This is a genomic window from Streptomyces sp. NPDC088915 (assembly GCF_044749825.1).
GTDB lineage: Bacteria > Actinomycetota > Actinomycetes > Streptomycetales > Streptomycetaceae > Streptomyces.
Map to the genome: position 1 here is coordinate 1 of NZ_JBIVIR010000029.1, position 43,679 is coordinate 43,679.

Here is a 43,679-nt window from a genome sequence, read left to right on the forward strand (position 1 = left end):
CCACTCGCTACGACAAAACCCGAGAGTCCTACCAGGCGGCCGTCACCATCGCATCCCTCTTCCTCTGGCTCAACCCTCTTTGAAGACACCGCCTAACGGCGTGGCGAGCCCGGTGAAGAGCTGGACTGCCAAGGACGGTCTACGGGTGGCTGGGGCAGCCTGACCCGCGTACGAGGACGGCCTTGCACTCCTCCTCTGCCGTGCACTGGCGGCCATGGCACTCAGGTTCTGTGGACCCGGACGGTGTCAGGCGGTGCTGATGCCGGCGAGAGCGTTCTGGAGGCGGCGGACCGCGTCTTCGGCTTCGGTGTACTGCGCGGGGGTGGGTGCGACGGCGCCGAAGGTGGGGCCGTTCTCGTCCGGCAGGGCGCGCCAGTGCAGGACGGGGGTGAGGGCGGTGGCGGCGGCGCCGAGGAACCAGGCCAGGCGACCGTGGACGTGGGCGAGGGCGATGGCCACGGCCGCGAGTGCTTCGCGCAGGTGTGCCAGCCGGTCGACCTCGGGCAGGGCCTGCTGGGCCTGCGGGGTGAGGACGGCGGCGTCCAGATCGGCGGCGGCCTTCGTCGCGATGGACCGGTCGGCGGGTGTCAGGACCCCCACCCGGTCGTGGATCAGCTACTCGGCTTTCCCCACCAAATCCTCGACAACAGCGGGTCTTGCCGGCCTGACGGTGCTCATGAAGCAGGCAAGCCACGCGCTCGACGAGCTCGTGCGGGACGTCGAACGCGGCAGGATACGAAAACCTTCAGGGCCCCTTGGTCACCAGTGTGATAAGTGAAATCAGTACGTCAGTAACAAGGGGTCCTATCCAGTCACCACGCTGCTGGCCAGCATCTTTCATCCCTTAGTACAGGATGAAAGATGCTCAGTAACTCTGGTCACCTCTTCATAGCGACAGCACCGATGGCGCGGTTCTGATCTTCGGACAGGGCACAGATGCCATGCCAGCCATACGCGTCAAAAACATGAAAAACCCTGATCAGTTGATTCTTGTCGAACCGGTTCATTTCCTGCGAGAAGCGTTCAAGATCCACTGTCGGGCGGGGGCCTGCTTCTTTCGCTCTTTCAGAAAATTCATGAGCCAGTGCCCCCGTGCTCGCCATCCAGACTGGAACGGAAAGCAAATCGGTTTCCGTGAGAGCTTGGTAGATTATTTCCGCCGAGCTCCACCCGTTTCCAATGAGAGTGCGGCAGAGCTCAAGCGCATCGCTGGTCTGTATCTCTCCTACTGCACCGACAGCCTGAGATGTGGGATCTACCAGGGGTCCCGTAACGGTTGTAGAAGAAATCGCTTGGCCGGCATCCTCGGAAGTCATGCACAGAAATAGCGAAGTTGCGAGATGGATCCGAAAAAGGCGCACAAATTCAGCTCGCTCCTCCCTTGCTTTCTCCGCGAATCGGTCGAGGTCCATTGTCCTTTCAGGCGTGGAGGCCAACATGTCGCGGCGCAGTTCATAGATCCCGGCCACGCTTGCTGATTTCACCCTACGTGCCTTTACGCTAGGCACATCGGTACCCTTGAGGTCTTCTAGGGCTTTCTGGGACGAAGCCCATCCCTGATCGGCTAGCTGTCGGCAAAGATCCGTTGCCGCGGCGGCCGAAAGTTCCAGTACTTGTTCTTCTCGCATTTTTGCCTTACGTCCGTAATGATCATGTGGATGCGGCGGCCCCTTGAGGGGCCGCCGCATCCACATATGTCAAGATGCTGGAACGTGCCATACCTTTGCGCCGGTGACCAGGCCTTCCACCAAGTTCTCCGTCCCCTCCCACAGTTCTGAATTGAACATCATGGATGGGTAGATGGGCTGTCCCAGCGGAAGTTTGACCTGAAGGATTACACCCGGGAGGTCATTACGACCTTCTGCGGCGCCGCGAGCGTAACGAAGTGCGGTGTTCCGGTTGGTGTCCCATGAGGTGTATATGCTCTCCGTATTACCGGTGTGATGGGCTTCCATGCTCGCAGAACCGCCGCGGGGTTTCGCTATGCCCCGTACTGCGTCATCATATCCAGGGTGCATCACAGACAGGCCGCGATACAGGTACCTGAATCCCGGTTCTTCAGGTATGGAATTTACATTGAACCCTCCGGCGCCCCTTAACGCAGGGTCATCGGCATGGGCCGCTCCAGGGCCGAATCGCCCCGGAACCTGAGCGCTTTGCCGGAAACGATCTGCGATCCATCTGGTGGCGGGCCCTATGAGGCTGCTGCTAGCGCCGCCTGTGGCGCCGGCCAGCAGGTCCCAGGGGCCTGTGGGCTGACAGTGTGCCTCATTGACTGCCCAGGAGAATCCTGCGCCGACGCCGGCGTTCACGACTGCGGAGGCGGCCAAAGCGCGGCCACCGGATAGACCCACCGCCTGAACTGCTGCGTTTCCGACCCCAGGCATGAGGGCTCCGGCTGCGCCACCGGTGAGTGCGCCTTGGCCCGTGGCTTTGGCGAAGTCGCCCCAGGAGAAGTCACCATTGCGGTGTTGCCATCCGTAGATGCCGCCCTCTATGACTGCTCCGATAACGGCACCGACGCCGATGCTGACGCACAGTGGGCAACGGCCTGAGGGGTCCGCCTGGTTGATGGGGTCGTTGTTGGCGTACGCGTACGGGGAGAGGTTGGGGCTGTCGTTGTCCGCGGGTTGCGGGTCAGGCGAGGCGAAGCGGCCGGTATTGGGGTCGTAGCTGCGCTCGCGTAGGTGGAGCCGGCCTGTGAGGGTGGGGTCGGTGTACTGGCCGGCGTAGCCGAAGGCGCTGTCCTGACCGCCTGTGGTGGTGGCCTCACCGGTGGGAACGCCCCAGTCGCTGTAGGTGTAGCTGTAGGTCTGCTTGCCGGAAGCGTTGTAGACCGCGCTGATGGAGTTCTGGCGGTCGTGGGTCATGTAGAAGACGCCGGTGGTGCGGTTCTGTGCTTCGGCGATGCCGTCCGGGTTGTACTGGTAGTCGGCGATCAGGGCGCCGACGCCATTGGTTTCGGTGGAGATCTGTGGCAGGGGGTTGACCACGTCCCAGAGAGTGGTGCGGGTCAATGTTCCGTTCTTGCTGGTGGTGGTCCGGTTTCCGTCGGCGTCGTTGCCGAAGGTGTAGGTGTTGGAGCCGAGGGTGGCGGACCTCAGGTGCCCTAGCGGGTCGTAGGTGTAGGTGCCGCTGGCGTCCTTGGTGAGATTCCCGTCGGCGTCATAGGCGAAGTCATCGGTGGACGTTCCTCCGACGCGCTTGGTCAGCTGGTCGGCGGCGTCGTAACTGTTGGTGCGGGTGTCCCCGGCGGTGGTGGCGCCAGTGAGGTTGCCGACCTTGTCGTAGGTGTAGGTACTGCCGTCCGTGCCGGCAAGGCACGAGACCGCGGTGGAGATGTCGGTGCAGGTCTGGGTTACGCGGCCGACTGCGTCGTATGCGTAGCGGTTCGGAAGACCGGTGGTGCCGGCGTCCTGGAAGTAGTCTGCGGTGACGCGTCCGGCGAGGTCTCGTTCGATGTAGCGGGCTCCGGAGCCTTCGGATACGGAGGCGAGCTGTCCGGACCGGTCGTAGGTGCGTTCCTCAGTGACGGCCGTGGTTGTGGGCAGCTTGGTCGTGGTGCGATTTCCGGCGGCGTCGTAGGCGTAGATGGTGGTTTTGCCGCTTACGGTCTGGCTGGTGATGTGACCATCGCTGTCGTAGCCGTATGTCGCTTTCTGCCCCGACTGCACCGTTGTGATGATGGCGCCGCTCAGGTGTCCGGCGTTGTCACCGCGCCACAGGCGCAGGCGGCCGGAGGTGTCGGACGCGACCGTGTCCAGGGTCTGCCCGGCGTCGAACCTGCCTGCTACGGGGGCGCCGTATGAGGTCCAGTCGTCGGTCTGCAGGATGAATGTGCCGAATTTGCCAGTGCCTGTGGACGGGTAGAAACGCACCTTTCGATTGGCCGTGTCGTGGGCCAGGAAGTCGGTTTTCCCGTCGCCGTTGAAGTCACCAGGTGTGAGGTTCATGCTGCCCCAGCCGGCACCGAGGTCGGTGCGGGCACCCAGGGTGCCGTCACCGTTGCCGGGGTAGAGGTACAGGTGCCCGTCGGTGGAGTTGACGGCCAGGATGTCGAGCTTGCCGTCGCTGTTGTATTCCAGGGAGATCAGCCGGTAGGTAGCCCAGCCGCCACCGATGAGGGTCCGGGCGTTGAAGGTGCCGTCGCCCTTGCCGGGGTAGAAGTACATCTTGTTCTCGGAGGTACTGGTGGCCAGGAAGTCCTGTTTGGCGTCGGCGTTGAAGTCGCCGGCGGTCAGGATCATCGTGGCCCACCCGGCGCCCATGTCGATGGGGGACGCGAAACCCCCCGCTCCGTTGCCGTTGTAGCGGTACAGACGACCAGTTGACTTGTCGATCGCCAGGAGGTCGATCCTGCTGTCACCTGTGTAGTCGATTGCCAGGAGCTGGTTGAATCCGGTCCCGGAGCCGGTCAGAGCAGCTCGTGTGCTGAAGCTGCCGTCTGGCCGACCGAGGTAGGTTCGGATGCCGTTTTTGGCGTCGGCGCGGATCACATCGGTGATTCCGTCACCGTTGAGGTCCGCTGAGGCGGTTTGTGTGGCGCCTGACCAGTCGAGGGGCGTCCCGGTCGTGTAGTCCTGGGCGCGGGAGGTGATCCGTCCCTCGGCGTCGTAGGTGTAGGTGAACGAGCCCTTGCCTGCCGACGATGTGATTGACGTCGGCCTGCCTTCCAGGTCGTATCCGAAGGTTCGGGTCCCGGTCCCGTCGGAGACGGTCTTGGTCTGGCCGGCCGCGTCATAGGTGTACGACAGGGTCGGAGTGGCGTCGGAGTACGTGGTTCTGGCGAGCCGGTTGCGGGCGTCGTAGGTGTTGGTGATGGTCTGGCCGCGGGCGTTGGTGGTCGTGGTCCGGTTGCCCTCGGGGTCGTACAGGAACGCGGTGGCGCGGCCCAGAGGATCGGTGATCTTGTTCAAGCGGCCTGTGCCGTCGTAGCCGTATCGGGTGATGTGCCCGTTGGCGTCCTGGCGGGTGAGGAGGTTTCCGGCATCGTCATAGCCGAGCGTCGTGATGCCCTGGTCTGGGGCGGTGACCTTGCTCAGCTGGCCGATCACGTCGTATTCGTAGGCGGTTTTCTTCCCCAGGCCGTCAGCCCGCTCCACCAGTCGGCCGGCAGCATCGTAGGTGTTTGTGATGATCTTGGTGCCGTATGGGTTGGTCTGGCTGACGATGTGGCCGGCCTCGTCGTAGGCGGTGGTCCAGGTGTACTGCGCCGGATCCGCGCCAATGACGTTGCCCCGGGGCTCAACGGTGCTGACCAGCTGTCCATTGTCGTTGTAGCCGTAGGTCGTCTTGTTACCCAGAGGTGAGACCTCGGAGGTGAGATTTCCCGCGGTGTCGTAGCTGTAGGTGATGGTGCGGCCAGCGCGGTCGGTGGTGGTCAGCAGCTGGTTGTTGGCGTCGTAGGTGTTGACGACTGTCTTGCCAAGTGCGTCGGTGGTCTTGGTGACATTGCCTTCACCGTCGTACTCGGTCTTGCGTACACGCCCGAGTGGGTCGGTGACCGCAACCGGCCGGTTCTCCGCGTCGTAGTCCGTCTTGGTGGTGTTGCCAAGCGGGTCGGTTTCCGTGACCCGATTGCCGACCTCGTCGTATCCGTATTTCCATGTGTATTTCGACGGATCGGCCCCCGCTATATTGCCGCGGGCAGTGGTCATCGTCAGCAGACGGCTGGCCTTGTCATAGGTGTAGGTCGTCTTTGCTCCGGCCGCGTCGGTCCGGGAGGCGACGTTCCCCATGACGTCGTACGTTGTAGTCGACACACGACCGGCCGCGTCCTTCACCTGGGTCAGCCGGTTCGCCTCGTCGTAGAGATAGTTTGTGGTCTTGCCGGCCGCGTCCGTGACCGTCGCCAGATTGCCCGCTGTGTTGTAGGTGCGAGTGGTCGTACTGCCCGTTGCGTCCTTCGTCGACGCCAGGCGGCCGGCATCGTCATATGTGTAAGACTTCGTGTACTTCGACGGATCCGCTCCCGCCACGTTGCCACGTGGATCGGTCCGACTTGCGACCCGCCCTGCAGCATCGAATGTTCGCGTTAGACGAGCTCCATCGGGCTGGGTCACCGAGACCTGATTACCCAATTCGTCGTAAACGAATCGAGCCGTCTTGCCTCGCGGATCCGTTATCGTCTGCACTTGGCCATTTGAGGCGTATGTATACGCTGTCGAATTTCCGGCGGGATCGACAGCTTTCTTCAGCCGGTTACTGGAGTCGTAGGTGTAGGTGGAGCGCTTTGAATTTCCATCAGTGTAACTGTAGACGTTTCCACTGATCGGCATTTCGTAGCCCCAGCGCTCAGTATGGAGTGGAGCGCTAATGGATGTCAGCCAGCCGTTCCCTTGATCATCTAGTTCCATGGCGACTTTGTTCCCTCTGGCGTCAGTTGTGCGCAGAAGGTCCAGGTGATAGGTGTATTCGTACGAAGTCTTCTTTCCGTAAGGATCGTATTTACTCAGAAGCACATTTCCGCTGCTGTACAGGTCGGTCCACACCCCACCATCAGGCATGGTGTAGTCCGTTTCGTTTCCGTTGTAGGCGAATTTTACCTTTTCCCCGGAAGGGCCAGTCTGTTCATAAACCCGCCCTTGGGTGTCATAAGAGTTTCGGAGGAAGTAATTTCCCTGCCCGTTCTTGATGGCGGAAATTTTCCCGCCCGAACCGTATTCGTAAGAGACGGAATTTGTTCCGTTGTTCCTGACTGATGTAAGCCGACCGGACTCGTATTCATATTCAACACTTCGTCCGTCCGAGAAGCTGATCATAGAAATCAGCTCCCCGGAGAATGTAAAACTTGCACTCCGCCCGCGCGGATTTTTGATGCTTGCTACGTGGCCAGATGAATCGTAGGTGAAGCTGGTGGTCTGCTTTTGTTTGTTAATTCGTGAAGTGAGCTGTCCTGCGGAGTTGAACTTCAGCTCATTTCCCTCACGAGTTCGAAGCGTGTATCCGCTTAAACTGCCAGTCAGGGTCGAATGCGAAATGCTTGGCGGTGAATAAGTTCCGTCTGCTTCTTTAGTGAAAAGGTATTTAGACCCGTCTTCGGAAACTAAAAGTGCGTCACCGCTGTCAGATATTTCTAGTCTGGTGTCCCAAGCGGACTTCCAACCGAACCCCAAAGGCCCTGATGTATTCAGGCTTGACGTGTAGGTTCGGGAGAATTCGAGCTCAGAGCTTCCGAGAAGGAATCCGTCACTTACCGTCTGCCCAAAGGCTCCCGTAGCAGTATTGACACCGAAGCCACCTTCAGATTGGCAGTGCGACGAACTGGCAGAGTTACCTGCACAACCACCTAAAGCCTGCTCTGCTCCCACACTGGCAAGGCCATGTGTCGTAACGCTTGTTCCATATCCCCATCTAGCATCGGGCCAAGTTCCATCTTCATTCGGGTCCATAAACCCGAAACTGAGCCACGGCGCGGCATTATTGGAAGATGAGGCATCTACTGCTTTCTTGCAGTAAGAAGAATCATACGTGAACGTGTAAGAGAATGACCCTCCCGGCTGCAGGGGCGCCCAGGGGGGAACAGAATGCTCTCTGACCGAGTACGAGTGGCTATAATTCGTGGCTGTCTGGTTAATTACCTCGGAATGAAAGTATGCGGATTTGCTTCCTTGCTGGCAGTGGTAGTAGGCGCGAATTGGAATTATTTTTGGGCTTTTGTCGCCATCATCATCTACAAGCGAATCTGGCTCGTAGTAGATAAAGGCTTTAAGGGTGAGCTTCTCGCCGTCTTTTGGTATGTATTCTGCTGTTTCATAGGCCGGGGCGGGGGCCCTGTGGCTTATGCCAACTACTGTTCCATCGGCGCGAAGCAGTTCCGTATGGTCGCTATAGGAATAATAAAGCCTATTTTCTGCAGAAACAGCCGGGCGTTTCGCGGAATTCGATTTTCCTTCTAATTTTTTTCTATCGGTTCTGACGGAGGGCTCAAGCTTTAGACTTTTTCGTGCTGCGGCATCCTGCCTGACTTGATTCCTGCGCTGCTCCAAACTCATCGCTTTCGGAGCTTTAACCTCATCTGGGCCTCGGTTGCTTCGTATTACCGAGTTCACCAATGGGTTTAATATCTTGGCCGGCACCGCCTGTGCTGCCCCGGGCAGGAGCAGGCTCCACACGATGGCGAAAAGTGAAATGACTCTGGCTCTTTTTAGTATTTTCGTGAACAACGGTACTCCTGGAAGAAAGGGTGAAAATTTAAACTGCGCAAGCGGGAATCTCACTCCTTAGTGATCGTGGAATTTCGATAGGCTTTTAGCCCAAGGTGCTCGCGCAGAGCTAGCAGTCGATCACTCTAGGCGCTACCAGCACTGTTCGGCGAGGCCAACTTTCCTCCACGGTTATGTATGGCCAAAAAAATTCGGTAACCGGAGTGAAGCGTCTGCTCCTTCAAGGCACGTCCAACTACGTAAGGTCGGTGAACCGGAGGAGGATGACCGCGTGGTAGAGCCTGGCGGTTGTCTCATACGGAACTCTTGATGCCGGGCTTGAGGGCAAGTTAGGGCCGGTAGTTCCTCATTGGTGTCTTTTTCGCCTAATTTTTCATCCAGCATCCAGCATCCAGCATCCAGGGATTGGGTGTACTGCATAGTTTTCGGGTCATGTCAGGAGATGGTGCTCTCGCTTGTGGGGCGGTGCTCGGGGAGATCTGGTCCGATCAGGAACCCAGCGTTGGTGGTCTTCATCGAGAACTCGACGGTGTCGATATCAAGGAGCAGGTTGCCGGCGAGCCGTACCGCAGGTCGGGTCAGTACCAGGAGGACGACTGCGGCCCAGGTCGCGCTGACCGGCGGGATCGGCGAGAAAGGACAGGCGGCGTTCGCGGAAGTCCTGACGGCATGGCACGAGGCCAAGGTCGACGGCTGACGCACGTTCACGCCCCCGTCACGCGCGACCGCGTCCGGCCGGACCCCCGCCCGGACAGACGCCGTTGAGGACGGCATGCGACACGACACCGCCGAGCCGGTCACCGGCACCTACCCCGACGAACCCCGCCTCGCCCTGCTCACCCACACCGAGGCCCGCGAGGCGATCGAGCTCCTTCAGCTCCTGGAACAGCTCGACCCCGGCGGGCGCGGTCCGGCGGCCGGGCACCTCGCCGCCGACCTCGCCCACCGCCTGCCCGCCTCGTAGCCGAACCCGCTCCGGCCTGAGCCGGGGTGCCGGCGGGTCAGCTCGGCCTGAGCGCGAGGCCTTCGCGGGAGAAAATGATCTCGCCGGTCACGGCCCCGGGGACGGTCGCGGTCAGGGGCGGCGCTGCACGGTCTCCTGGACGTACGCCTCGGGATTATCCTCGCCGCCCAGGAGGTGACCGAGGGCCAAGAGCAGGGTGCTCTCCTTGACATCGGTCTCGATGCGCAGGATGAGCTCCTGGCCCTTGAGCCACTCGCTGTTCTGCCGGACGCGTGGGTACGACTCCTGGCAGCGGGTGTCCCCGGCGATCAGAAGGCGGCGGAGCAGGATGTCGTCGACGATCGCGTCCGCGGCGTCGCGGGGAGCGGTGAAGCCGCTGATCGGGGTGCACATGTCCGGCTCAACGAGCCTGCGGGGATGCGGAAACCGGCAGTGCGGGCGGGTTACCGGGCGTGCTGCTCGCAGTGGGAGAAGACCGGCGGGTCCTCGAACATCTCGCGCTGGGCTTCGTAGACCTGCTCCCACAGCTCCGGGGTGTAGGGGTAGACGACGACCGGCTTCTCCGCCGCCGTCTCCTTCTCTCCCATCGTGATGTAGGGGAAGCGGTGCCGGGCCGCCACCGTTTGCGGGTTGGTCCCCGGCGCGAACGCGAGCGTCGGGTTCACCCACAGCCGGGCCACCCCGTCCACGTCCCCGTCCAGGACGAGGAACTCCCGCTCCACGAGCCATGCCACCTCGGCCCGCAGCTCCTTTACGGATGTCTCCAGGTCCTCGGCCTGGGCGGCGAAGTCGAACCGCACCGGCGCATCGGCTTCGAGGAGGTACGAGATGTTCGCCACCAGATGGTCCAGGTCGAGGCCCCTGTACCGCTTCGCGCTCATGCCGATGCAGGTGGCGGGTGGCGAACCTGGCGGGGCCGATGCTGATCCCGTCGTCGCATCCGCAAGAGCTCATGCATGGTCTCCGTCCGTCGTGATGGTCGTGCCCTGCTTCAACGAGCGGACCGATCAGCGGATGCCCTGGAATCCCGGGCCGAGACCGCGCCGCCGAGGCCTGCGCCCGGCACGCGGAGCGGGCGCCCCGGGCACCGTCGCGGCCGGGGCTGGTTCCGGTTCGGTGTCGGTGGACAGGCCCAGGCGTCGGCGGACCGTGGCCGTCGCGGCGGTCACCGCGATCAGCGCCTCGTGGACGTCGGGGTCGATCCGGGCGAGCGCGGCGGTCAGGGTGTCGATGGCGACCAGGGCGTCGTCGGCGGCGGCCGCGCTCCAGCCGGAGCCGGCTGTGGCGTCCGCGAGGTCGCACGCCGCCTCCGCGACCTTGTCGGCCTACTCCTCGATGCCGGGCCACACCCGGTCCACCAGCCCCATGCCGTCCCCAACGCCGTGCGCGGCCCCGGGGACACTGCCGGCCGGAACCACTCAGGGAGTCCAGGCGGTCAGGGCGGTGGCGATGTCGCGGATGTCCAGTCCCCTCGCGGTCTTCTTGACCAGGTCGACGGCCTGCTCGGTGCCGATCTTCACCGGTCGGCCGCTGGCGTTCAGGAACGCGGCGGCGACGACAGCGGCGTACAGCTTGTTGGAGTGCTCCAGGGCGGGCAGCCGGACCAGGGACTGCAGGAGGGCGGCGGCGCGGTGGTGCGGTTCGGGATAGACGGTGGTGTCCATGACGACGGCGCAGTGGCGTGCCCGGGCAGCCTCCAGGACACCGAAGTCGACCACGTCGGGATCGCCCAGGATCTTCTCCTGGGCGACGTCCAGGAGCCAGATGAGGTCGACGGTCAGGTTCACGCGGCCCGGTCCCCGGCGGCGGGGTGGGGGCCGAAATGCTCGGCGAAGCCGAAGGCGTGCTCGGCGACGAACTCCTCGGCGCCGGCGAGGAACCGGGCGCGGGTGACGTCGTCGGTGAGCATCCGCGCCGCGTACTCCTCGGCCGGGACACGGCTGTCGGCGGCGAGCGCCTGGAGCTGCTCGTAGACCTCGTTGGTGACGGTGACCCGCAGCTCGCGGCGGCCGGGGTACGAAGCGTCCGTGCTCATGGCGTTCTCCTGGCGGATGGAGAGCAAGGGGTCCGGGGGCCTAGAGGTTGTCCCGTAACTGCTGGCCAGAGGTGAGATGATCTTGCCGTGGCTGGTGTGATCACGGCGTCGGAGCCCTCGTGGATAGGGCCGTTCACCGGGCTGAGCCCTCGGCAGTTCAACAAGCTGATCACCGCGCTGCGGCGTGAGGGGGCCGATCCGGTCCGCAAGGGCCGGCCGTGGTCGCTGCCGTTGGAGGACCGGGTGCTGCTGGTGGCCGCGTACTGGCGCACCAACCTCACCCTGCGCCAGCTTGCCCTGCTGTTCGGCATCTCCAAGTCGGCGGCCGACCGGATCGTCGACCATCTCGGACCGGCTCTCGCCCTTCAGCCCCGGCGGCGGTTCCGCAAGAACACCGTGCTCATCGTCGACGGCACCCTGGTCCCCACCCGCGACCGGACCGTGGCCGCCTCCAGCAAGAACTACCGCTACTCCACCAACCACCAGGTCGTCATCGACGCCGACACCCGCCTGGTCGTCGCCGTCGGCCGGCCACTGCCCGGCAACCGCAACGACTGCCGGGCCTGGCAGGACTCCGGCGCCAAGACCGCGGTCGGCACCACTCCCACGGTGATCACCGACGGCGGCTACCGGGGCACCGGCCTGGCCATCCCGCACTACCGCTGGCACAAGAACGAAGAACTACCGGCCTGGAAGGAGGAGCACAACGCCTCCCACCGCAAGGTCCGGGCCCGCGTCGAGCACACCTTCGCCCGCATGAAGAGCTGGAAGATCCTCCGCGACTGCCGCCTCAAAGGCGACGGCGTCCACCACGCCATGCTCGGCATCGCCCGCCTCCACAACCTCACCCTCACCGGATGACAGGCAAACAAGCAGGCCAACCCGCATGGCTCAAATCATTTACGGGACAACCTCTAGGGCTGTGACATACAAGTCGGCGAGTTTCTGCGGAACGTTGGGGCTAAGGAGGGCAGTCAGTTTGGCGGAGGCCCACGCCTTCTGACGCGGGCCTCTGTCGTTGGTGGGCCGAATATGCCGGGCCAAGCGACTCTAGTCAGTCCGCGATCTTGCCCGTAAGCGAGTCTATCCCCTTGAATTGGAGGTAATACTCGGCGTTGTAGGTGGTGTTGTAGTGAACGACCGTCCACCTCCCCACCGGAGCCCACGTCCATGAGCCGCACCAGGTCCTGCCGCATACTTTTACCCAGCGGCCCTCGTCAAGTTTGACGTTGATGTCGTTGCATGCGCCGCTCACCCTGGTATAGGCGCCCCGATTCGGCCAGTAGGAGTGGTCGGTGGAGCTGGTCCCCTCGTACGACCAGAACGACACATTCGTTGGAGCGGTGTAGCAGCCCGGGGCCTTCGCTACGCCAACGGTTGCTGCTTCTGAGGGCATAATGCCTGCAGTAAGAAGCAGAGCCGCACCGACCAAAGCGGAGGCGTTTCGCCCGAGATTGATCATTTTCTTTTCTCCGTTCGCAGAGTGCTTTCTCCGTGTTTTCGGAGTGAGGGTCGAGATTCTGCATCAAAACAGTGGTGCGGCTTGATGTGCCAGCTTCGTCCGGTCTCTTTCACAGCCATTCGGGAACGAAAAAATGAACCGTTTCTTCCCGGCCCCCGTCGCCTATAGTGCGAGCTCGGAAAAGTTCGGTCATGCCGTCGAAGGGTTCTTGCCCATCGGAGTGGAGACGTCGTGGAGGCATCGGCCGGGGCGGTCGGCGCAGCTCGGCCCGTGTTGTCCATAACACCGCGTGCGGCTGCGGGGAGCCTGCCGGCAGGGCCCCCGAGCGCCGTGCGGGTGTCCCCCCGACATCCGCACGGCGCCCCCCTCGCCTCAGCACTCGAAGCGGCTGCCGCCGTCCGGGAGGAGGGTGTCCTTCACCCAGCCGTTCACCGACGTGCCGTCCTTGCGCAGGTGGGTCCACGTCCCCTCGTTCTGCGTGGTCGTGTAGCAGTGGTAGTAGACCTGGTCACCCGGGTTGAGGGTGCCGACGACACCACAACCGGACGCTGCGTGCGGGCCCGAGCGGATGTTCACGTTGCTGCGCTTGATCTCCTTCGGGTCCTTGTCGTCGTGGTCGAGGTTCCACCACGCGTGGGAGCAGTTCAGGGCGCCGGTCCCGCCGGAGGTCCCGGCCGTGGCGGTCGTCGGGGTCAACACCAGTGCCGCGCCCGCGACCGTGGCTGCGGCCAGCACGGCCGCGCTCTTCTTCATCAACATGTCGTCCTCATCTCGCTCTCTGGGCGCAGGGCCGTCGTGGATGCGCGGGCGGCCGCTGCCGTGCGGTGGAGGCGTGTCTGGGGCTGCCGGGTCCGATACGGACCGTGCCCCTGCGTCCGTATTCAGGCTCTCCGGTTGTGCGGGCGGCCTCCACACGATTCGGTCTGATCCGAACCGGACCTGTCAGGGGCGCCCGGAGGGGGCATTGAGCAGCGCGATGCCTGTGGGGGTGGCGACGTGCGCGGTCGTTCGGTGCTCTCGGTGGGTGTCGATGAGGCCTGCGTTGCGCAGGGTCGTGGCGTGCTCGCTGGCGCTGGCTTTGGCGATGCCGACGAGCGCGGCGAGCTGCTGGGTCGAGCAGCCCGGGTGCTCGGCGATGGCGCTGAGCACCGCTGCCCGGGTGTGGCCCAGCGCGGATCCGATGGCGTCGATCGCCGGTGCCGTCCGGCCGTCGTCGGACGGGAAGGATGCGAACAGCGGGGCGATCGCCGCCTCCTGGAGCCGGGCCACCGGATAGGTGAGGATGGGTTGAGGTATCGCGTCGAGGTTGATGATCGGGGCCTCGGCGGCGAACACCGACGGCTGGAGCAGCATCCCCCGTCCGGCTAGGTGTACGTCGGCGTCCAGGCCGGAGATGGTCGTGATCTTCAAGACGGGCGCTCGCCAGCGGATCCAGCGTGGGTTGACGCGTCCGAGGAGGGTTTCGACGCCGCCGTTGAGCACCTGGCGGGACCGCACGGCGGCATCGGCTGCTGTCATGGCCTGGACCTCCTGCCAGTGGGGGACGAGGGCATGTTCGGCCACGTGCTCCAGGCTGTCGCACAACTGGCGCAGCAGGAGCGGTTCGTCGGACAGCCGGTGAGCCCAGTTGGGCAGGGGCTGGTGCCGGGCGGTGCTCTCCAGGCTGGCTCGCAGCCGAATCCGGGGTGTGGACCGGATCTGTTCGAGCAGTTCTGCGGGGGTCGCACCGTCCGCTCCGCTGAGGAAACCGGTGATCCTCCCCCTCGGGGGCATGAGCGCGAGGGCCATGCGGGAGGCGGGGTGCAGGGCGGAGAGGGTGCGGTGGCGCCAGGCCCCGAGCCGCACCTGGTGCGAGCGTTCCTGGAGCTGGCGTGCGGCGGAGCTCAGCTCGATGCAGGGCGCAGGGCCGTCTGCGACGCGGGTCCGCGCGAGGTCCTCCATGGTGAAGTGGATACGTAACGGCACGTCGTCGCCAACTCCCGGAGCCTGACCGGCCTCGGCCGGTGCCACCGTCCTTTTACTCTCGACGCCCATCGTGACGGGGAGGGGACGCAGTGACCAGTAAGGATCGAGCCGACGCCAAGACCTTAGGCGGTGGGTCGGGACAGCCGGAGCGACCGGCCGGACGGCCTGGTTCAGTGGTCGGGGCGCATCCGGCGGCCCACCGAGGCTGGCGTCCGATGCGCAGGCCGGGAACCCTACAGGCCGTGGCAGCTGGGCCCCAGGCACGTGCCACCGTTCTGGCCTGCAAGGGCGAGGTCCTCTCCCTGTGTCCGGCCGGGAGGATCTCGACGTTCCCTCGCCACGCCTGCCTTGCAGTAGAAGCGTGTGAAGCCACTGCGCACTACACCTGCCTGTGGAATATGTCGTGATCCGCCTGCGGAGGGGCTGGGCCTGGCTGCATCGTAGTTCCGGGAAGCCCCGGGCGCCGTGTTCGGGGCGTCGACGTCGAGGCGGAGGAGGAGCTGGTGATGTACGGGGAGCGCAGCGGGTGGCGGCGGGACGGGTTCGAGTCGCACGAGGGCATGGTCGGGGTGCTGCTGGCCGACGGCAGCGAGCCGAAGCCGGTCCTGTTCGACCTGGGCAGCGGCGCTGCCTTCCACGAGTCGAGCGACTGGTGGCACTACGACGGCACCTTCCGCCGGCCCACCGCGGTGTCGATGCGGGGCCGGTGTGCGTGCGGCTGGCGCGGCACGACGAGGTACCCGATCGACTGGGAGACGGTCCGCGAGGACGACGACCCCGACGCCTACGACACCTCGGGCCCGTACGAGGAGTGGGAGGCCCACCTCGACGACGTCGCCGGACGCGCGGTGCCCCTGCCCGAGGACCTCGCGGAGCTGCTGGGGCAGGTGCGCGAGCGCCTGGACCGGCTCTGGTTGAAGGAGGACAAGATGCGCGCGTACGCGACGATGCTGAAGACCTGCGACGACCTGGAGGCCATCGTCGCCGAGACCGGCCCGCAGGCCGCCCGGGCCCTGACCCATGAACACGACGAGGTTGAGGGCGAGGGCGAGGACGGAGCGGTGCCCGCGCTCGCCGAGGCCCTCGGCATGACCGAGAAGGCCGCCCGTACGCGCCTTCGGCACTACGAGCACCTCACCTGGCGCTGACCCGCCGGGCCCGCCGCCCCGGAGGACGTCCGGTCAGTGCGGCTTGTCGGGGTCCATGTTCATGTCGAAGCACAGGTCGCGCAGGATGCGGAGCATTTGCTCCAGGGCGACGATGTGCTCCCCCCCCCGTACGGCGACGGGCACGTGCGCCCGCTCCCACAGGGCCACGTCCGTTTCCCGCCGCGCCTGCAGCTCCTTCAGCCCCGAGTGACTCATTCCCTACCGGACTGCGTGCACCGGTGTCCCCGAAGCCGTCGGCGGCATGGCCTCTTGGGTCTTCCGGCTCCAACGGCGGACCAGAAGGGCACCCATTGTGGCGCCGATCGTGTTAAGCAAGACGTCGTCGATGGACGACACCCGCCCTAGGGAGAGCGCGTACTGGGCCGCCTCGACGGCCAGGGAAATCACTGACGCGGTCAGTGCCACTTTGAGTGTGCGGCGGGGGGATGGCCAGAGAAACGAAAGAGCCGCGCCGAACGGAACGAGCAGGAGCATATTGCCGACAAAGTTGAAGAAGGTTACGTCAGAAAAGGCGACATCTGAATTGGAGAAGGCGGCCCAAAATTCCTTGAACGGAATCAAGGAGATGCTGCTACCTACTCCGGCGCCGCGCATAAGCGTCACAAGCAGAAACGGGGCTAGGGCGAAGGTTGCCAGGACTCCGAAAATAGCTCTGCCGCGCCAGGGGGTGATAGATACTTCGTCCCGGATTATCCTTCTTGCCTGCCATGCTCCTGCAGCAGCAAGGAGCGAGAAGAAGCAGAAGAAAAGCAGGATCTCAGCTCCGTGAATCCCCAACACAGCCTCCCGAAGATGGTCGTCGAATGGTAGCCGGAAGGTCTCACCGTCGAGGCCGATGCGGGGCGCCTCGCCGAACACGAAGCGCCCTGCAGGCCAGAACAAGCCAGATGTGCGCGTACTGGCCAGTACCCGCTACGGGTACGAGACGGAGCCGGAGAGCGCGCGGCTGTAGAGGTCGTTGCTGTCCCAGTTGCCCGCGACCTTCACGTAGAAGTAGAAGGTGTCGGGGGAGACGCCCGTCCACGACGCGGTGCCACCACTCGTGCAGCTCAGCGTCTTCGTGGTGCCGATCTTGTCGTCGCCGGGGAAGTCCTCGGCATACATCGTCACCTCGATGATGGAGCCGGCCGTGCAGCCGGCCTCCCACGCGCCACTGAGGTTCTGCACTCCACCCGTCTTGAACGTGTGCGTGCCCTTGGCGTTGCTCGTGTAGTGACGCGTGTAGAAGCCGATCTGGAACTTCGAGGACCACGAGAACGAACTGAGGGCACCGGCGTCCACGGTGGGGCCGGAAGTGAACTTCGCCCCGTTGTTGAAGGTCAGCGTCTGAAGACCGTTGACGGACTCGGTCTTCGTGACCGAGAGCCGAGGGTTGCCGTCCTGTGCGGGCGAAGCGGCGGCCGGGACGGCGGTGAGGCCCATGAGTGCGGCGGCCGACAGCAGTACGCCACCTATGCGTCTACGGTTATTCAATTGAGGATCCTCCGTGACTCGCGTTTCAGCTCTCGTTACCGGACCTGAGCATCATGCACAGACTGACGCGTGATTCCTCGTAGTTTTGTGGGGTTTCTTCAATCTTGGCGTGTTCCGGCTTGCTCAGATGCCCTAGATGGGCATGAATCCTTCCGTCCGCCTATCGCGATTACCGTGACCTGACAGACTCGGCGAAAAAATTTCCCCCTGTCGGATACGAGACTTGCTATTCATTGATAAATGAGGGCTACTTGTGGAGCTGGTGAACCGGGGGGAGGACAAGGCGCGCGCGTACGCTCGGAGTCGACGAGGCATCACGTTCATGCGCGGGCGCGGACTGTCTTCGCCGACAGGCCGACCTCGGCGGCGATCGCCTCCCAGGACAGGTCGCGGGAGCGCAGCGCGCGGATCGTGTCCGCGTTGACATCAGGGGCCGGCCGGTTCAGCCGCTGGGCCTGCAGGTGGCCGCGCCGTTCGTCCTTGGGGATGCGGCGCAGGATCGTGCGGCAGTCCACGCCCGCCGCGTGGCCGATCGCGGTCGCGGACTGCCCGGCCCGGTAGCGGGCGAGAATCTCCTCGTCCGAGAGCGCCAGCATCATTCGGACGCCGCCTCGCCTCGGCCGCACAGGACGAGGCGGTGGGGCGGGAGCTTCCCCAGGCGTGTGGCCGCGCCAGTCGGCGTCGGGGATCCGCGCCCGGATCGTATGGGGAGAGACGCCGAACTCGCGGGCGAGCGCGTAGGCGCTCTCCCCCGCCGTATACCGGCGGCGGACCTCCTCGTCGACAAGTACCCGTCGAGATCCGGTCCGGGGCCGGGGCTGCGGGGTGCGGCCGCGGGAGCGGATTAGATCCTCGGGAATCCTGCGCCGGATCGTGGAGGGATGCACCCCGTAGAGCCGGCCGAGCTCGGCCATGGTGGCGCCCTGCACGTACCGGTCGATGACCTCGTCCTGCGGCAGGAGCTCGCCCTGCTGTTCGACGGCGAGCCGGGCCGCTTCCTGCCGGGAACGGCGCTGGGACGGTTCCAGCCTGGCCACTACCGCCTCGACCGAGATGCCGAGCGTGGCCGCCACCCGCTGCTGCGGCATCCCCGAACTGTAAAGGCGTACGACCTGGGCGCGCAGCGCCTGTTCGTACGGCTCCTCGGCTCGGTTCTGGTGGCGCTGCCGCGCCGCGGCCGCTGCATCTCGTCGCTCCTGCATCGGCACATGGCGCTGCACAGTGGACTTCGACACCCCCAGCTCTCTCGCCACCACGGCGATGCTGGCACCCTCGCGATACCGGCGCCGGATCAATGCCGACAGCACCTTCGAATCCCTCACTGTTCCCCTGCTCCTCCCGTGAGGCAACGAGGAGCCCCGGGAGAAGGGTGCGGCGACTGTACGTACTGCGCCGACTTCGTGGACGGGCGGCCCGTCGGTGTTCGCATGGTGGGCCGAGGACGAGCAAATTGTCCGATGAGGGTGGCGATCCCCCATCAGTGAACGACACACGCGCCCTCGTTCGGCACCGGACGGGTGCGATCGGTTCCGGCAGTACCTGACGCATCGTTGCCAAAAGCCGGTGCCGTTGCAGAGCAACACTCCGGTGGGCACCTGTTCTCTGGAGTCGGTGACCAGCCAGGACTGTGCCATGAGCAGCATGGTCGCCTGCGCAACGGGTTGTTGCTGCTGCTGCCCTGCTTTCAGATCGTGGACTGCAACACCCCTGAAGTCGTTCATTCTGATTCCTCCGCTCGGCAATCCGCCGAACGGGTGGCAAGCCCAGCCGTTTCCAGGTGGGTTGGAAGAATGGAGAGCACGGTGGACCGTCCTCTGCTGTCGCTGAGATCGACCCTGGTGTTCCTGCTCGCCGTGCTTGCGGGCGTGGTGGCCGGCGGGCTGACGGCCATCGCCGGGGAGGGCGCCGCGCGCAGTCTGCTCGCGGGCCTTGCAGCTGCGGGACTGGCCGTGCCCTTCTTCAACGGTTTGATCAGCACCGAGGACAGGACGGTTCAACCTTCCGCCGCCGTGCCGACGGACACGGCTCGGGGAGAGAACAATGGGTGAGTTGCGGCCTCTGGGGGATGACCTCAACGATGCCTCGAGGGCGCTGGCCGAGGCGTTGCGTGAGTTGTTCGAGGGCCTGAAGGTGTCGGTGCGGCGGTATGCGGCCCGGCGCCGGCTGGATCCGGGGACGGTCTCGCGGTACCTGAACGGCACTCGGTTACCTCCCTGGCAGGTGATCAGCGACCTCTTCGCGGATGTCGCCGAGCACCGTGGCACCGCGGTCACCACCGAGGCCATCGAGTTCGTACGCGGCCTGTACGGCTCGGCCGTGGATGCTGCCTCCTCCCCAAAGCACGCGGTGGAGATCCTGGAGCAGCAGCTGGCCGACGCCGACCGGGTATCGCGGCGCTCCAGCGTCCGCGGGGACGTCCTGGGAGACGCGCTGCTGGACCGGACAGAACGTATCGCCGACCTGGAGACACGGCTCAACCAGCTGGAAGTCGACCGCGTCGCCGAACGCAAGCGTGCCGACGAGCTCGCGGCGGCCCACCCGGACGTCTCCGGCCTGATCCAGGAACGCAATGAGCTACAGAGGGAAGTCGAGCGGCTCGGAGCTGCCCTGCAAGAGGCACAGGCTCAGCGCGCGGCGGCGGAAGGCCGCTGTGATCTCCTCGAACGGCAACTGGACGCCGTCGAACAGGCTGCAACGACGGCGCTGCCCCCCGCTCCGCAGAGCATGCCCAAGATCCTGGTTGTCGACGATCAGCCCGACAACCTGCTCGCCATGACCGCAGTCCTGGCGACGCTCGACCAGGAACTCGTCACCGTCTCCTCCGGCCGGGAAGCCCTGAAGGCCCTGCTCGACCACGACGACTTCGCCGTCATCATCATGGACGTGCAGATGCCGGAGATGGACGGCTACGAGACCTGCGCCCACATTAAACGCCGCCCGAGGACCCGTGACGTCCCCATCATCTTCCTGACCGCCATGGGCGTGGACTCCGCGCACTCCGCACGCGGGTACTCCGCCGGCGCCGTCGACTACATCAGCAAGCCCTTCGATCCCTGGGCCCTGCGCGCCAAAGTCGCAGTGTTCACCTCCATCTATCTGGAGCGGCACACTCCATAACCCCTCAATCCGCACAACGAGGGCCCGAGCCGGCCTCGAACTGGACCTGAACCTGGAGAAAATTTCCTCCAGGAGCCAGGGCTTTACCGATGACCGGCTGGTCGGCGGGAAGGCAGTGGGCCCTGCCGGAGGGCAGGGAACCGGCCACCTCGTAGTACTGGAGTAGCCAATCTCCCCTTTCCGGAGAGCAGTTGGCCGGTTACGCCCCGGGTGGTCTCCCCTCTCGGGCACCATACGCAGCGGAAGTGATCAACTACTTAGAGCGACATTTTAGGGAGAGATGGCCCGGAACTCCGGTTTCGCCGAAATGGTCTCCATGCTGCACAACGCCGTCCTGCACGGGGACCAGGGCCTGCGCGAAGCCCTTACCGAGAGCCTTGAGAAGATCGACGAATCCGGTCGCGACGCCCAGGCGGCCACCTCCCGGGCCGTCACGGAAGGGCTCACCCAGGTCTTCGACGAGGTCAACCTGCTGCGCAGGGACGTCAACAGGGCGGTCAAGCCCGCCTCCGGCGACCTCTTCGCCAGCAAGACCGAGGAGGTCACCGGCCTGCTGCGCGCCGAGCTGACCGAGCTGCGCACCACCCTCAACCGCCTCAACGGCCTCACCCTCACCCCGCCGCCTCCGTTCGCGCCCGGTACACCCGCCGTCTTCAGCGGCCCCGAAGGCCCGAGCACGCCTCTGCAGTCGGCGATCCCCGCCCAGCGCGGCCCCAACTACGAAGACCTCACCATCGGCTCCCTCTCGGTGCCGGCGCCCGCGCCCGTACCCGTGTCCGGGCCGGAGGCCGACGGCGGGCGGGAGCCCGGGGCGCAGACCGTCGGCGCGGCCGAGGCGCAGGAGCCGGACGGCGGCCCGGCCGGGGAGGAACCGGCGGTCGAGACCGCGCCGGAGGCGGCCACTTCGGCGCTGTCGGAGGAGTCCGTGCGCCAGGCTGTCCGCGAGGTTCTTGCCCAGGAGCTCACTCCCCTCGTCGAGCAGCTCACCACTCCGGCCACCACGGCCGAAGAGCAGCCGGACAGTGCCGAGCAGCTGCGTGAAACGGTCCGCGAGGCCGTTGGCCAGGTCCGGGAAGAACTCGCCACCGTGCTGGAGGCGGCCCGCGCCGGCTTCGCCTCCCTCGCACAGGAGATCGCCGGGCTACGTACGGCCGTCGACGAGCTCCAGGCCCGCCCCGCCGAAACCTCCGAGCCGGCCGAGGTGAGCAAAGAGCACACCGCCCTGCTGCGGACCGCAGCCCGCATCTCCTCCGCCGACCTGCGCTGCCACCGCGACACCTGGGAGTTCCTCACCACCCGCACCGCCGGCCACCCCCACTTCCGCGTCCCGCCCCGCGTCACCGAAGAGTCCGACGAGCGCGTCTTCGCTCCCCTGTCCGGCCGCTCCCTGATCGCCCTGCTGATTAGCCTGCACACCGTCACCAGCTCCGCCCCCGACGGCAGCGGCGACCACGAACTCGCCGCCACGCTCTACGAGCGGATCGAGCAGCGCCTGACCCGTCTTGGCCCCGGCGAGGGCGAGCGTGTCACCATCGCCCTCGACGACCGCGTCACCCCCGAGCCGGACACCGACGGCGACGACCAGGACGGCGAGAACGGTGGGACCGGGACGCGGCTCGGCTGGGGAGCGTAGAAAAAGGCAGGTGCGACGGCGTCCGGCCCGCGAGGACGCTCACCCGGCCTGACGCAGCACGGACGCGGCGGCCGCCGTTTACCGTCCGGCCTGCCGAGCTGCCGTCGGCAGGCCGGACGGCGCTCACGCGAGGAGACCGACGGCTCCACCTTCGGCCGGGGCCGTATCAAGGATCTGAGGAAGGGGAGCCCCTTCATGGGGGCAGTGGTGTGGTGCGCGGTGCTCTGGGCGGGCGCGGTCGCGGTGACGGTGCGGTGCGTCAAGCAGTGGCGCAGCGGTGCTGACCAGGTGTGGTCCTCGAAGTGGAAGGTGTTGGCAGGGGCTTTGGCCGTGACGGCCTTTCCGGTCATGGCAACGGCTCGGGCCGTACCGGACGGCGCGCAGTCCTTCTTCGAAGGCCTCGCGGGGCTGCTGCTCGTGGGCTCCGCCGGCTCCGTGACAGCCGGGTGGGTGGCGGCACGCCGCAGTGATACCCAGACGCGGGCGGTGCACAGCGGGCTCGGGCTGCCGGTCGAGCGCAACCTGTGGAGCCCGTGGGCCCTGACGGGCTTGTGGAGCGCCGCCGGGACCCCTTTCACGGCCGTCGAAGTGCTCGTCGTCGGCAGGTACATCGAGACGCACTCCGCTCCTGCGGTCGACGGCACCTGGGCCGAGGCGTCCGTGATCGGCTGGCTCTCCGTCCTGAGCGTGGCCGTTTTCGTCGTCATCGGCCTGCTGCACGGCTTCCTCCAGCACCGGCGCCGCGCCCGGGAGCAGCAGCGCGTACGCAACGCCGACCAGCAGTACCTCGCCGCCCACCCCGTGAACTGACAGTCCCGTCTTCGGAGAGCTGGATGTCGCAGTCGACTGTGGGCTGTCCGGCGGGAGGGGATCTCCTGTTACGAAAACATCGAGGTGTCCGGCCCGAGAAGGTCCGGTGTCACGCACATCAAGTGATCGAAATTTTGTTCGTAATTTCGATCAGCAGTACTCTACCTTGTCCTTTTGGAGGGCCTCCGACAATCTGACTTTGCACGAGGCGTCCTTTTGAGCGGTTCTGCTGATCACCGGCGGTACTGTCGTTTTCGCTACGCAGCGTGCGAGCCCGCCCCAGGAAACGGTGGCAGCCGAATCCCGGGGTGCGAAAGATCAAGTGAGGAACCTGAATGCTCGACCCGATTCGCCGAGGGAGCCTTCGGCTTCCCTCCGAGCAATTGCACGGTATCAGTTTCAATTTTACCGGCGGGGTGATTCCTGGAAGTGGAGCACTCGTAAGTGTGACGCTTATGGGCGTGTTTACTGTGGCATATGCCATGGGAATTTCCTCCCTTGAGGGCGTGCTGGGCTGGCTTGTCGAACGCCTCCCCGGCAGCTTCTCCTGGGAACTCACCGTGCAACTGCGCTGTTGCTGAAGGAATCCCGGCCCGTTCACCGCGGGCCGGGACGCCGCCATGTTTGCGGGGCGTCGCTCAAGAAATAGCGACCGGGCCCCCAGCGAAGACGGATCGAGGGCAACAGTGCAGGAAGCACAGCGAAGTGGTCTTCTCAACCCCCGTTACCGAAACGTGGCGGACGCCAAGGACGTAGCGGGACGGCATGTCTTCGGCAGTGGCAGGCGCTTCCGCCCTGCACGCGCCACCGACGATCTTGGTTACTCCGCCTTTCTCCAGTTGAACGCACACCACTATCACCGCTACGCCTACGCCCGTCTGGAGACGGCGACCACAGCAGAGATGGCAGTTGCCTCCGCCATGCACGCCATCGGCGCGGGGTGGCCGGCGATGCTGAGACAACGGAAACCGGCCGCATCGGCATGGTGCGTTCTGCAGGAGCGGATCGCAGCACTGCGCACGAGCCCCAACAGCCTCACCGACCGTCTCTACGAGTACTGCCCGGCCCAGGCCGCGGACATCGCAGTCCTGAGGCTCTGCCTTCGGCTACCCAACACCGCCGCAGCTGATCTGCTGGGAGTCGACGTCCCCTTCGCCGAGGTGGGGCTGCGCACAGCCGAACGGCTCCTGCCCTCATGGGTGCTCGAACAGTTGAAGGAGGGCATCCCTCATTAGTAGGTAACAGAAAGTAATCTGCGGCGGCCCGGACGTGGTGAAACGCCACGTCCGCGCCATCGTCGCGCCACCCCCCGCGCCACCACCACGTCGTCTAGTGGTGGTGCATATCGGCATGCCCTCCTACGATGTCCTCTTAATCCCTGGAGAGATCGGGGCTCGACCAGGAGGGGTATGCCCGTTGGCTGAAAACAGACCTATTGACCTGTCCACCCCCAGTGCGGCAAGAATGTACGACTGGCTGCTCGGGGGAAATTACAACTATGAAGCCGACCGATTGGCCTGCGAAGAACTGCTGCAGCACGCACCCACCACGAAGGAACTAGCCCGCAACAACCGGTGGTTTCTGGAAAGGGTAGTCCGCACACTGGCTGCCGAATACGACATCAAGCAATTCATCGATTTCGGCTCCGGACTTCCCACCGCGAACAATGTGCACCATGTGGCACAGAAAATCCACAAAGATGCGCGCGTCGTCTACATCGACAACGATCCGATCGTCATGGCCCATGGACGGTCGATACTCGATGAGAACGACCGCACCGCGATCATCCAGGCGGACATGACCGAACCGGAAACAGTGTTCGAGCATGAAGACTTCAGCCGCCTCATCGACCTGACGGAACCGACGGCCGCCCTGTTCATTTCTGTCCTGCACTGCGTCAAGGACGAGGACGACCCGGCCGGCATCGTCCGCCGTGTCGCCAGGAAGCTGAAACCGGGAAGTTTCATCGTGGTCTGCCAACTGGTCAGTGACGACCCAGATCTTCGCCGAGAAGTGACGGACCTGATGCTGACACAGACCCAGGGCCACTGGGGGCGCGTCCGGGAGAGGCACGAAGTGAAGCAGTTCTTCGACGGCCTCCAAGTCGTCGAACCTCCCGGGCTCGTCGACGTCACAGACTGGCGTCCCAACTCCGATCTGCAGCAGCACCAGCGCAGCATCGAATGGACCGACTACGGCGGACTGGCTGAGATCCCGCATCAGCCGACCCCCTAGACGGGATAACGCTCCAGCGCACGCCGCAGCAGAACCTTCGTCTCCCGCCTCGACACCGCGGACTCCTTGCTCAGCCGCAGCAGCAGTTCCACGTGGCGCTCCACATCCTTGGTCAGCATGTGGTAGTCCGCGTTGTCGTTGCCCTCCACGTAGACAATCGGAGGAAGCCGTCCTTCATCGAACCGAAGATGCGTCATAGAGCCATGGTTGGAGACAACCTTGCCGGTGAACGGGACAATACGAATGTTCACCCGCGGATCTTCCATCAGGTCCAGGAGCTTCTGGACCTGAGCGTGCATCACAGTGTCGCAACCGACCAGCCGGTACAAGATGCTCTCATCGAGCAGGAACGACGCGCGAGGCCGCTCAGGATTGGCGAAGAACCGTCTCTGGCGCTCCGCTCTCAACTCGGTTCGCTGAGAGATCGCCAACGGCGTCCGCTCCTCCTCGGCCAGGCCTCCGTGAATGATGTGCCGTGCGTACTCGTCGGTCTGCAGCAGCCCAGGAACGATGAACGCCTCGAACGTCATCAGCACCGCGCACTGCGCTTCCAGCCCCATCAGGCGCTTCATCCACTGCGTGGCGCAGTCCGAGAACTTCCCCTCGAACCACTCCGGCTCGGTAGCCCGCTGGGCAAGCCCGAGAAGAAACTGCTCCTTCTCCTGGCTGACACCGTGGTACCGGGTGAGCTCCCGGACATCCCGGAGGTCCGGCGGACTCTCGGCGCGCTCCATCCGGCTGACCTTGGAGACGGACGCGTTGATGGCCTTGGCGATGACGCCGAGCCGCCGCTCCCCGCGTAGTTCGCGGAGCTCCAGACCGAGCATCAGCCCGGCCATGGTCGGCACGACCTCTGCCGGCTCCGGAGCCCCGAAAAGGGGGACAGGGCCGTCAGGAATGTAGGACACGCGGACTCCAATCGCGATTGTTCATGGCGCATCATCGCATACCGAAAGCCCGCATGTCCTACAAACAGAATTCCCCCCGATGGATTAACGGGCGATCAGGTGATCGAACTCCCTGTTCCTCGCTCCGTCCAGGAAGGCATCGAACTCGGCGGGCTCGAAGATGAGCGCGGGACCGGCCGGATCGGTGGAGTTCCGTACGGCCACCTTACCGCCCGGGAGTGAGGCCAGTTCAACGCACTGACCGTTCGCCGTGCTCTTCCTGCTCTTCGTCCACGCCGCATCGATCGAAGCGGCGGGGCTGCCGTTCGAATATTCCTGCATGCTCACACCTCCACATAGATTGTTGTGTTTAGCTGATCTGCTGACCTTTCGCCGCTGGGCGGCGACAAATCGGCAGGCAGAAGCGTTATGCAATCCCGTCATGCAATCCCATCACGCAATTGCATGGGATCACCGTACTGGAAACAGACGCCGCATTATTCGAACACTGCCGCACACCTTCGAGTGATTACGCAAGAAACTTGACAGCGCCCCCAAGCGATGTATTCATCAGCAAGACTGATAAGGTCAGCGGCCCGCTGCGCACCGAGCCCAGCACGCGCACGGCCCGGACGTTCGCGTTGAGCACCGCCTCGTTGGCGGCCGCGACGAGCGCCGGTGCGATCCAGCGGACCTTCACGCCGTACGCGGGAACGTCGGGAACGACGTCCAGGCGCCCGGACCCCTCCTCCAACCCCGCGGCCCCCACATGGCCCACGAGTTCGGAAGCGGCCGCGATGAGGACGGTCTCCCACTAGGCCAAGACGCTGCCGCCGCCGGCCGGGGCGACCAGGCCGCGCTCGACCATCATCAGCCCGATCGCCTGACTGAGATCGAGCGGGACGCGCCCGTCGCGGACCACGGTGACGGCCCGCCGCTTCGCAAGCGGCGAAAAGGGCCTGGCGGGGAAAATCGACGCCGGAGGGCTGCAGGATACTGGTCATCAGGCCACCACCCAGGCAATCCCCTGGACCACGTGCCGCCGGCAGAACCGGCGCGCGGCAAGACTTCGCACGTCCACGGCGCACCGCCTTCCTGGCCCTGGCAGACCCTCGGCCCGGTCTCCTCGATCGGCTCCACCGGCTCGGCCAGAGCAGGCGCCGCGGCACGGGGCTGAGCGGGCACCGGAACGGCCACGACGGCCCGGGGCGCGGAGGCGAGACCTCGATGGAGTTCCTCGCGACAGGGCCTGCACAGGCCGTCGTCCATGGCGCGGCCGGTCATGAAGACCAGCACACCGCAGTTGCCGCACGCCCCCCGCTCCAGGCCCCCACAGTCCGCCGGACCGGAACGTCGGCGGGCCGGGCGTCAGCGGTCTCGAGGTCGCAGTCGACGCAGCGGCAGGACGGGCCCGGACGAGTGCCGTGCTGAAGACACAGGCCGTCGGCGGCACGGCGAGCCCATTCTCGGGAGGCCGTACGCGAACGAGACGGAGACAACCTCCAGTGCTCAGGCCGCCGGACCGGCCGCACTGGAGGCAGAGGGACTCGAGAAGCACGAGCTCCTCGGGACCCCACTCACCGCCCTTCCCGGGCCGGCGTCTTCGGCGCACAAATCGCCGCTACCGCTCACCGAGCTTCACCTCATACGACTCCACCACGGCGCCCTCGCCGAGCTCGTCCCGCGAGCAACCCCCGCAGGCGCGGGGACGATGGCGGAGGAAGAGGCCCGGACCGTCGCGAGCGGGAGCAACCCCCGCGGGCGCGGGGACGACGTCACGGTCGGGTTCCTCTGGACCCGCTACCGCGTCGTCCCCGCGCCCGCGGGGGTTGCTCGGCAATGTTCGCCTTCCCCTCCAAGGACGACGCGTCGTACCCGCCGCCCGTGATGCGCTCCACGGCCGCGTCCCGGTGAGCGGCGCACGCGTAGATGACGCCGTGGTGCGTGCCGAGCTTCCCGGGCCCGGGGGTGGACGCCTCCACGATCAGCGAGGCGCCCTCGTCGCACTCCCACCCGGTGTGCCCGTCCGCCGACGCGGTGCCTGGGGTACTGCGCAACTCCTCCGCGTAGAGCCGGGTGGACTCCTTCACCCGGTACCGGGGTGCCTCCGTGGCCGCCGGGGCCGACGTCTCGTCCGGGTGGTCGCCGACGGCGGCCTTCGCGGCGGTGAGGCGCCGGCGGGCGGCGGTGTACGAGATGCCCTCGCGCGCGGCGAGTTCGCGGGCGGCGCGCTTGTCGTGCTTGTCGGTGGTCATGAACCGGTCGCTCTCCCGGCGGCGGGCCCCACGCGTCGGCCGCCGTGGCGTCGGTGGACCACAAGAAGCCCTTCGGGGCGGTGCTGACGTCGCGTGAGGCTTGAAGCCCCTTGTCCTCGGCGCCGTCCCGGCGTGGGCGGGCCCGGCTCGGAGTCAGGCCGACGCGGTGCGGCCGCCCCCACCATAGCGCGGACGGACGACGCCTCCCCGGCATTCCGCAGCGCGAACGGCGCCCGACCCGAGCGATACCGGCCCGCGCTGCGGAATGCCGGGGCAGCGGGGGTTTGGGGGCCGGCGAAGGCCCCCAGCAGCCACCGGCGCGGTCTGACAGGCCCGGCGACAGACCTGGCGACATATCCGCAGGCGGGCCCCTGTGAGACCTGTTAGCCCCAACAGGCCCAATAGGGGTCCGCCGTCGTGCGCGACCGTCAGCGGTCCGTACGGATGCCCTTGAAGCCGGGGCCGAGGCCGCGCCGGCGGGGCCTGCGTCCGGCACGCGGGCCGGGGACCGCCCCCGCGGCGGTCGGCTCCGGCTCGGTGTCCACCGGCAGGCCCAGACGGCGCCGGGCGGTGGAGGCCGCCGCCGTCGCCGCGGCGAGGACGTCCTGGAGCTCCGGGCCGATCCCGCCCAGCGCCTCGGCCAGGGTCTCGATCGCGGTGAGGGCGTCGTCGGCGGCCACCGCGCTCCAGCCGCCGGCGCTCACCGCGTCCGCGAGCAGGCAGGCGCTCTCGGCGGCCTGGTCGGCGTGCTCCTCGACTGCGGGCAGCGCCCGCTCCACCAGCTCCACGGGGCTCCTCGACGACATACCCGGAAAGATCGACGACGAGTCTCACACAGCGGCCCGGTCGACCTTCCGGGCACACCGTCGATACAACAACCGCTGCGCGGCCACTGAGGAAACGGGCCGGTCCGTCTACGAGCGCAGCCCCTCCGTACCCGTCTCCCCATCCGCTGCAAGCAACGCCGCTGCCTCATGGCAAGGAACCCGTTCGGTGCCGTGCCCGGTATGCCTTTTGCCGACAGGCGTTCGAGCAGTACCGCCTGGGCCGCCCCACGGTCCCGTACAGGGAGCCCGGGCTCTCCATGGGGTGTTCGCACTGGCCGCACAGGGGGGCGAACATTTCTTCCAGGCACCAGGAACGGATGAGGTCGCGCAGCCCCCTGTCGATGACGAGCGCTCCTTCCCCGGTGTCGTCGAAGACGTCCCTCAGCCCCTGGGACCGGGACGGGTGCCGGAGCGAGGAGTGGCCGATGCGGCAAAAGGAGGCAGCCTCTTCCGGGGACACGTGAAGCTTCTCGGCGATGAGCTCGTCCGAGGCGTTGTAGAGGATCCTGGCCAGGAAGGCGATCGCGTAGTTCCGCTTCATGGTGCGCAGCGTCTCGGCGATCAGATCGGTGCGCTCGACCCAGGGCCGGCTCGACGCGGCGGTGGTTCGCCAGCGCTGGCTCACCGCGGATCCCTCGGCAGGACAACCGGGGCCGCAGGCTGCTCGCGGACCAGAACGACGGTCGGTGTGGCCGGCGGCTCTGCCTCGCTCGTCACCTTCTCGGGGAGGGCGGGCGGCGGAGTGGGCTTGCCCCACGGCAGCAGCCCACACATGGCGGAGATGACGTGGCTGAGCCCGAGCAGCGCCTCGGGGATATCCCGTTCATCGGCGCGGCGCAGGGTCATCACGGCAAAGGTGCCCAAGAGGAACAGGATGCAGAGCAGCGCGGCCAGTGCGCATACGGCCAGCCAGACGGGTACGTCGAGCACGGCGCCATGAGCGAGGGCAGTCATCACGTGTACGGAGCCTCCGGGTACGAAAAAAGCCCCCGGGATGAGTCCGGGGGCTCGGCTGAAATGCGAAAGGCCCCCGCTTCTCGTTGAGAAGGAGAGCCTGAAACGCGAAACGGGCGCACTGGTGCGCCCGCGACCCCAGGATCCCACAGGCCGCTGCCCCCGTCAAACCCCTTGAAACCGCAGGTCATTGGGGTGCTACACGTTGTGTCAGTTATTTCGTAACGCACTACACCGGGCCGCCCAGCGTGGCCGCCGCCCTGACCGACCGCGTCCGGCCAGGGCATCGGGGCTGCTACCGAGCCCATCCCTGCGCGACGGAACTCAACATTGCGCTACGGTGCCGTCGGCTGGACGCGCACCGCCACCCGCCGCAGGCCGACGCCCACGCCGTCGTCCCGCGATCGGCCAAGGTCCTACGGGGCCCGCGTCGCCCCGACGCCGTTCCTCTTCGTCGACGGGCGGCGTGGGTATGCCCGTCGAGTCCGGAGAAGACCGATGCCGCGTCACCAGAACACCGCCGCCCAGCGCGCCCGCCAGGCCCAGCGCGAGACCGGGGGCAAGTACACCGCCGAGCTCTGCAAGACCCAGGCCGGAAGCCGGCCCGGGCCGTTCACCCTGGGGTATCTGCTCACCGCCTGCGGGACCGCGCCGGACTGGACCGGCGAGAACCCGGTCGTCGACCCCGAGTGGGCACCGGAGATGTTCGACTTCGCCCCGCTGGGCGGGCCCGTGCCGTACTCGGCCGTCCTGCTGCTTCTCGGTCTGCTGGCACCCGCGAGCAGGTCCACCGAGCTGGAGCTGGAGTCCCGGAACGGCTTCCACTCGCTGATCGTGGCGTGCGACGGCCGCCGCTTCGAGATGGTCCTGACCCAGGACGACTACGTCACCGAGCACTGCCGCGTCCCCGGCTGCGAACTCAGTCCGGTCTCGGCGCACTCGATCCCCTACTGCGCCTCCCGGCACCTCGCCGAGCGGTCCGAGGACGAGCTCGTCGAGATGGCCGCGGAGTGGGGGAACGCCCAGCACGAGGAGTTCAGCGTCCGGAGCCCCGCCGCCGTGCCGCTGGGCGAGGAGGGCGACCACCTCATCGCGGCTGCCGTCGCCCAGTGCGCCTTCTTCCCGGTCCAAGCCGCGCTGATCGAGGCGGCCTACGAGCGGCCGGACATGGTCGACGTCGTGCACTTCGGCGAGTAGGCCGTGGCCGTGCAGTACGCGATGGACACTGAGTACTTCCGGCTGATGCGGGTGGCCGAGGCCGCTCGTACACGCATCCAGAAGGTCGCCGGCGGACGCTGTGCCTGTGGTGCGGCGCTTCAGATCGGCGCGGGACCGAAGGTGCCTCCGCAGTTCTGCTCGGCCGCCTGTGCGGCCGCCGCAGGGCGGTAGCGGCGGCACAACCGCCCTGGTTGGCCCTGTCAGACCTAATAGGTCCGACAGGTGCCGGCCTCGGTCGAAGGGTCGCGCTGCGGGGGAAGTTCGATCAGCCGCATGTTCGCGACGGTCGCCACCGGGACCTTGTACCGGCCGAGCAACGCGTGGACCCACCAGCGGGTCAGCACCTGGGTGAGCTGATCGCCCAGCGTCGCCCGGTAGACCTCGCCGAGGAACACCTCGCGCTCCGTCCCCTTCAGGAGCCGCAGCACGGCGCCAATGGTGGGCTCGTTGTTGCCCAGGGCGCGGACGCAGGTGAAGTCGGCCTCGTCGACGTCGCCCCACTCGATCGCGGGGCCGTCCTCCTCGTCGGCCAACGTGAGCTGCACCGGCAGAGTGACGACCAGCTCGTCGGGCACACAGTCCTGGAGCGCGGCCACGGCGTCGGCCGTGATCGACTCCGTGAGGCGGCGTACGGCGTCCTGCGGGGTGTCGGCGCCCGTGCCAGTGAGCCCGAGGGCCGGGCAGTGAGCGGTGTAGAGGGATACGGAGCTGACCTTCCCGCGCTTCCGGACGATGCTGTGGGTGATAACGATGACGGCATGCATGCGCTGCACTTGCGGTCCGCTCCTTCGTGGTCCGGCTGGAGAACGGGCCCGGCTGGTGAGGGCCGCGGACATGCATCCGCCCCGGCCGAGCCGCTGGGTCTAACGGGTCCGGGCGGGGCGGGGGTGCGCTGTGTCAGGCGAGGCCGGCGGAGGCGTTGTCGTCCTCGGCCACCGCTGATTCCATCTCGTCGTCCCGGCCAGCGTGCTGGTGCGCCACGGCCAAGGCCGTCGCCCGACCGAACATGTAGGGGCTGGTTCCGGTGAAGCGAGCATGCTGCCAGGCGCTGCCATCCCAGTGGCGGGACTGGGCACTCCCCTCGAACACAGCCCACTGCTCGGGGTTGTCGGGGTCACGGGCGACAACGAACTCGCCGACGGCCTGGCCTCCGCGCCGGGGGCCGGGGACGCGATATTCGGAGACGAAGGCCGCTGTCTCGGCCGCCGACGCCTTCTCCTCAGCCTCCCACTGCCGGAACTGCTCTTCGTTCTCGGCGTCGTAGAAGCGAACCCTGCGCCAGCGCGTGGTGTCGAACGCCTCGTTGTCCCCCCAATGGGAGGCGACGGCGACGAGATCGTTCCATGTAGTGGAAATGTTCTGGATGCGCCGCAGGCCCTTCAAAGGGTCCTCCTGCGCGGCAGCCACGACGTCGGCGCCGAACTCGTGGCGGAGGGAGCCAGCGAAGCCGGGCACGATGGTGCGCAGGGCGGCGTTAGTCCGGTACTCCTCGGTGCCGACCCTCAGGGACTGGCTATTGAGCAGGTCCAAGAGGAAGTCGGTGATCGCGTCCACGTCGTCCTGGGTGATGTCGACGGCGTAGCGCACGGGCTCGGTGGCCATAGGTGTTCCCTCCCTATCCTTCGGCGACCAGAGTGACCGGACGCCGCCGAACGTTTCTATCGCGTCGGGTGCGAAAGTGCCTCAAGTCGGTCGAGCGGGTCCCAAGATGTCAGGCAAGTCCGGCGGAGGCGCTGTCGTCCCAGCCATTGATCCTGGGCGGGGCGGGTGTCGCGAGCCGACCGGTGAGCGGGTCGCGGTAGCGGATCGTCAGGCTGAGGATCGCCGTAGGCGGTCGCTGGCGATACAAGGCGAAGACGCTGCCCGGACCGACAGCGGCGCCCTCGCGGATGTTGCAGGAGCTGCAGAGCCAGCCGCGGACAAGACCCGTCTCATGATCGTGGTCGAAGACGAGACGACGGCCGTTCTGTCCGCAGACGGCGCAAAGGCCGTCCTGCCAGGTCGCCAGGACCTGGCGGTTGACGTCCGCCAGGGCATCTGCCGTCTCGCGCAGGAGTTCCAGGGTCTTCTCGCTGTAGCCGGTGGTGTCGATGCCGTCCCAGAACCGGCGGCGGACGTCGTCGCGCCCCGGCCGCGTGGCGGACCAGGACCAGCAAGCGGGTTCACCGGCACGAGCGTCCCGCTCCGGGCCGCTCACAGTCCGATGCCGACGAGCGGACTGTTCTTCACGCGGTCGACATCCTCCATGTAGCGGGCCAGGACGCGGGAGCCGTCGGCCCAGCCGCCCGTGCGGGCGATCTCCAGCGGGTCGTGTCCGGCGGCGCGGGCGGCGGTGGCGAAGCCGCGGCGCAGGGAGTGGCCGGACCAGTCGCCGGTCAGGCCGGCGGCGTCGGCCAGGCGCCCGATCACCTCGGCGGCGGCCTCGGCGGTTATCCGTCCCGCCGGGTCGCCGATCGTCCGGCCGTGCCGGGTGAGGGACGGGGCGAGGCGGTCCCAGCGGTCGACGCGGACGAAGAGGGGGCCGTCATGGCGTCCGGCTTCCGCGAGGGCAGTGAGGTAGGTACGCAGGGCGCGGACCGGGCAGGTGGCGGGATCGGTGCCGTACAGGATCGCGTTGGTGGTGTGCTTGCGGACCTTCTTGCGGTACAGGGTCACGTCGTAGCCATGTTCGGCCCCGGTGACGTCGGCGAGGTCGAGGGAAACGAGTTCGGAGACGCGGGCGGCGGTGGCGAAGCCGAGGAGCACCAGGGCGGCGTTGCGCCGACCGGCGAGGGTGGTGCGGTTGGTGCCGGCGAGCATGGCGCGGATCTGCGCGGGCAGGGCCGCGGTCGCCTGCCGCGCCCGGGCGGCCTCGTCCTTCTGCTCGGCGAGCCGGTCCTTGTAGGCGTTGAGGACGGCGCGGGCGCCGCGCATGTTCGGCTTGGCGTGGCCCTGTTCGAGGTGCCAGGTGGTCACGGCGGACATGGCGCGCTCGATGGTCAAGGGTCCGGCGGGGCGGTCCGTGCGGGGCCGGGGGGTGACGGTCAGGTGCCGCACCCACTCCGCCATCGTCTCGGCGGAGGCCGGGACGACCGTGCGGTCCTCCTGGCGGCACCAGGCGAGGTACGCCTCGCGGTCCGCGGCGTACGCGCGGCGGGTGGAGGCGGCCGCGCTCGCCTCGATGGCGGCAACGGTCTCGGCGGACAGGTGCCGGTCCCGCGCGGTACGGACGTCCACCCCGGAGGCGGCGGTCTCGTCGCCGTTCACGAGTTCCGCGTCGACGATGTCGGAGGCCGCCGGGACGGCCAGTGCTCGGCCCGCTGAACTCATGTACTTCCCCTCGCTTCTGACTCTTGAGAAGGAACATTATCAAGAGTCAGAAAGGAGCAACCCCTTCTGGGAAGCGACACCCAACCCCTTCGCGCTCGTTATAACTAACGCGGATAGACCGTTGACTGAAGAGCAAGCCCGCCCTACCGTCATCTTCGTAAGAACGACATCTATCCACGTTCAATCAAACCGGGAGTGCGCCATCAAGATCACCGTCACGGTCGACCAGCCGACCCCGGAGTTCCAGGAGCGCCTCCTGGCGCTCCTGGCGGAACACGCCGCCTACGTGGAGGTCGACACCACCTGGGACCGCGAGCGCGCCCGGCGCTACTACCTCGCCCTGCCGGACCGCGCCCAGCGCATCCTGAAAGAAGCCGCGACCCGGGATGGCTATGTCAGCGCCGACGACCTGCGAGACGGCGAGGACAGCAGCCTGCGCGGCCACAGCGCGGCCCTGAAGCGCATCCTCGACCGCGGCGTCCGGGAAGGCTGGTGGCCTCACGGCATGGAGGCGCCTATCCAGGCCCAGGGCCCCGGCTTCGGCAAGGTGGTCGGCTACCGGATGCCCGACCACCTCACCAGCGTGTTCCGCATGGCCATCAACAACACCTCCCGCGACTGGTAACCGCCACCGCCAGGACCGATCACGAAGGGCGCCCGCACGCGGGCGCCCTTCGTGATGCTCAGGCACGGCCGGCCCGCGAGTCATCCGGGGGGGGCGGACGACTCGTCCTCGCCGTCCGCGCTTCAGGGGATCCAGGCACCGCAGATTCCTGCCCTCGAACTCCGCTGGCCCGTCGCAAAGATTCATGCCGCGTGATTTCAGATCGCGAGGGGGACGACTGATTGTTTGCTGCTTAAGAGAGGGCACTAAAACTTCGTGTACGAGATGGAGTGCGCCCATGAGCCCTCGAGCACCTGCCCCATCCTCTGTCTGGGGTCGACGGAAGACGGCCGACCCGGAGCGGCTGGCCGCCGACCGGAGGCTGCATGAACTGCTCGTCGCAGAACGGTTCGCCGGAAGGCACTTCGAGTTGTTCCGTGATGACTTGTGGCGGTATGGGTGGAACACGGTGCGGGCCTGGATGCGAGACGGCACGATCTATGCGCGGTGCTACGCCCAGCAAGTCATCTTCACGGCACACCCGTCCGAGGTGGAGGAACTCCGGCGGCGGGCGGACCTACGGGAAGACATCGCCGCGCGCTGCGTCGAGGCAGCCGTCGAGGAGTTCATCAAGCTGCTGGAGGCGGGCTTCTGGAAGCCGGAGAAGGGGGCGAGCATCCGCACCCTCTTCATCGGCCAGTGTCTTCATCGCTTCCGGGACGCCTACCGCAGGTGGGCGGGGCCGTACCGGCGAGAGCTGCGGACGATCCTCGGCATGGACCGGGAAAGCAGGGAGCTCGGTCCGGAGAAGAGAACGATCCTGCGTGAGTCCCTCAACCTGATCCTCGCTGGAGCCTCGTGGGAGGCACGGGCGATCTGCGAGCTGATGCTCACGACGGACGCCACCCAGGAGGAGATCGGACAGCGGCTGGGCGGAAAAAGCAGAAAATCGATCGAGCGCCACCTGAGTCGCCTGCGCGGCCGGGCCCATGAGCTTGCTGCAGCCGGGCTCGTCGTGCGCCCCTCGACCTCCTCGGCGGTGGCCCGATGAACAACTCCAGCCCGCTGCCCTCCCACATCCTCCTGTTGCTGCTCGCCGGCGCCTTCGTCGCATACATCGCATACGTGCACCCGGCCGTCGGCGTCGCCCTGCTCGTGGCCGCCGGTGTCGTCACGCTGCTGTACGTGTTGATGAACACCGGCGGCAACGGGCCGACATCCCCCTGATCAAGGGTGCTGGTCCCGCGTACCTGCGAATGCGGGACCAGCATCCCCGTCTCCCTGACGGCCGTGGCCTGGGAGATGGGCCGCCAGGCTCGCCCGGCGCCACCCGGAGGGTGCCGCCGGCCTGAGCAGGTCAGTCGCCCGCAGATTCGGTCGGCATCGGCTCGCCGCTGTTCTCTTGGCCCTCGACGCTGGAGTCCACCGTCGCCTCGGTATCAGAGAGAGCGGCCATCCGTTCACGATGCTGGCGGAGACGGCGTTCGTTCTCCTCTCTGATGGCCGGGGCATGACTCCTCGAGTAGGCAGTGGTCAGCTCCTTGAGTTCTCCGTGGATCTTTCCGAGCCTGTCTTCCACTCTCTTCAGAGGGCGGCTGGCGAGTAGCGTCTCGGCGTAAGTGCCGAAGTCAACGACGTACTCCAGATCCTCCATCGGGCCGTACGGACCTTCACAACGAACGGTGAAGGTGTAGGCCGTGGGCAGGTCGGTGTTCTGGAAGCGGTCCTGCTCGTCGAGGAGGAACTCCAGGCGGCGGCCGGGCGGGAGCATGGGAAAGCTCCGGGAGAGCGCCCGCTGCAGCATCTGCGTCAGGTCATCGCCCCAGCCCGATTCGAGTGGGGGATCAGCCGTAATCTGCACATTGCGGGCGATAGTCGACCCGATGTTCTCCACGACAACCACGAGAACTCCCGAGCCAAGGCCTCCCGGCTGGATGTCGACCACAACGTACGGCTCGTTCTGCTCCCGGTACACCCTCTCCCCGTGCTCAAGCTGCTGCTGAGCAATGACGACCTGCCGTTCAGCGGATTGCGCCTGGCCCTTGGCGTGCGCGACCTGCCGCCAACTGACAAACGCCGCGCATACCGCTACTCCTGCCGAACCGACAGCGATCCAATCTCCTGCATCCATGGGAGGACGCTAGTCCGCAGGTCGGACAAGTTCAGGCGCTTCCTCCGAGTCGAATGCGCCACCGCTGGAAGTCGAGGCCGAGTTGGGGTTCCGAGCGTAGGCCCGGTGGTTGTGTTGGCCTCCCAGCCGTCTTCCCGCTGCATGTAGCCGAGCATCGTGGCGGGCTCAGCCGCCCTGGTCGGCGATGGCGATGGAGTCGCGGCCGACGTGGCGGGCGACGGAGGCCAGGCCGATGCGCAGGAAGCACCCAGTCCAAGCCGTCGGAACCCCAGACCTTCCTTAAAGTTCGATCTCCAGCCCGGGGAGCTCCTGCTCCTCCCAGGGCAGCTCGGAGGGGGGAATCAGGAAAGACTGTGTGGGCTCGTGCCGCCGGACCCGCCCGTCCCGCTGCGGGAGCCTCCTCCCCGCCGCTTGGCGGACGAGCGGCCTGGGGGGCGGGACCGGCGCGTCAAACCACGGGGACGTGTGCATGTCCTTCACCTCAATGGCCTTGCCGTCAATGACGATGTCTCTCTCCTCCGGACGAGGCCGCAGCGCCCGGCTCCACGCTGTGGTCCAGACGTCCCAGTCAGCCTCGGGAACCTCGCATGCCATCAGGAACCCGACGAACTGGTTCCGGCTCCGCGGAATGAGCTGCCGGGTCACGATCCGGTGCGCCGCACTGCGCGGCAGCACCCCGTAGCCGCCGGCCCGTGCCTCCATCAGCCGCACCGACGGCGACCCGGCCCGCCGATACAGGTCCACCAGCGCCTCGATGAGCTCCGGCACATCCCAGATCGCCTCCGGCTTCGGCGCAGGACGCCTGCGGCGCCTGCCGACCACCGCCTCGTGCCGGGCCGCCTTCCACAGCACCAGCGCCGTCTCCGACGACGCGTCGCACGTCCTGGCGTACGACAGCACCGTCGTACGCGTCGGCACCGAGTCTCCCGATGCCGCCCGCTGCAACGTCGTCGCCGTGCACTTCGTCCTGGTGGCCAGCTCCCGGTAGGTCCGGCCCGACCTCGCGCGCTGCTCCCGCAGCCAGCGCGCGAGGTCGGCCAGAGCCCTGTTACTGGTCGTCACCGGACGCTCGGGACGCCCCACGACCGTCCGCTCAGAGGGCGGGCGCCGGACCGGAAGCAGCCTGGAGCACGGCCCGGGCCGCGCGCGCAGGGGCCCCGTTGACCACGGCGACGACCAGAGCCGCCAGCAGCCCCGCGCCAGCAACGAGCTGGAGGACCTCACCCGCGCTCATCCTGCCGAGTGAAACCAGCGCCGAGGCGATCACCACGACGACGATCACCACGCTCGCCTCGGGAAAAGAAAGCTGCGCGCGAACGGACGCCGCGGACACACATGACGCGCAGGTCATGAAGAACACCCCCTGGGTGTGAAGGGTGGTCCGGCGGCCTCCAAGCCGCCGGACCGAACTGGTACTGGCTCCAACCGGGTTACGCACCTAGAACAGTTGACGCTGCTCCGAACGCGGTGCGTGAAGAAGATGTTGGCAGGTCCCGTGGTGGGGGCGGTCTCCCTCGGGAGGGTTGATGCATCGGTGCACACGAGGACTGCAAAGTGATACCAAGATCGAAGTGAGCGATCGGTGATCCTTCGCACCGGTCTGACCTGCGCAGCGGCAGTGAAGCGGGGAAACCCTCGACTGGCTGTGCTATCGGCGTTTTGATGCGCAGCCGCGCCAATCCCGCTTGCACTGTTCTAACCCTGCTGCCACGATCCGCAGGCTGCTGCACCCCGGTGACCGGGGTGCAGTAGCCCCCTGGTTCGCACTGGCTCCAACCACCGCAAACAGGGAACTCCGGGTTCGTGTTGACGCGCGAGCCCACCGGCTGGAGGTCCGGTACGCAGATGCGTACCGGACCTCCAGCCGTACTCGCCCGGCCTCCCTGACCACGGCCGGACAGGGCCAGTCAGGTAAGACCGGCAGCGGCGTTGTCATCCCAGCCGTCCTCGCGCTGCATGTAGCCGAGCATCGAGCGGGAGTGCCGGGCCCAGCCGCCCTGGTCGGCGATGGCGATGGAGTCACGGCCGACGCGGCGGGCAACGGAAGCCAGACCGATGCGCAGGGAGTGCCCGGTCCAGGCCATCGGCACCCCAGCCCGCATCGAGATCCGTTTGACGGCGCGGGTGACAGAGTCCGGGCCCATGCCTCCGGTGACGTGGCCCCAGCGGTCGATTCCGACGAACGCCGGCGTCGTCGGGTCGTTCCACTGCTCGCCGCGCTCGGCAACCAAGCGGGTGCGGTAGGCGGTCCAGGCGCGGACCGGGCAGATGGCGAGGTCGTCGTCGTAGGGGATCTTCGCGGTGCGCACCGAGTGCTTGGTCTTGCCGGTGAGGACGTCGACGAGCAGGCCGCGCGGGTGCAGGGTGATGTCACCGGTGAGGAGCCCGGCCGGGTCCTGGGAGCGGGAGGCGTACCGGAAGCCGGTGAGGATCAGAGCCTTGTCCCTCTCGCCGGTGAGGGTGTCGGGGCAGGCGCGGGCGATGGCGCGCAGGCCGTCGACGTCGGCGCCGACGGCCTGGCCGCGGCCGCGCCGCTCCCCGGCCTGCAGGAGTTTCACCGCCAGGCCCTCCAGGGCGGTGCGGGCCTCGGCCTGGTCGTCGCCGGACACCGCCACGCCGCGCTCGCGCAGTCCGACGACGGCGGCCGCGAGATGGGTGGAGGCTGAACTGGGGGCGTATCCCTTGCCATTCTGCTGGCCCTCGCACAGCATCCACGTCACGAACGCCACCAGCGCACCCCGGCTGCCCTCCAGCTGCGGCAGACCGGTGGCGGCGCAGAACCGGGTCCACACCCGCCAGCTCTTGTCGTAGGTGTCGACGGTGTTGTCCGGGGTGATCTCGGCGACGACTGCGTCGGCCAGGTCCTCGGCCTCGGCCAGCCGCCGGGCAACGTCGACGCCGTGGCGTTCGGCCCACCGCTCGATGAGCTCCTGGCGTTCGGCAGCCTTCGCGTTCAGGGGGGCCGTGACGCTCTCCGGCCTGGGCACGCTACCGCCGGTGATGGTCGTGGCCATGATCGTCACCGGCTGTCCTGAGCGGCAGCGGCCGCCTTGCCGCTGCCTGATTTGGGAGCACCGGAGGCGCAGGCCGGCAGCTCATCCAGGACCGAGAAGTCGAGGTCGACGATCAGCTTCTTGAAGATGTCTGATCTGAGCTCCCGCACGTCCTCCCAGACCGGGATGCCCTGGAAGACCCGGTTGTTGGGGAAGACGTCCATGGACTCGATGCGCCCGGGTACCTGCCCGTAATCCAGCTCGTCCAGCGGCGTGGGGTCGAAGCAAGCGAGGTCCAGCCGGTAGAGCTCGGCAACCAGGTCTATCACTTTCTGCTCGCTGCCGAATCGATCGCGCCGGGCCGCTTCCGCCAGACCCATCTGGGACTCGTTCTCGACCACCAGGCACAGCAGTTGCCGGGCCGCGCGCGTCGCCGTGGCCAGGTGGTCGGCGATGCGGTTGAAGCGCACGACCTCCGTCTGCACCTCCTCGGCGTTGAGGAAGCTGTAGTCGAGGGCGTCCAGCGTCGAGCAGTGCACCGCGGTGACCGCTGCGGTGTGGTCGACGTACTGCTCTTCCGCGCGGCTGAGATCTTCCAGGGCGCGCTCGAAGCGGCTCTCGTGCCTGCGCTTGATCTCTTCAAGGTTTTCGCGGGGGTAGCGGTGCGAGGTTTCGTTGTCGTCGATGAGGCGGTGGTGCTTCGCGCACAGCAGCAGGAGGTTGCCGAACTCACGCCGCTGGTTGTTCGTCATGGTTCCGTCGAAGCGCGGTCCGTTCGTCTCGGCAGCGCGGATATGTGCGATCTGTCCGAACCAGCCGCCTTCTGGCGGCGCTAGGACCTCACCGCATTCGGGCCAGGCGCACTCGTTGCCGCTGAGCATGAAGAGCTTGCGCTGCACCGAGTCCTTGATCACGAGACGCTCGACCGGCGTGTTTACGTCGTCGTGGTCGACAGTTTTCTTGGACATTTCTTACCTCTATGAGCCATATGCCCGTATGAACCGTTTTGCGCCTGATATCGCGTCGGATAAGGAGAGGTTATCCGACGCGATCACGCTTGTCCGCGAATCACGGACGCCTTTCCGATCATGGCCGGATCCGTCAAGGGAAACCTGACACCGGGAATTGTCAGGGCTAGCTTGACGGCCATGACCGACACCACCCTGCCCGCCGACGCCGAGCACACGACGCCCGGCCGCCGCCTCTCCCCCCGCGACGAGTCCCGCCTCTCCTACGCCTCCACCACCTACCTCCTCGCCACGAAGGCCCTGGCCCAGGTCCCCGTCGTCCCCGACCCCGCTCCCGGAGACCTGCTCCGCTCCGCCCTGGATCTCCTCCGGCGCGCCGAACAGGTCGTCGAAAGCGCCGTGGTCGCGGAACGCGAGCGCGGCACCACCTGGGAGCAGATCGGCGCGGCCGCCGGCACCACCCGCCAGGCCGCCCACGAGCGGTGGTACGACGACGTACGCATCTGGTCGGTCACCGGCCGGTCCGAACTGCCCCAGAACAGCCCGAAGGACTCACTGCAGGTCGCCGCCGAGCTCGACTCGCTGTTCGGCACGCTGGTCCCGGAGCGGACCGACGCGGTCACCTCCGGCCTGGACGCGATCCGCTTCCCCGGCTCCCAGGAGTACGAGGCCTCCCTGCGCGCCCGGGCCACCGCCCTGCGCTCCCGACTGGACGTTCTGCGCAAGCGCTCCTCCGAGCTAGCCGGAGAGAAGAGCCGGGCGGCAACCGCAGGCGATTCCGCGGCGGTGGCCACCGCCGCGGAATCGAAGGCCGCGTGCGACCAGGAGATCTCCGACCTCTACCGCCAACTGGTGTCCGTCGAGCCCTCCCTGGCCGAGGAACACCTGCATGAGGCGAAGGGACACTAGGAGGAAGCGGAGGTCTACCGCAGGATTGCCGAGCAGCACGCTTAGCCGTCCGCGCCACTTCGTTCGGGCCCGCCGCTTCCTGCGGCGGGCCCGTCGCACGACCACAGACGCCAATTCGGCGAAAACGGGTGCACGACGCGGCCGAGACCGGAAGGATGTTGATCGCATTGGGGAAGGTCACTGAGCACGCGCCCGGAAGAGAAGACCGGACACGTGCGACCTCCACGGATCTGCGGTCGCGGCTCCCGACCGTCAATGCACTGCCACGTCTTCTTGAGCATGAGAGGAATCGGCGCGCGACGGAGCCCCCCGGCGCGCCGTACGCCCCCGTGCCCGACATCCTTCTCTCCGCCCTGCCCGAGTTCCTCGGGAGCCTGTGCGCCGGCCTCGTCATCGCCGCTGGCACCTGGACCGCCCGGCGGCTGCGTGCCCGCCGCGCCGACAGGACCGGGCCGGACGCCCCGGCCGTCGAATCCCTGCCGCCGGGCGACGGCCATGCCGGTTCGGCATCTCGGCCCCACGAGGAGGCGCAGTGACGCAAACGCGTCGGCCGAAGGCGCACTACCGAGCGACAGATACACAAAGGCATACTCGCATCACTTTCAGTAACTATCGGGGAGGGTGCGTGCTCAAGACGTGGCGCGAGGAGTACCGGGCCAATCAGGCGATGAAGCGGCAGATCGAGCTGGAGCAGTGGGAACAGGAGAAGAGGTGGCGTGAGGAGGATCGCGCCGCGCGGCAGAAGGTTCTCGCGGAGAACGCCGTCGGCCTGGAGGAGCACAACGACAACATCCGGGCGGCCACCGGCGTCTCGTACCTGACCCTGGTCTGTCACGAGGACACTTGGACCTTCATGGCCGTTCGCGCCTTCGGGCAGTGGAAGCCGGTCTGGACCCAGAGCACTCAGGGCCTCTACACCGCCAGTCACGCCCCCAGCATCCTGGAGGTGGGGCGCTTCACCGTCGACCCGAACCTGCCCGAGGGGCGGATCCGGAAAGTCGCCAACGGCCTTGCCCGCAGCGGGATGCAGGAGGTGATCCTCTCCGGCCACAACCTTGCCCAGCTAATGAAGGCGCTGCATGAGGGGGTACAGGAGGACGACGTCGCGGCGTCGGCCCGCTGCAGCCGCCTCTACAACAAGCTCGTCGAGTTCGTGGACCTGCTCGACCCGGGCGCGGAGTCCGGCCAGACCACCGGCGTCCGCTACAGCATCGACGACAGCGTGGACGCCGCCCACGTAAAGAAGAGCTGACCCGGCTGCGGAGCCCGAAGGGCGAGGGCCGCCCCGGCCGGTGACGCCGGGGCGGCCCTGCCGACCCGGCGTCCTGTCTCTGACCCACGGCGCGAAGTAGCCGTCGCCCCTCTCCCCTGCCGCTTCGCGCTCAGTCTCTTCGATGACGGGGCCAACACGTGTGGCCGTGGAGTTCGTTGCTCACGGCGGGCCCCGCTGCCCACTCGCCACCGACCGGAGGACCAGGACCATGCCCGTACCCGACATCGTGCCCGAGCCGGTCGACCAGGAGGCGGTGCTGCGCGCCCGCGTCGGCCGGATGCTCGTCGAGCCCGGGACGATCCCGGAGACGGCGGCCGCCGTGC

The 43,679-nt window shown here is 66.7% G+C and carries 49 protein-coding genes and 2 pseudogenes; 19 read left to right on the forward strand and 32 right to left on the reverse strand.

Annotated elements, in window-relative coordinates; all coding sequences use genetic code 11:
- Window positions 1-246 precede the first annotated feature (246 nt).
- The 4 genes and pseudogenes from ACIP5O_RS34915 to ACIP5O_RS34930 form a co-directional block, all read right to left on the reverse strand.
- Window positions 247-600, reverse strand: a complete 354-nt coding sequence (locus ACIP5O_RS34915; protein ID WP_401301278.1) for a hypothetical protein — start codon at window positions 598-600, stop codon at window positions 247-249.
- 278 nt (window positions 601-878) lie between these two features.
- Window positions 879-1,688, reverse strand: a complete 810-nt coding sequence (locus tag ACIP5O_RS34920) for a hypothetical protein (RefSeq protein ID WP_401301279.1) — start codon at window positions 1,686-1,688, stop codon at window positions 879-881.
- Between the two features lie 9 nt (window positions 1,689-1,697).
- A complete protein-coding gene (locus tag ACIP5O_RS34925) occupies window positions 1,698-6,761 on the reverse strand; it encodes an FG-GAP-like repeat-containing protein (protein WP_401301400.1) in 5,064 nt (1,687 codons plus the stop codon).
- A 33-nt stretch (window positions 6,762-6,794) separates the two neighbouring features.
- Window positions 6,795-7,994: pseudogene (locus ACIP5O_RS34930) on the reverse strand (RHS repeat domain-containing protein); the annotation flags it as partial.
- Window positions 7,995-8,670: 676 nt separating this feature from the next.
- On the opposite strand from ACIP5O_RS34930, the gene ACIP5O_RS34935 reads away from it, so the two are divergent.
- Both ACIP5O_RS34935 and ACIP5O_RS34940 read left to right on the forward strand, forming a co-directional pair.
- Window positions 8,671-8,862 (forward strand): hypothetical protein, encoded by a 192-nt coding sequence (locus ACIP5O_RS34935; protein WP_401301282.1) that lies wholly within the window; start codon window positions 8,671-8,673, stop codon window positions 8,860-8,862.
- 75 nt (window positions 8,863-8,937) lie between these two features.
- Window positions 8,938-9,129, forward strand: a complete 192-nt coding sequence (locus ACIP5O_RS34940; protein WP_401301284.1) for a hypothetical protein — start codon at window positions 8,938-8,940, stop codon at window positions 9,127-9,129.
- 111 nt (window positions 9,130-9,240) lie between these two features.
- Here the strand turns inward: ACIP5O_RS34940 and ACIP5O_RS34945 are convergent, their stop codons facing one another.
- The 4 genes from ACIP5O_RS34945 to ACIP5O_RS34960 all read right to left on the reverse strand — a co-directional run bounded on the left by ACIP5O_RS34945 (window position 9,241) and on the right by ACIP5O_RS34960 (window position 11,164).
- Window positions 9,241-9,522, reverse strand: coding sequence for a hypothetical protein (locus ACIP5O_RS34945; RefSeq protein ID WP_401301287.1), 282 nt, complete (start codon window positions 9,520-9,522; stop codon window positions 9,241-9,243).
- 50 nt (window positions 9,523-9,572) lie between these two features.
- The gene (locus tag ACIP5O_RS34950) at window positions 9,573-10,010 is read right to left on the reverse strand and encodes a hypothetical protein (RefSeq protein WP_401301289.1); all 438 of its coding nucleotides are present in this window, start codon (window positions 10,008-10,010) and stop codon (window positions 9,573-9,575) included.
- A gap of 537 nt (window positions 10,011-10,547) precedes the next feature.
- Window positions 10,548-10,916 carry a fic family toxin-antitoxin system, toxin component gene (locus ACIP5O_RS34955; protein WP_401301291.1) on the reverse strand — a complete coding sequence of 123 codons (369 nt, stop codon included), beginning with the start codon at window positions 10,914-10,916 and terminating at the stop codon, window positions 10,548-10,550.
- The gene (locus tag ACIP5O_RS34960; RefSeq protein WP_401301294.1) at window positions 10,913-11,164 is read right to left on the reverse strand and encodes a hypothetical protein; all 252 of its coding nucleotides are present in this window, start codon (window positions 11,162-11,164) and stop codon (window positions 10,913-10,915) included. Before ACIP5O_RS34960 ends, ACIP5O_RS34955 begins: the two co-directional genes overlap by 4 nt.
- 87 nt (window positions 11,165-11,251) lie before the next feature.
- Here ACIP5O_RS34960 and ACIP5O_RS34965 point away from each other — a divergent pair, with 87 nt between their 5' ends.
- Complete coding sequence (locus ACIP5O_RS34965; RefSeq protein ID WP_401301297.1) at window positions 11,252-12,025, forward strand: transposase; 774 nt, start codon at window positions 11,252-11,254, stop codon at window positions 12,023-12,025.
- A 193-nt stretch (window positions 12,026-12,218) separates the two neighbouring features.
- Here ACIP5O_RS34965 and ACIP5O_RS34970 read toward each other — a convergent pair whose 3' ends face one another.
- The 3 genes from ACIP5O_RS34970 to ACIP5O_RS34980 form a co-directional block, all read right to left on the reverse strand.
- Window positions 12,219-12,626 (reverse strand): hypothetical protein, encoded by a 408-nt coding sequence (locus tag ACIP5O_RS34970; RefSeq protein ID WP_401301300.1) that lies wholly within the window; start codon window positions 12,624-12,626, stop codon window positions 12,219-12,221.
- Window positions 12,627-12,998: 372 nt separating this feature from the next.
- Window positions 12,999-13,385: a hypothetical protein gene (locus tag ACIP5O_RS34975; protein ID WP_401301302.1), complete on the reverse strand. Its 387-nt coding sequence runs from the start codon at window positions 13,383-13,385 to the stop codon at window positions 12,999-13,001.
- A gap of 183 nt (window positions 13,386-13,568) precedes the next feature.
- A complete protein-coding gene (locus tag ACIP5O_RS34980) occupies window positions 13,569-14,591 on the reverse strand; it encodes an ArsR/SmtB family transcription factor (RefSeq protein ID WP_401301304.1) in 1,023 nt (340 codons plus the stop codon).
- A 503-nt stretch (window positions 14,592-15,094) separates the two neighbouring features.
- Here ACIP5O_RS34980 and ACIP5O_RS34985 point away from each other — a divergent pair.
- On the forward strand, window positions 15,095-15,739 hold the full coding sequence (locus tag ACIP5O_RS34985) for a hypothetical protein (protein WP_401301307.1): 645 nt from the start codon (window positions 15,095-15,097) through the stop codon (window positions 15,737-15,739).
- Between the two features lie 33 nt (window positions 15,740-15,772).
- On the opposite strand, the gene ACIP5O_RS34990 is transcribed toward ACIP5O_RS34985, so the two are convergent.
- The 4 genes from ACIP5O_RS34990 to ACIP5O_RS35005 all read right to left on the reverse strand — a co-directional run bounded on the left by ACIP5O_RS34990 (window position 15,773) and on the right by ACIP5O_RS35005 (window position 18,555).
- A complete protein-coding gene (locus ACIP5O_RS34990; protein ID WP_401301310.1) occupies window positions 15,773-15,955 on the reverse strand; it encodes a hypothetical protein in 183 nt (60 codons plus the stop codon).
- A 3-nt stretch (window positions 15,956-15,958) separates the two neighbouring features.
- Window positions 15,959-16,618 carry a VanZ family protein gene (locus ACIP5O_RS34995; RefSeq protein WP_401301313.1) on the reverse strand — a complete coding sequence of 220 codons (660 nt, stop codon included), beginning with the start codon at window positions 16,616-16,618 and terminating at the stop codon, window positions 15,959-15,961.
- Between the two features lie 54 nt (window positions 16,619-16,672).
- Window positions 16,673-17,233: a hypothetical protein gene (locus ACIP5O_RS35000; protein ID WP_401301316.1), complete on the reverse strand. Its 561-nt coding sequence runs from the start codon at window positions 17,231-17,233 to the stop codon at window positions 16,673-16,675.
- A 320-nt stretch (window positions 17,234-17,553) separates the two neighbouring features.
- Window positions 17,554-18,555 carry a helix-turn-helix domain-containing protein gene (locus ACIP5O_RS35005; protein ID WP_401301319.1) on the reverse strand — a complete coding sequence of 334 codons (1,002 nt, stop codon included), beginning with the start codon at window positions 18,553-18,555 and terminating at the stop codon, window positions 17,554-17,556.
- Between the two features lie 468 nt (window positions 18,556-19,023).
- Here ACIP5O_RS35005 and ACIP5O_RS35010 point away from each other — a divergent pair, with 468 nt between their 5' ends.
- The 7 genes from ACIP5O_RS35010 to ACIP5O_RS35040 all read left to right on the forward strand — a co-directional run bounded on the left by ACIP5O_RS35010 (window position 19,024) and on the right by ACIP5O_RS35040 (window position 25,028).
- On the forward strand, window positions 19,024-19,281 hold the full coding sequence (locus ACIP5O_RS35010; RefSeq protein ID WP_401301322.1) for a hypothetical protein: 258 nt from the start codon (window positions 19,024-19,026) through the stop codon (window positions 19,279-19,281).
- Complete coding sequence (locus tag ACIP5O_RS35015; RefSeq protein ID WP_401301325.1) at window positions 19,274-20,350, forward strand: response regulator; 1,077 nt, start codon at window positions 19,274-19,276, stop codon at window positions 20,348-20,350. The genes ACIP5O_RS35010 and ACIP5O_RS35015 overlap by 8 nt, the downstream gene beginning before the upstream one ends.
- Window positions 20,351-20,630: 280 nt before the next feature.
- Window positions 20,631-21,983, forward strand: coding sequence for a hypothetical protein (locus ACIP5O_RS35020; protein WP_401301328.1), 1,353 nt, complete (start codon window positions 20,631-20,633; stop codon window positions 21,981-21,983).
- 195 nt (window positions 21,984-22,178) lie between these two features.
- The gene (locus tag ACIP5O_RS35025) at window positions 22,179-22,793 is read left to right on the forward strand and encodes a hypothetical protein (RefSeq protein WP_401301330.1); all 615 of its coding nucleotides are present in this window, start codon (window positions 22,179-22,181) and stop codon (window positions 22,791-22,793) included.
- 335 nt (window positions 22,794-23,128) lie between these two features.
- Entirely contained in the window at window positions 23,129-23,374 is a 246-nt protein-coding gene (locus ACIP5O_RS35030; protein ID WP_401301333.1) for a hypothetical protein, read from the forward strand.
- A gap of 153 nt (window positions 23,375-23,527) precedes the next feature.
- Window positions 23,528-24,028: a hypothetical protein gene (locus tag ACIP5O_RS35035; protein ID WP_401301335.1), complete on the forward strand. Its 501-nt coding sequence runs from the start codon at window positions 23,528-23,530 to the stop codon at window positions 24,026-24,028.
- 181 nt (window positions 24,029-24,209) lie between these two features.
- Window positions 24,210-25,028, forward strand: coding sequence for an SAM-dependent methyltransferase (locus ACIP5O_RS35040; RefSeq protein ID WP_401301338.1), 819 nt, complete (start codon window positions 24,210-24,212; stop codon window positions 25,026-25,028).
- Here ACIP5O_RS35040 and ACIP5O_RS35045 read toward each other — a convergent pair.
- From ACIP5O_RS35045 to ACIP5O_RS35075, 7 genes are all read right to left on the reverse strand, one after another.
- The gene (locus ACIP5O_RS35045; protein ID WP_401301341.1) at window positions 25,025-25,936 is read right to left on the reverse strand and encodes a helix-turn-helix domain-containing protein; all 912 of its coding nucleotides are present in this window, start codon (window positions 25,934-25,936) and stop codon (window positions 25,025-25,027) included. The genes ACIP5O_RS35040 and ACIP5O_RS35045 overlap by 4 nt on opposite strands.
- Window positions 25,937-26,020: 84 nt before the next feature.
- Window positions 26,021-26,257 (reverse strand): DUF397 domain-containing protein, encoded by a 237-nt coding sequence (locus ACIP5O_RS35050; protein WP_401301403.1) that lies wholly within the window; start codon window positions 26,255-26,257, stop codon window positions 26,021-26,023.
- 187 nt (window positions 26,258-26,444) lie between these two features.
- Window positions 26,445-26,615: a hypothetical protein gene (locus ACIP5O_RS35055; protein WP_401301343.1), complete on the reverse strand. Its 171-nt coding sequence runs from the start codon at window positions 26,613-26,615 to the stop codon at window positions 26,445-26,447.
- Between the two features lie 1,075 nt (window positions 26,616-27,690).
- The gene (locus ACIP5O_RS35060; protein ID WP_401301345.1) at window positions 27,691-28,170 is read right to left on the reverse strand and encodes a hypothetical protein; all 480 of its coding nucleotides are present in this window, start codon (window positions 28,168-28,170) and stop codon (window positions 27,691-27,693) included.
- A gap of 428 nt (window positions 28,171-28,598) precedes the next feature.
- Window positions 28,599-28,976: a hypothetical protein gene (locus ACIP5O_RS35065; protein WP_401301348.1), complete on the reverse strand. Its 378-nt coding sequence runs from the start codon at window positions 28,974-28,976 to the stop codon at window positions 28,599-28,601.
- A 166-nt stretch (window positions 28,977-29,142) separates the two neighbouring features.
- Complete coding sequence (locus ACIP5O_RS35070; protein WP_401301351.1) at window positions 29,143-29,622, reverse strand: hypothetical protein; 480 nt, start codon at window positions 29,620-29,622, stop codon at window positions 29,143-29,145.
- Window positions 29,619-29,927, reverse strand: coding sequence for a hypothetical protein (locus ACIP5O_RS35075; protein WP_401301354.1), 309 nt, complete (start codon window positions 29,925-29,927; stop codon window positions 29,619-29,621). The genes ACIP5O_RS35070 and ACIP5O_RS35075 overlap by 4 nt, the downstream gene beginning before the upstream one ends.
- Window positions 29,928-30,449: 522 nt before the next feature.
- On the opposite strand from ACIP5O_RS35075, the gene ACIP5O_RS35080 reads away from it, so the two are divergent.
- Complete coding sequence (locus ACIP5O_RS35080) at window positions 30,450-31,148, forward strand: hypothetical protein (RefSeq protein WP_401301357.1); 699 nt, start codon at window positions 30,450-30,452, stop codon at window positions 31,146-31,148.
- Window positions 31,149-31,375: 227 nt separating this feature from the next.
- On the opposite strand, the gene ACIP5O_RS35085 is transcribed toward ACIP5O_RS35080, so the two are convergent.
- The 4 genes from ACIP5O_RS35085 to ACIP5O_RS35100 all read right to left on the reverse strand — a co-directional run bounded on the left by ACIP5O_RS35085 (window position 31,376) and on the right by ACIP5O_RS35100 (window position 34,478).
- On the reverse strand, window positions 31,376-31,942 hold the full coding sequence (locus tag ACIP5O_RS35085) for a hypothetical protein (protein ID WP_401301360.1): 567 nt from the start codon (window positions 31,940-31,942) through the stop codon (window positions 31,376-31,378).
- A 124-nt stretch (window positions 31,943-32,066) separates the two neighbouring features.
- Window positions 32,067-32,771: a hypothetical protein gene (locus ACIP5O_RS35090; protein WP_401301363.1), complete on the reverse strand. Its 705-nt coding sequence runs from the start codon at window positions 32,769-32,771 to the stop codon at window positions 32,067-32,069.
- Window positions 32,772-32,880: 109 nt separating this feature from the next.
- Window positions 32,881-33,366, reverse strand: a complete 486-nt coding sequence (locus tag ACIP5O_RS35095) for an endonuclease domain-containing protein (protein WP_401301366.1) — start codon at window positions 33,364-33,366, stop codon at window positions 32,881-32,883.
- Window positions 33,363-34,478: a site-specific integrase gene (locus ACIP5O_RS35100; protein ID WP_401301369.1), complete on the reverse strand. Its 1,116-nt coding sequence runs from the start codon at window positions 34,476-34,478 to the stop codon at window positions 33,363-33,365. Before ACIP5O_RS35100 ends, ACIP5O_RS35095 begins: the two co-directional genes overlap by 4 nt.
- 121 nt (window positions 34,479-34,599) lie before the next feature.
- Here ACIP5O_RS35100 and ACIP5O_RS35105 point away from each other — a divergent pair, with 121 nt between their 5' ends.
- The 3 genes from ACIP5O_RS35105 to ACIP5O_RS35115 all read left to right on the forward strand — a co-directional run bounded on the left by ACIP5O_RS35105 (window position 34,600) and on the right by ACIP5O_RS35115 (window position 36,309).
- A complete protein-coding gene (locus ACIP5O_RS35105; protein WP_401301372.1) occupies window positions 34,600-35,103 on the forward strand; it encodes a hypothetical protein in 504 nt (167 codons plus the stop codon).
- A 277-nt stretch (window positions 35,104-35,380) separates the two neighbouring features.
- Complete coding sequence (locus ACIP5O_RS35110; protein WP_401301375.1) at window positions 35,381-36,133, forward strand: hypothetical protein; 753 nt, start codon at window positions 35,381-35,383, stop codon at window positions 36,131-36,133.
- Window positions 36,130-36,309, forward strand: coding sequence for a hypothetical protein (locus ACIP5O_RS35115; RefSeq protein WP_401301378.1), 180 nt, complete (start codon window positions 36,130-36,132; stop codon window positions 36,307-36,309). The genes ACIP5O_RS35110 and ACIP5O_RS35115 overlap by 4 nt, the downstream gene beginning before the upstream one ends.
- Before the next feature lie 130 nt (window positions 36,310-36,439).
- Here the strand turns inward: ACIP5O_RS35115 and ACIP5O_RS35120 are convergent, their stop codons facing one another.
- Together ACIP5O_RS35120 and ACIP5O_RS35125 are read right to left on the reverse strand one after the other, a co-directional pair.
- Window positions 36,440-37,213 (reverse strand): hypothetical protein, encoded by a 774-nt coding sequence (locus ACIP5O_RS35120; protein WP_401301381.1) that lies wholly within the window; start codon window positions 37,211-37,213, stop codon window positions 36,440-36,442.
- A 279-nt stretch (window positions 37,214-37,492) separates the two neighbouring features.
- Window positions 37,493-37,981: a hypothetical protein gene (locus tag ACIP5O_RS35125; protein WP_401301406.1), complete on the reverse strand. Its 489-nt coding sequence runs from the start codon at window positions 37,979-37,981 to the stop codon at window positions 37,493-37,495.
- Between ACIP5O_RS35125 and ACIP5O_RS35130 the strand changes: the two genes are divergently transcribed.
- Complete coding sequence (locus ACIP5O_RS35130; protein ID WP_401301408.1) at window positions 37,968-38,201, forward strand: hypothetical protein; 234 nt, start codon at window positions 37,968-37,970, stop codon at window positions 38,199-38,201. The two genes, ACIP5O_RS35125 and ACIP5O_RS35130, sit on opposite strands and share 14 nt — an antisense overlap.
- On the opposite strand, the pseudogene ACIP5O_RS35135 reads toward ACIP5O_RS35130, so the two are convergent.
- From ACIP5O_RS35135 to ACIP5O_RS35150, 4 genes and pseudogenes are all read right to left on the reverse strand, one after another.
- Window positions 38,135-38,296 (reverse strand): annotated as a pseudogene (locus tag ACIP5O_RS35135) (XRE family transcriptional regulator); the annotation flags it as partial. The gene ACIP5O_RS35130 and the pseudogene ACIP5O_RS35135 sit on opposite strands and share 67 nt — an antisense overlap.
- A gap of 10 nt (window positions 38,297-38,306) precedes the next feature.
- Entirely contained in the window at window positions 38,307-38,573 is a 267-nt protein-coding gene (locus tag ACIP5O_RS35140; protein WP_401301384.1) for a hypothetical protein, read from the reverse strand.
- Window positions 38,574-39,120: 547 nt separating this feature from the next.
- A complete protein-coding gene (locus tag ACIP5O_RS35145; protein WP_401301386.1) occupies window positions 39,121-40,227 on the reverse strand; it encodes an integrase in 1,107 nt (368 codons plus the stop codon).
- A 5-nt stretch (window positions 40,228-40,232) separates the two neighbouring features.
- Window positions 40,233-41,174 carry a hypothetical protein gene (locus tag ACIP5O_RS35150; RefSeq protein ID WP_401301389.1) on the reverse strand — a complete coding sequence of 314 codons (942 nt, stop codon included), beginning with the start codon at window positions 41,172-41,174 and terminating at the stop codon, window positions 40,233-40,235.
- 180 nt (window positions 41,175-41,354) lie between these two features.
- Here ACIP5O_RS35150 and ACIP5O_RS35155 point away from each other — a divergent pair, with 180 nt between their 5' ends.
- The 3 genes from ACIP5O_RS35155 to ACIP5O_RS35165 all read left to right on the forward strand — a co-directional run bounded on the left by ACIP5O_RS35155 (window position 41,355) and on the right by ACIP5O_RS35165 (window position 43,335).
- Window positions 41,355-42,083 (forward strand): hypothetical protein, encoded by a 729-nt coding sequence (locus ACIP5O_RS35155; RefSeq protein ID WP_401301392.1) that lies wholly within the window; start codon window positions 41,355-41,357, stop codon window positions 42,081-42,083.
- A gap of 329 nt (window positions 42,084-42,412) precedes the next feature.
- Window positions 42,413-42,619, forward strand: coding sequence for a hypothetical protein (locus tag ACIP5O_RS35160; protein ID WP_401301395.1), 207 nt, complete (start codon window positions 42,413-42,415; stop codon window positions 42,617-42,619).
- Between the two features lie 89 nt (window positions 42,620-42,708).
- Window positions 42,709-43,335, forward strand: coding sequence for a hypothetical protein (locus ACIP5O_RS35165; protein WP_401301398.1), 627 nt, complete (start codon window positions 42,709-42,711; stop codon window positions 43,333-43,335).
- The last annotated feature ends 344 nt before the right edge of the window (window positions 43,336-43,679 follow it).

Excerpts from the sequence above, each read along its gene's own strand:
- ACIP5O_RS34970 (WP_401301300.1), bottom strand. The coding sequence starts at position 12,626 with ATGATCAATCTCGGGCGAAACGCCTCCGCTTTGGTCGGTGCGGCTCTG.
- ACIP5O_RS35015 (WP_401301325.1), top strand. The coding sequence starts at position 19,274 with ATGGGTGAGTTGCGGCCTCTGGGGGATGACCTCAACGATGCCTCGAGG.
- ACIP5O_RS35110 (WP_401301375.1), top strand. The coding sequence starts at position 35,381 with ATGAGCCCTCGAGCACCTGCCCCATCCTCTGTCTGGGGTCGACGGAAG.
- ACIP5O_RS34960 (WP_401301294.1), bottom strand. The coding sequence starts at position 11,164 with ATGAGCACGGACGCTTCGTACCCCGGCCGCCGCGAGCTGCGGGTCACC.
- ACIP5O_RS34990 (WP_401301310.1), bottom strand. The coding sequence starts at position 15,955 with ATGAGTCACTCGGGGCTGAAGGAGCTGCAGGCGCGGCGGGAAACGGAC.
- ACIP5O_RS35130 (WP_401301408.1), top strand. The coding sequence starts at position 37,968 with ATGAGCTCCGGCACATCCCAGATCGCCTCCGGCTTCGGCGCAGGACGC.
- ACIP5O_RS35080 (WP_401301357.1), top strand. The coding sequence starts at position 30,450 with ATGCCGCGTCACCAGAACACCGCCGCCCAGCGCGCCCGCCAGGCCCAG.
- ACIP5O_RS34940 (WP_401301284.1), top strand. The coding sequence starts at position 8,938 with ATGCGACACGACACCGCCGAGCCGGTCACCGGCACCTACCCCGACGAA.
- ACIP5O_RS35090 (WP_401301363.1), bottom strand. The coding sequence starts at position 32,771 with ATGGCCACCGAGCCCGTGCGCTACGCCGTCGACATCACCCAGGACGAC.
- ACIP5O_RS35115 (WP_401301378.1), top strand. The coding sequence starts at position 36,130 with ATGAACAACTCCAGCCCGCTGCCCTCCCACATCCTCCTGTTGCTGCTC.
- ACIP5O_RS35020 (WP_401301328.1), top strand. The coding sequence starts at position 20,631 with ATGGCCCGGAACTCCGGTTTCGCCGAAATGGTCTCCATGCTGCACAAC.
- ACIP5O_RS35145 (WP_401301386.1), bottom strand. The coding sequence starts at position 40,227 with ATGGCCACGACCATCACCGGCGGTAGCGTGCCCAGGCCGGAGAGCGTC.
- ACIP5O_RS35030 (WP_401301333.1), top strand. The coding sequence starts at position 23,129 with ATGCTCGACCCGATTCGCCGAGGGAGCCTTCGGCTTCCCTCCGAGCAA.
- ACIP5O_RS35150 (WP_401301389.1), bottom strand. The coding sequence starts at position 41,174 with ATGTCCAAGAAAACTGTCGACCACGACGACGTAAACACGCCGGTCGAG.
- ACIP5O_RS35120 (WP_401301381.1), bottom strand. The coding sequence starts at position 37,213 with ATGGATGCAGGAGATTGGATCGCTGTCGGTTCGGCAGGAGTAGCGGTA.
- ACIP5O_RS35100 (WP_401301369.1), bottom strand. The coding sequence starts at position 34,478 with ATGAGTTCAGCGGGCCGAGCACTGGCCGTCCCGGCGGCCTCCGACATC.
- ACIP5O_RS34920 (WP_401301279.1), bottom strand. The coding sequence starts at position 1,688 with ATGCGGCGGCCCCTCAAGGGGCCGCCGCATCCACATGATCATTACGGA.
- ACIP5O_RS34975 (WP_401301302.1), bottom strand. The coding sequence starts at position 13,385 with ATGTTGATGAAGAAGAGCGCGGCCGTGCTGGCCGCAGCCACGGTCGCG.
- ACIP5O_RS34945 (WP_401301287.1), bottom strand. The coding sequence starts at position 9,522 with ATGTGCACCCCGATCAGCGGCTTCACCGCTCCCCGCGACGCCGCGGAC.
- ACIP5O_RS35025 (WP_401301330.1), top strand. The coding sequence starts at position 22,179 with ATGGGGGCAGTGGTGTGGTGCGCGGTGCTCTGGGCGGGCGCGGTCGCG.
- ACIP5O_RS35065 (WP_401301348.1), bottom strand. The coding sequence starts at position 28,976 with ATGTCGTCGAGGAGCCCCGTGGAGCTGGTGGAGCGGGCGCTGCCCGCA.
- ACIP5O_RS35060 (WP_401301345.1), bottom strand. The coding sequence starts at position 28,170 with ATGACCACCGACAAGCACGACAAGCGCGCCGCCCGCGAACTCGCCGCG.
- ACIP5O_RS35010 (WP_401301322.1), top strand. The coding sequence starts at position 19,024 with ATGGAGAGCACGGTGGACCGTCCTCTGCTGTCGCTGAGATCGACCCTG.
- ACIP5O_RS34950 (WP_401301289.1), bottom strand. The coding sequence starts at position 10,010 with ATGAGCGCGAAGCGGTACAGGGGCCTCGACCTGGACCATCTGGTGGCG.
- ACIP5O_RS34925 (WP_401301400.1), bottom strand. The coding sequence starts at position 6,761 with ATGATCAGCTTCTCGGACGGACGAAGTGTTGAATATGAATACGAGTCC.
- ACIP5O_RS35050 (WP_401301403.1), bottom strand. The coding sequence starts at position 26,257 with ATGCAGGAATATTCGAACGGCAGCCCCGCCGCTTCGATCGATGCGGCG.
- ACIP5O_RS35155 (WP_401301392.1), top strand. The coding sequence starts at position 41,355 with ATGACCGACACCACCCTGCCCGCCGACGCCGAGCACACGACGCCCGGC.